Origin of the sequence: Nioella ostreopsis (genome assembly GCF_004000255.1) — a bacterium.
Lineage (GTDB): Bacteria > Pseudomonadota > Alphaproteobacteria > Rhodobacterales > Rhodobacteraceae > Nioella > Nioella ostreopsis.
Genome location: NZ_RCIQ01000009.1, coordinates 1 through 55,391, shown reverse-complemented (window position 1 = coordinate 55,391; position 55,391 = coordinate 1). Strand labels below are relative to the sequence as shown.

Below are 55,391 nucleotides of genomic sequence, written 5' to 3'. Positions count from 1 at the left end.
GTCGATGGAGTATCAGAACTTCGACCAGATCGGCCTGCCCAACCTGACGGTGACGGAGCCGAACCCGGCGCACGGGCTGGCCTTCCGCCGTTTCAGCTCCGACCAGGTGGCGCGGTTCAACGCCGTGCAGGTGGACATCATCCGCGCCCATTCCGACGCGCCGATTTCGCATAATTACATGGGCCGGATTACCGATTTCGACCACTACGACACCGGCCGCCAGATGGAGATCGCCACCTGGGACAGCTACCCGATGGGGTTTCTGGAGGATCGGATCGAAGCGGGTGACGCCCATAAGCGCCGCTACGCGCGGCAGGGCGACCCTGATTTTCAGGCGTTCCACCATGACCTCTACCGCGCCGTTGGCAATGGCCGCTGGTGGATCATGGAACAGCAACCCGGCCCGGTGAACTGGGCGCCCTTCAACCCCGCGCCTTTGCCGGGAATGCCGCGCCTTTGGGCGTGGGAGGCGTTTGCACATGGGGCGGAGGCGGTGTGTTATTTCCGATGGCGGCAGGCCCCCTTCGCGCAGGAACAGATGCATGCAGGCATGCTGCGCCCCGACAGCCAGCCCGCGCAGGCCTATCACGAGGCGGCTCAGGTGGCGCGGGAACTGGCGGAACTGCCAGAGGTGGAGGCGGGTCAGGCGCCTGTGGCTTTGGTCTTCGATTACGCCGCCCAATGGGCGTGGCAGGTGCAGCCTCAAGGGCAGGGACAAGACTATTTCCGGCTGGTGTTCGAGACCTACCGCGCGTTGCGCAAGCTTGGCCAATCCGTCGATATCCTGCCACCCGACACCGCCGATCTGTCCGGCTACCGGCTGGTGCTGGCCCCCGGCGCGGTGACGCTGACGGAGCCCATCAAGGCGGCCATTGCAGCCCATGACGGGCCGGTGAACCTCGGCCCCCGCACCAATGCGAAGACCGCAGACATGCACATCCCCGTGCCGCTTCCCCCCGCGATCCCCGGTCTCGACGTGACGGTCGCTCGCGTGGAATCGCTGCGCCCCGACATGCCCCGGCCAGTTGAGGGCGGCGGGCATGTGCAGCTGTGGCAGGAGGAGCTGGAGGGCAATGCGGAGGTTACGCTGCGAGGTGTAGACGGCCAGCCGCTGGCGATGACGAACGGGCGGATCACCTATCTGGGCGCCTGGCTGGACGCCGAGGCGATGGCGGCTTTCCTGCGCGATGCGCTGAAACAGGCGGGGGTCGAGACCACCGACATGCCCGGCGGGTTGCGCCGCAGGCAAGCCGGGAAGACGGAGTTCCTGATCAACTATGACCCGGAGCCGCAGACATGGGACGGGGTGTCCGTCCCCGCCGCCGGTGTCGTCTGGCGCTAGAAATCGACCGATACGCCGGGCAAGTTCAGCGTTTTCATCAGGTCGCGCAGTTCCTGCCGGGCGGCGAGGTTCGAGATGTTCAGCCGGTCCACGCCCATGGCGCGCAGGTCCAGCAGGGTCATGCCGGTCGGGAACAGCTCTCGGAAGATCACCCGCTCGCTCATCCCCGGTGCCACGCGGAACCCGATGCGGCGTGACAGGTTGGTCAGCGCCTCGCCCACCTTGCGCTTGTTATGCATCATCTGCGCGCCCAAGCGGTTGCGGACCACGATCCAGTCAATGGGCTTCAGCCCCGCCTTGGCGCGCAGCTGGCGGGAATGCCAGACCATCTCGGAATAGACCGACGGGCCTTTGATCTCGTAGGTTTCCGGGTCGATCCGGGCCAGAAGGTCGAAATCGACGAAACTGTCATTCATCGGCGTGACCAACGAATCGGCCAGAGAATGGGCCACCTGGCTGAGCCTTGTGTGTGAGCCGGGGCAGTCGATGACGATGAAATCGCAGCGCGGGTCGAGGTCCGCCACAGCCATGGACAGCCGCCGGTCGTAGACATTTTCATCGGGGCCGAGCGTGGCGGGGTCCACCTCTGGCAGTTCGATCAGGAAGGGTGTGGGCAGGTCCAGCTCACGCGCGGTGATCGTGTTCTGCCGGTTTTCCAGGTAGCGCCCGAACGTGCGCTGGCGCAGGTCGAGGTCGAGACCCCCCACGCGGTGCCCCAGATTGGCAAGGGCCGTGGCCACATGCATGGCGGTGGTCGATTTGCCCGACCCGCCCTTTTCATTGCCGAAAACGATGATATGCGCCACCGGAGTCCCCTTCGCGGTCTTGGTCTCGTTTGCCCTCATTTCGTGGGGCAAATCGGTTTGGCCGCAATATACGGGGTTAAGCGGGTGGTGTTAAGCGGGAATGACCCACAATCAGCCCAATGCCGGAAACGCCCTGTGAAACGCTGATTTTCCGGTCGGGCTGAACTGGATCACGCGGCTGTCGGGCAGGCGACGGGCCCATCCACGGGCCAGCATCAAGTCGAGCAGCGCCTGCCCAAGACCACCTGCCAGATGGCTGCGCCGTTCGCTCCAGTCCAGGCAGGCGCGGCAGATCGGACGGCGGGCACCTTGCAGTGCGGGGATGTCGAGGCCGAGCGTGGTGAGATGGTCCGCGCCCCTGTCTGTCACCGCGGGAAACTCGGGGTCATCCCGCAGCCACCCCTGTGCCAGCAGCCGATCATAGAGCAGGGTGCCCATGTCGCCCGCCAGATGGTCATAGCATATCCGCGCCTCGCGCAGCGCCTGATCGCGGGGGCCGGTGCGGCTGCGCAGGTGGCCGCTTCCTGCAGCCAGCCCCATCAGCGCCTCCAGCGTTTCGGCCACCTGATCGCTGGCAAGGCTCGCATATTTGTGCCGCCCCTGCCGCCGCATCTGCAACAGCCCGCCCTCTTCCAGCTTGGCCAGATGGGCACTGGCGGTTTGCAGCGTCACCCCCGCCTCTGCCGCCAGTTCCGTTGCGGTCAGGGCCTTGCCGCTCATCAGCGCGGTCAGCATGTTGGCGCGGGCGGGGTCGCCAATCAGCGCGGCGATGCGGGCGATATCGGGTCCGTCTTTAATAGTTCGATGCTAACCGAAGCATTCACGCGATTCAATCCGCTATGGTTTGGGCATCATCGAACCATGAAGGACAAGACATGCTGACCTGCGTGATCCGCTACCAGATCGACCCGACCAAGAAAGCCCAGTTTGAAACCTATGCCCGGAACTGGGGTCAGGCCATCCCGCGCTGCGGGGCGGACCTGATCGGATATTTCGCCCCGCATGAGGGATCGTCGACCCTGGCCTATGGCATCTACAACATCGAAAGCCTTGCCGCCTATGAGGCGTATCGGGCGCGCCTGTCTGCCGACCCGCTCGGGCAGGAGAACTACGCCTTCGCACAGCGAGAGAAATTCCTGCTGCGCGAGGACCGGACGTTTCTGAAATTGGCCTCGGCCCCGCATGGGGACCGCCCATGATCGCCGTCATCTTCGAGGTGATCCCTGCCGAGGGACAGCGCGACCGTTATCTCGACATCGCCACCACGCTGCGGCGGGATCTGGAGCAGGTCGAGGGCTTCCACTCGGTCGAACGGTTCGAAAGCCTGACGACCCCCGGAAAGCTGCTGTCGCTATCCTTCTTCGAGGATGAGGCGGCGGTGGCCCGCTGGCGGGGTCTGAACAGGCACAGGGCCGCGCAACAGACCGGGCGCGGCGGGATCTTCGCCGACTACCGCCTGCGCGTGGCCCATGTGCTGCGCGACTACGGCCTGATGGACAGGGAGGAGGCCCCACCAGATAGCCGCGTCGAGAACGGCTGAAGCCACAGGGTCAGGTCCAGGACTGCCCACGTGTTTCCCTCCTTTCGCGCGCGTGTTTCCCGACATTGGCCGCAATCACCCATTATCCGGCAGAATGGGGACGTAAAACTTGTCCCAAATTGTACCAGCAGTACTGAACGGAGCAGTAAAATGTGGAAAGATTTTCTTGGAAATGAAAGCGGTGCCGTGACCGTGGATTGGGTCGTGCTGACCGGTGCCCTCGTGGGACTTGGTCTGGCAACGACGGCCATTGTTTCGGCGGGTGTCCAAGACCTGTCCGGGGACACACGGGGCACATTGGAGTCCGACAGCATCATCGTGGCAAGCTTTGGCACCGAATGGCCCGAATTCGTGCTCGGATATTACGAGCGCCCGATGCCGGGCCATAATGACGCGAACTTCAATCACCTCGTCGGAGCGATTGGCGGCTACAACGAGGATCAGCTCAATCTGATGATGGCTGAGGGCCTAGCGCTCTACAACGGAGGCGGGTCAGCTCAGGATCAGGCATGGGGGATCGACACCTATGCTCTGGCCTACGACCAGATGCAGGCACGTGGCATGGACGTCAGCGGCATGACCAACCCCAACGAGCTACTTGCCGGATTCGAGGCGCAGCACGGGGCCACCTGACGGCCCCGGCACCTGAGACGAAAAACGCCGCCCCGAATGAGGGCGGCGTTTCTCTTTCTCGAAAACCGGTCAGGCTCAGAAGCCGAGGCCTTCGTATTTCTTCTTGAACTTCGACACGCGGCCGCCGGTGTCCATCAGGCGCGAGGTGCCGCCGGTCCAGGCCGGGTGCACGGTGGGGTCGATGTCCAGAGACAGCTGATCGCCCTCGGCGCCCCAGGTGGACTTCATCTGGAGAATGGTGCCGTCGGTCATCTTGACGTCGATCAGGTGATAATCGGGATGGGTGTCTTTTTTCATGGTCCCGGTCCTTACGCTTCAGCGCCAGCTTTGGGCTTGTAGTTGGAAACTTCCGCGATACGAGCGGATTTACCGCGACGCGACCGCAGGTAATACAGCTTGGCGCGACGCACGCGGCCACGGCGTACGACGGTGATGCTGTCGATATTGGTCGAATGCAGCGGGAACACACGTTCCACGCCTTCGCCAAAGGAAATCTTGCGGACGGTGAAGGACCCGGCAATGCCAGAACCGTTCTTGCGCGCGATGCAGACGCCTTCGTAGTTCTGCACACGGGTACGCGTGCCTTCGGTCACTTTGTAGCCAACACGGATGGTGTCACCCGCCTTGAAATCCGGAATCTCTTTGCCAAGCGCAGCGACCTGCTCGGCTTCCAGCTGTGCGATAAGATCCATCGCAACTCTCCATTTCTGATCGTGGTTTGCCCACGAATGTGATGTCCGCCTCAGAGCTCTTGGTCTTCTTCCGGGTCCGCCAATGCGCCCGCCAGAGATCAGGTCGTCTTTCCTTTATGGCGTTTCACCGGACAGGGGCTGCGCTGCGACGCCGAAGAAAGCCCCGCTATAGTCGAACCTGCCAATAGCAAAACTGCCCCGAGTCGGATTTCCGACCGGGACGGGCGGGGTATATGGGGGAAGGGGAGGCGGATCAAGCCCCGAGTTGCTCGATGTGTCGCAAACGGGCCAGCCAGTGCAGTGGCCTGACCATAGCTTTCGCGGAAGCGGGCCACCAGAGTCCGATCGCAACAGGAGATCCTCGAATGACAGAGTCGACACACAGCCCCGATCTGCTGGTGGTTGGGGGCGGCACCGCCGGGTTCGGCGCAGCGGTTGCCGGGGCGCGGCAGGGGTTGTCTGTGTGCCTGATCGAGGCCGGGGCCAAACTGGGCGGTGTCATGGCCTTTTGCCCCGGTATGCCGTGGGGCGGTGGTTTTCCTTGTGACGTGTCGATCGGGGGCCTCTTCGATGAGCTGACGGACAGGTTGGCCGCGATGGACCCGCCCGCCGCCGAAAAGCGCTATTCGACGCTGGAAAATTTCGGGGCGGAGGTGATCTATGACCCTGACATGGCGCAGATCGAGATGTTCGCGATGCTGGAGGAGGCGGGCGTTCAACTGCATCTGAACACGCTGGCCGAGGCCCCGGTGATCGAGGGCAACCGGATTGCCGCTGTCCGCGCGATGGACCGGCACGGGCCGCTGACCTTCCGTCCCCGAATGGTGGTCGATGCCTCTGGCGATGGCCATATCGCGGCACAGGCGGGGGTGCCGTTCGACCTGGGCGACGCCTGCGGCAAGATGATGGGGGTGACGCTGTCCTTCCTGATGGTGAACGCGCCCTGGGACCGGGTCTTTGCCGAGGGCGACCCCTATTTTACGCGATTCGCTGAAAAAGGCGTGGCCGAGGGGCGGCTGCACCCGGACCTTGCGCAGCTTTACATGATGAAGGGATTTCACCCCGGCACGGTGTTTTGCAACTCGGTCGTGATCCGCAATGTGGACGGCACCGACCCGGCTTCGGTCGCGCGCGCGACGCAGGAAGGCCGCCGCCGGGTGGCGCAACTCGTGGCGTTTCTGCGCGATGAGGTGCCGGGGTTCGAACTCGCCTGGATGACGGCGCTTGGCCCGACCGTGGGTGTGCGCGAAACCCGCAAGCTGCATGGGATGCACCGGCTGACCGGGGCAGAGGTCGCCGCCGCCACCAAATTCCCTGACGGGATTGTCGCCTGTTCCAACCCGGTCGATGACGTGATGCGCGGGGATGGCGGTGCCATGACCCATGACGCGGCGCTGGACGAGGGGTTCTATACGCTGCCCTTCCGCGCCCTTGTACCCGAACGGGTGGAAAACCTGATGTTCGCAGGCCGCAACGTGTCCGCCGACCCGGTTGCCTTCGCGTCAATCCGCGGGATGCCGCAATGCATGGCCATGGGGCAGGCCGTGGGCAACGCGGCGGCGCTGGCGCTGGCTGGCAACGCCCCGGTTCAGGCGCTGGACCCGGCCCGTGTGGTGGAGATGATGCAGGCGCAGGGGCTGCGCGGCTTGGCCGGGCGAGGGCTGCGGGACTGAAGAAGCCGTGGACCGGATCGGCTTCTCGATCCGGATGAATTCAGCCGGATGACCGCAAGGAGCCCTTCCACGACAGGATTCCGTCGCGCGGCATTCTGCGCGAAAGGCAGGCATCAACTGTTTGCTGCTGCAAAAGGTGTAAAACCAACGGGTCGGCGAGCGGGGATCAGGATGGCGAGTTGAAGCGTGGCAGCGACACCACCACCTGCGAGCGCGGGGAGTGCGAAAAGACCCCTTTGATAAAGGCCAGGAACGCGGCGCGGCGGATCTGACGGCGGGCACGCAGCGCCTCGCGCTCATGCTCGGTCGGCGCGACGGGGGCGCTGTACTTCATCAAGTCGGTGTGAAGCGGGGTCATCATGGCGTGTCTCCTTGTTGATGACCCAAAGATGCCCGACCCCGCGCGCCCTTGCTTGAGGGAGACCTTTGGAAAGCCTTTGGATTGTCCTGTGAAATCCTGAGGGCCCCGGATTTTGTGAACCAGGACGGAAAAAGTGGTGTAAATATCGGAACATGGAGCACCGTTTCGCCGATTGCACGCTGGATGATGCCCGCCTGACGCTGACGCGCGGCGGCAACGCGGTGGCCGTGGAGCCCAAGGTCTTTGACCTGATCCATCTGCTGGTGCGCAATGCCGGGAACCTGGTGACTCGCGAGCAAATGGTGGACGAGATCTGGGGCGGGCGGATCGTTTCGGAGAGCGCGATTTCCGCTTGCATCGCCGCCGCGCGAAAGGCTGTCGGCGACACCGGCAAGGCACAGGCGGTCATCCGAACCGTGGCGCGGCGGGGGCTGATGCTGGTGGCGGAGGTGTCGGCCGAGGCGGCCGGCCCGGCTTCGGTCGCGGTGCCGGCTTTCCCCGAGGCGGAGCAGCGGATCCGCTATTGCCGGAGCGAAGATGGCCATGCCATCGCCTATGCCGTCAGCGGCGAGGGCCCGCCCGTGTTGCGGTTCGGCCCTACGTCGCTGCAAGACCTGGAACTCGAATGGGCCTTGGGACTTCACCGCTCCTGGGTCTCGTCGATGGCGCTCCACGCCCGATTGCTGCGCTTTGACACTGTGGGCAGCGGCCAGTCGGAACGGATCCTGCGCGACGTCGATTATGAGGTCGAGGCGCGCGATGCCGCCGCGGTCGCCGATGCGGCGGGCTTCAACCGTTTTGCCGCGGTGTCCTATTCGGGCGGCTGTCTTCCTGCGCTGACCTTCGCGGCGCACTCCCCAGAACGGCTGACGCGGCTGGCGATCGTGGGCGGATTTGTCGAGGGGCGGTCGCGGCGCAGCGCAGAGTCCGCGCCCGACGCATTGAGAGGCTTGATCGCCGAGGGCTGGGCTCGGCCCGAAAGTGTCTTCGCGCGGGCCTTTGCCACGGCCTACTTTCCCGACGGTCCCGCAGAGGAAACACGCGAAGTCCTGCGCATGACACAGTCGGCCGCCCCGCCCGAGATGATGCTGCGCACCCGGGACGCGTCGAACACCGCGTCCGTCGCGCACCTGCTGGGCCAGGTGCGCTGCCCGGTCTTGATCCTGCATGCGCGCGATGACGCCGTGCATCCCCTATCGCAGGCGCAGCAGCTGGCGGCGGGCATTCCCGGGGCCGAACTGGTGGTGCTGGAGACGGCCAACCACGTGCCCTTGCACGGCAGCCCATGCTGGGAGAGCTACAACCGCACGCTGGCGGAGTTCCTGACAGGCTAACCCGGGCGATCACCCCTGAATGGATTTGCGTGTGCAGCCAAGGGTCGAAAAGTCCCGCACAGTCGCTGAATGCAGACGGGCGTTTTGTGGTGCCACATCGCCCGTGGCAAGCTAAGCGCCCTTGTTCTTTCGCGCCTGATAGGCTTCCCACAGATCGGGGCGGCGGTCCCGTGTCAGGGCCTCGGACTGCGCCTTGCGCCACTCTTCGATCTTGCCGTGATGGCCAGACAGCAGAACCTCGGGGATCTCGCGGCCTTCCCAGATGGCGGGCTTGGTGTATTGCGGATGTTCCAACAGCCCGTCAGAGAAGCTTTCCTCTTCGGTCGAAGCCTGGTTGCCCAGAACATTGGGAATTAGCCGCACGCTGGCGTCGATGACGGTCTGCGCCGCGATCTCTCCGCCGGTCAGCACGAAATCCCCGATGGAGATTTCCTCCATCCCGAAATGGTCGATCACCCGCTGATCCACCCCTTCGAAGCGACCACAAAGCAGGGTCATCCCCTCGGCCTGGGAAAAGCGTTGCGCGTCGGTCTGGGTGAAGGGCTTACCACGGGGGCTGAGGTAGACACGCGGCCAGCGAGCCGGATCGTCTGGCGTGCCGTTGGACGCCATCCGCATCGCTCGCCCCAGAACATCGGGCCGCATCACCAGCCCGGCGCCGCCGCCTGCGGGTGTGTCATCGACGTTGCGATGCTTGCCCGCCCCGAAGATGCGCAGATCAATCGGTTCCAGCGCCCACAACCCCTGTTGCAAGGCCTTGCCCGTCAGCGACGCGCCCAGAACACCCGGAAAGACCTCGGGGAACAGGGTCAGCACCTTGGCCGTCCACGCGCCTTTCAGGCGGGGCGTGGGCGTCATCAGGTCCCGGGGCTTCAGGCTCGCGCTGATCGACAGGCGGCCATGGGATTTGGAGGGTGCATTGGACATGGGCCAAGGGGTTACAAGCAAGCGTGGCGCGATACAATAGAGGCTGTTACGGGCAAGGCTTTCCCCGCCATGCCCTGAAAAGCTTGATTTTTTGGCCAGAATGCTAGGATATGGGGCAGTTTTTAGCCAAACGGATTTCTGATCGCCATGTTCTCTCGCCTGTTGCGCCGCCTGCTTATCTGCGGTTTTGGACTGGGTGTCGCGGGATGCGGCGCGCAGCACGCCCCGCCGCCAGATGGCACCCCGATCACGGTCTGGGCCACGGTCTATCGTTTGGTGGATGGCCGCACGGATGGTGGCGGCATCCCGATCCGCAGCATGGGCGGCAGCGTCATTGGCCCCACGGTCGCGCGGTCGGACTGGTGCGCCGGGGCGCTGGCGGGCAGCCTGCGCGTGGGGGGCGAGGTTTTCAACTTTGCAGGAGTCACCGGATCGCCGCAGGCCAATTGCAGCCATGGACCGAGCGAGCGGGTGCGCTGGCGTCGCTCACCCCACCCCTATGGAACAGGCGCGCGCAGCAATCCCCTGCACCCGTTTCGCACCATCGCCTGCGATCTGGGTTGGGTTGGCGGGTCCACCCCGTGGGTGAATGGCGGCTACCCGGAATTCGGTCAGCGCATCTACATCCCTGCGGCTGACGGCGTGGAATTGCCCAATGGCACCGTGCATGACGGCATCTTCATTTGCGAGGATACGGGCGGCGCGGTGACTGGCAACCATATCGACGTGTTTCTTGGCCCCATGTCAGGCCCCATGAGCCAAGTCATCACCCGCAACCCGTTCGATTTCGTCAGCCATGGAGATCACGCCGAGGTGCAGGCCTTCCTGCTGCCGATGGAAACGGACCCGCAGCCGCAACCCTGCCGAGGCCTGTTCTGCCCGCGATAGGGGTCAGTCCTCGTCGAACAGCCCCTCGGGCGGGTCCACCACGATCCGGCCAGCGGCGAGGTCGACGGTCGGCACGATGGCCTGCGTGAAGGGCACCAGAACCGTGCCGGACCGGCCTTTTTGTCGGACCTCCAGCAGGTCGCCCGCGCCATGGTTCATCACCGCGTGAACCTGACCCAGATCGGCCCCGCCGGTATCGACCACCGACAGGCCAATCAGGTCGGCATGGTAGAATTCATCGTCGGGCAGGGCGGGCAGCACGTCGCGGGGGGCATAAAGCCGGGTGCCTTTCAGCGCATCGGCCTCTTCCTTGGTTTTCACGCCGGACAGGCGCACCGCAAAGCCTCCCTTGACGGGGCGCGTGATGGTGACCTTGAAGTCGCGCGTGCCCTTGTCATCGGACAGCGGGCCGTAGTCGCCAAGCGCCGAGGGTTCGGCGCAGAAGCTTTTGACCCGTGCTTCGCCCCGGACCCCATAGGATCCGGTGATCGCGGCCACGCAAATTCTGTCAGACATGGTAAACCTCCGTCGCGGGAAGATAGGCGTCAACGGGCGGCAATTCCACGTAAATCGCAACCCAGAACAGGAAGATGAACAGGCCCGCCACGAGGATCAGGATGACGCCAACCAGCTTTGCCGCACCGTCCCCCATGATCAGCAGGTAGAGCCCGAGTATCGCAAACGCGATTGGCAGCAGGATCATCGCTCAGCCCCTTACCGGATCAGCAGATCAAGCGTGGTTTCACGCTGTTCCCATCCCAGTCGTTCCAGTTCCGGCTGTTCGCCGTCTTCTTCCGGCAAGCCGACGCAGAGATAGGCGACAAGCGCCCAATCCTCCGGCACCTCCAGATCGCGCGTCAGCCGTGCGTCTTCGAGGATCGAGACCCAGCCAACACCCAACCCCCGCGCCCGTGCCGCAAGCCAGAACAGCATCAGCGCGGAAACGACGGAATAGCGCAGCATCTCGGGCATGGTCTGGCGTCCCAGTCCCGCGCCCTTGGTGGTGCCCTCATCGGAGAAAACCGCCAGCTGAACCGGCGCTTCGCGCATGCCCGACAGTTTCAGCCCCGCATAGCGTGCGGCTTGGCCGCCACTGTAGCCCGCAAGCGCCGCCGCATTGGCGGCTTCGAAATTCTCGACGGCAAGCGCCCGCTTTTCGGCGCTGTCTACCCGGACCAGTCGCCACGGTTCGGACAGCCCGACCGAGGGCGCAAGTGAAAAGGCGCCGAGGGCTTCCGCCAACAGCGCCTCGTCCACCGGATCCGACCGGAAGCGGCGCACATCGCGCCGCCACCGCATCAGATCCGTCAGATCGTCTTGAAAGCCGCGAGAAAACGCGCGCATTCCGATTACTCTTCGGACGCGGCTTCTTCTTCTGCCGGGGCAGCAGCGGCTTCGGCAGCTTCTGCGGCCTTGGCGGCTTTTTCTTCTGCACGTTCCACGGCTTTCTTTCCGGGGGTGCCCTTCTTCAGGTTGGCGCGCTCTTTCTTCTCGACGACGCCAGCGGCTTCGAGGAAGCGGGACACGCGGTCGGTCGGCTGTGCGCCTTCACCCAGCCAGTACTGCACGCGCTCCATGTTCATCTGAACGCGGTCTTCGCTGTCCTTGGGCAGCAGCGGGTTATAGGTGCCGAGCTTCTCGATGTAGCGGCCATCGCGGGGCATGCGGCTGTCGGATGCCACGATGCGGTAGAAGGGGCGCTTTTTGGAGCCGCCGCGGGCGAGCCGGATTTTCATAGCCATTGTGAGTGTCTCCTTTGAATGGCGGTCGAGGCCGGGGCCTCAGGATTGGTGTTGTTTGTGGTGCTGAATGACTTCAGCGATGATGAAGTTCAGAAACTTCTTGGCGAATTCGGGGTCGAGATCGGCCTCTTTCGCCAAATCCTCCAGCCGCGCGATCTGTTTGGCTTCGCGGGCCGGGTCGGAGGGTGGCAGGTCGTGGGTGGCTTTCAGCTTTCCCACGGCCTGCGTGTGCTTGAACCGCTCGCCAAGCGTGTAGACAAGGATCGCGTCCAGCCGGTCGATGGACTCGCGATGCCCTTTCAGGATCTCGGCGGCGCGGGCGGTGTCGTCGCTCATTGCAGGGTCTCCTCTGCGCAGTGGCGGTAAACCTGGATGGTGTTGTCATGGGCCACTTCTGCGGCGGCGTCGCGGGTCGCGCCAAGCCGTTCGGCCAGGCGGATGGACCGGGCGTTGTCGTGGTCGATGGTGCTGACCAGCGTTTTCATCCCAAGCGTGTCGAAGGCATGGGCGCGGGCCGCGCGGGCGGCCTCCTGTGCGTAGCCATGGCCTTCCGCTTCGGGCAGGAACAGATAACCCAGTTCCGGCTCATGGTCGCCCGGTTCGAAGCCCAGAAGGACGAAGCCGATAGTGTCGCCCGTGTCGCGGGTATCGACCGTCCAGACGCCATGCCCCCGCAAGAGCCACGTGGCCACCATCTGCGCGAAGTCGAGCCAGAGCGCATCACGGTCGGCATTGTCCTCGACCAGATAGCGTCCTCGCTCGCTCTCTCCGATGGCGGCGTAGGTCTCGAAATCCTCGATCCGGGGGGCGCGCAGGCGCAACCGCTCGGTGTCCAGCACCGGCAGGACCGATCGAAGCTGTGCAGCAAATGCGGCGGCGGGGCCGGTTGCCGGGATTTCATGCGGGGCGCGGATCATTGCAGAACCTCCGGGGCGGGGTGGCGGTAGACCAGCACCTGTTCCCCGTCGAAATCGGGCTGCTCGGCATCCGCATCCAGCACGCAGCCCATCCGTTCCGCCAGCGCGATGGAGCGGGTGTTCTCGGGGTTGATATATGAGACGGCAGTTTTCCAGCCGAGATCGTCATAGGCGTAGCGGCGGCCTTCGCGCGCGGCCTCATGGGCATAGCCCTTGCCCTCGGCCGCTTCGCTCCAGACGGTCCAGCCAAGTTCGGCCTCGGGCCAGTCAATCGGATGCCATGGGCCGGTCATGCCGAGTGGCTGGTCGGGGGTCTCCTTCAGCGCGAATACGAAGGTGCCGTAGCCGCGCAGCATCCACATGCCTGCCACATGGGCAAACCCGCGCCACGAGGTTTTCAGCGAAATGTCATCACCACGCACGAAACGGGATCGGTCAGAGCGGACGAACTCCGCCCATGCCGCGACATCCCCCATGCGCGGGGCGCGCAGGACGAGACGCTCGGTCTCGAGCGTGGGGATATGCGGCAGGGCTGTGGTCACTTCTTCTTCCCGAAGCCCGACAGGCCGGGGGGCAGCGGGGCGCCGCCAAGACCGGGCATGTTGCCCGCGCCGGGCGCGCCAAGCTGTTTCGCCGCCTGTTCCAGTGCCGCCTGATCCATGCCGCCCGCGCCGGGGCCACCGGGCATACCGGGCATGCCGCCGCCCTTGCCGAAGAGCGCGCCAAGACCGCCGCGCATCATGCCCTTCTTGCCCATCTTGCCGAGCTTCTTCATCGCGTCGGACATCTGGCGGTGCATTTTCAGCAGCTTGTTGAGTTCCGATACATCCTGCCCGGCACCCTGCGCGATCCGCTTCTTGCGGCTGGCCTGCAGCAGCGCGGGATTGGCGCGTTCGCGTTTGGTCATGGAGTTGATCAGCGCGATCTGGCGTTTGATCACCTTGTCGTCGAACCCGGCATCCTCGACCTGCTTGGCCATCTTCTTCATGCCCGGCATCATCGACATCATGCCTTCCATGCCGCCCATCTTGAGCATCTGCTCCAGCTGGCCCTTCAGGTCGTTCATGTTGAACATACCCTTCTGGAAGCGCTTCATCATGCGCTCGGCCTGTTCGGCTTCCAGCGTTTCCTGCGCCTTCTCGACCAGGGCCACGATGTCGCCCATGCCAAGGATGCGGCCCGCGATCCGTTCCGGCTCAAAGGTTTCGAGCGCGTCCATCTTTTCGCCGAGGCCGACGAAGCGGATCGGCTTGCCGGTGATCGCGCGCATCGACAGCGCCGCACCGCCGCGTCCGTCGCCGTCCATCCGGGTCAGGCAGACGCCGGTCACGCCGATCTTGTCGTCAAATTCCTGCGCGACATTCACCGCGTCCTGACCGGTCAGACCATCGACCACCAGCAGCGTCTCGCGCGGGGTCGCGATGTCGCGCACTTCCTGCGCTTGGCTGATCAGCTCGGCGTCGATATGCAGACGACCGGCGGTGTCCAGCATGTAGACGTCATAGCCGCCGAGGGAGGCTTGCGTCTTGGCGCGCTTGGCGATCTGCTGCGCGGTCTCGCCCTTCACGATCGGCAGGGTATCCACCCCGATCTGCACACCCAGAATGGCCAGCTGTTCCATCGCCGCCGGGCGGTTGGTGTCGAGCGAGGCCATCAGCACCTTCTTGCCTTCACGTTCCTTCAAACGCTTGGCAAGCTTGGCGGTGGTGGTGGTCTTACCAGAGCCCTGCAGACCGACCATCAGGATCGGCGCGGGCGGATTGTCGATCTTCAGCGCGCCGGGGTCGCCCTCGCCGCGCAGGGTTTCGATCAACTCGTCATGGACGATCTTGATGACCTGCTGGCCCGGCGTGATCGACTTGGTGACGGCGGCACCGGTGGCTTTCTTTTCAACCGATTTGATGAAGTTGCGCGCCACAGGCAGGGACACGTCCGCCTCCAGCAGCGCGACCCGCACCTCGCGCATGGCGGTCTTGACGTCATCCTCGGACAGGGCACCCTGCTTGGTCAGACGGTCGAAGACACCAGACAGGCGTTCGGACAGATTTTCGAACATGGGCACGGCCCCTTTTCATCTACTTCGGTTGCCATCCCAGATAAGGGACCGCGAGGAATGCACCAACACCCCCGTGGGCGAAACCTCGCTGACGGGGGGCGATCCTGAGAACGGACTCAGGACCGGAAAGCTGGCACTTCCCGGATATCAGGGGTCCGTTTACGGCGGGCATGGGGGTGAGTCAAGCGTCGGTCAGCGCCGCGTCCACTGCAAGCCAGTCGTTACAGATCTGCACAACACAATTGCTGCCTTGCCGAGACATCAGAAAGCCGATGGCATAGTGACCCGAACCCTCGAAGGGGCGTATGACAACCCGGTACACTGTGGATTTCGCGTTCTCCACGCGAATGTCTCGTTCCTTGACCACGACGGAGTGAACGGCGGAAAGCGGGAGTGTCTCGGTCTTGCGCCGAAGGGCGAGCTTGCGGGTGTACACCACCTGATCGGCATCACGGTCAAAGATCAGACGATGCCAGCTGTTGCGGGCAAGAAAAGCGATGACCAACGCACAGGCCGCCAGCCCGTAGCCCAGATAGGCCGGCCAGATGATCTCGCCCCACAGGTGAAATGGCACAGCAGCGGCGAGGAGCAGCAACGCGATGAAGATGTAGACGAGAGAGAGCTCTCCATCCTTTTCGCTGAGCACCAGACGCCGGTCGTTTGAGTCCTGAACCTGCATCCATCAGTCCTCGCAGGTCGCATCCAGCCGCGTGATATCCCCGCCCAACATGTCCGAGCTGTCGGGCGCATGTAGCTGGAAGGACCGACGCAGGGTCAGGCTGTCCCATTCTTCCTGGGTGACCGGCGGGCGTTCATGGGGCCAACTGCCGGGATCGCCATAGAGCGTGATGGCCATGGGTCCGCGAAAGTCCTGCCCGACGAAGGTCAGCCCTTCAACATCCAAGGCATAAAGCCCGACCAGATCGGCGGCGACGGTGCGGCTGGTGGTGATCAGGGTCCAGAGCCTGCCGGTGATGTGGCCATCCAGCCCCATGGTGCCGGTCGCCAGATGCGCCGTGGCGCCGCCTTCCTGCCGGAAACTGCGCAGGGTCTCGAATTCTGCGGTGCCATTCAGTTCCACCCCCGGTGGATAGGGGCCGATGCCATGGGTGATCTCTACCGAAAACGTAATGGTGCACGTCAGGGCCATGACCTGTCCGGGCAGAAGCATCAGTAGGACCGCAAGGCGTAGCATGCGGGGATGGTAGCACGGGGCGAGAGACTCCGGCAAAGGTTTCCCTCGCCCCGGTTGTCGCTCAGGCGGCCAGGGCTAGCGCGTCGATCTGGTCGCGGGCCGATTGCAGGGTGCCATCCGGGTCCAACGCCAGACGGTCGGCTGTCACGAACTCTACGTCCTTGATGCCGATGAAGCTGAGCACATGGCGAAGGTAACCGGTGGCAAAGTCGATCTCGGACCCGGCCTCGGTCCCGCCGGAGGCAACGATGACAATGGCGCGCTTGCCGGTCAGCAAACCCTCGGGCCCGGTTTCCGAATAGCGGAAGGTCACACCGGCGCGCGCCACCTGATCGACCCAGGCCTTCAGCGTGGCGGGGACGCCGAAATTGTAGATCGGCAGGCCGATGACCAACGTATCGGCCGCCTTCACCTCGGCGATCAGGTCATCCGACAGGGCAAGCGTGGCGCGCTGCTCGGGGCTGCGCTCGGCCTCGGGGGTGAAATTCGCGCCCACCCAGGTCTCGTCGATCAACGGCAGGCCGTTGGCAAGATCGCGGGTGGTGACATGTGCCCCGGGGAAGCGTGCGATGATCCGGTCAGCGAGGTCGCGGCTGATGGACCCTTCGCGGCGGGCGGAAGCGTCGATGCGGAGGATGGAGGAGGTCATGGGATACTGTCCTTGATTGTCTTGGTTTGCGTCTGAGACTGAAGGTAGTCAGTCTCTCAGCGCGCAAAATACGCGTCTTGAAACACTGAATGTGCGAAATTGCGGAATTCCGCCTGAGCGAACCGATTTCCGTGCGCCGTGCCTTTCCCCTTGCCCTGATGAACAGAGATGGCATCATGGTCGCGGAAGCGTGATGTGATGCACAGACAGGACGACAGCCGATGTCATTCAGCGATTGGGACGAAATCCGCACCGCCTATCAGGTGGCGCGCATGGGCACGGTCAGCGGCGCGGCCGAGGTGCTTGGGGTGCATCATGCGACGGTGATCCGCCATATCGACTCGCTGGAGGCGCGGCTTGGGGCGAAGCTCTTTCAGCGACATGCACGCGGCTACACGCCGACCGAAGCGGGGCAGGATCTTCTGGCCGTTGGCGGGCGCGCCGATGACCAGTTCACGCAGCTGGCCAGCCGCATCAAGGGACGTGGCAACGAGGTGACGGGCGAATTGCTGATCACCTCGCTTAACGTCATCGCGCCATTGGTTGTTCCGGCGCTTGGCGAGTTTCAGGAAGCCCATCCAGAGCTTCAGATCCAGTTCCTGACGGATATGCGGCTCTACCGGCTGGAATATGGAGAGGCGCATGTAGCGATCCGGGCGGGCAAGCCGGGCGACAATCAGGACAACATCGTGCAGCCCTATTGCACCCTGTCCACGGTCCTCTGCGCCACCAAGGACTATCTGGACCGGTTCGGCCCGCTGACCGAAGACAACATCACGCAACACCGCTTCATCGGCACGGCGATGGAAAACCCCCGCGCGCCCTTCCTGCGCTGGCTGGTGGACGTGGTGCCGGAGGAATGCATCCGGTTCCGCTGCAACGACACCGACAGCATGCGGCAGGCGGTGATGGCGGGAATGGGGGTCGGCTTTGTCTCCAGTCTCGACCTGCAAACCGATGACAACCTCGTCGAGATGCTGCCGCCGCTGGAGGAATGGTCGGTCAAGCTGTGGCTGGTGACCCATATGGACCTGCACCGCACGGCGAAGGTGCAGACCGTTCTGCGCTTTCTCAAGGAAAAGGTCAGCGACTGGCCCGTGGACCCGGCCTGACATGACCGGCGGGTATCGCGGCCATCTGGCCATGCTGGCCTTCTCGGCTCTGGTGGCGGGGTCATTCTCGCTTGGCTCGATGACGGCCAATCACATCGACCCGGCGGCCTTCAACGCGGTGCGGTTCCTTTGCGGCGCGGTTGTGGTGTCCTTGATCGTGCAGGCGCGCGGCGGGTTTCACCGCCGGCATTTCCACGCCCCGTGGCGCTACCTCGTCCTTGGCGGGCTGTTCGGCACCTATTTCGTGCTGATGTTCGAGGGGCTGAAGACGGCCCCGCCGGTATCCGCCGCAGCCGTTTTCACGCTGACCCCGATCATGACTGCTGGCTTCGGGTTTCTGCTGCTCAGCCAGATCATGACCGGGCGCATGGTGCTGGCGCTGGCCATCGGAGGGGCGGGGGCGCTTTGGGTGATCTTCCGCGCGGACATCGCGGCGCTGCTGGCCTTCGAGATCGGGCGCGGCGAGGTGGTCTACTTCATCGGCTGTATCGCCCACGCGATCTACACGCCGATGGTGCGGATGCTGAACCGGGGCGAACCGGCGCCTGTCTCCACCTTCGGGACGATGTTGGGCGGCGCCTTCGTGCTGTTCATCTGGGGCGGGGGCGAGGTACTGGCGACCGATTGGGCAGCGCTGCCCGGAATTGTCTGGATCACGCTGGCCTATACGGCGGTCTTCGCCACGGCGGTCACCGTGGTGTTACTGCAATTCGCGTCGATGCAGCTGCCGGCCTCCAAGGTCATGGCTTACACCTATCTCACGCCTACCTGGGTGATCGGGTGGGAATACTTCCTCGGCAACGGACTGCCCACGGCTTACGTTCTGGGGGGCGTGGCGTTGACGGTTCTGGCGCTTCTGCTGCTGCTGAAGAACGACGGCTGAGATTGCGCCGGATCAAGGTCGCGGTGGCCGGGTGAAGCTAGTCTCTGCGCGGACCAGAGAGGAGACGCGCCATGCCCGCTGCAACCAACCGAGCCGACCTGTTGGCTGTTGCCGAAAAGGAATATGCCAAGCTCGACAAGGTGATCTCCGGTATCCCCGAGGATCTTGCCAATCGCGCGTTCGAGGATGGGTGGAGCATCCGCGACGTGATCCTGCACCGGTCGCACTGGATCGAGCTGTTCTTCCAGTGGCTGGAGGAGGGCGAGGCGGCTGAGATGCCCGATCACGGGGTGAAGTGGAACCAGCTGAAGCCCTATAACGCCGGGTTGCGTGAGCGATATGCGGATCAATCCTGGCCGGCGGCGCGGACGCGTCTGGCAGACGGGCATGCGCGCCTGATGGCCTATCTGAACACGCAGGATGATGCAGCGCTTTATGGCGGGCCGATGCCGGGGGGAACCGGCTGGACCACGGGGCGATATGCCGAAGCGGCGGGGCCGAGCCACTATCGGTCTGCGGCGAAGTTCATCCGGGCCTGTCTGCGGGCGGCCAAAACCTAATCCGGGCGGTCGCCAAGCTCTTGTTCAAGGAAAGCCTCGAACGCGTCGAGGTTGACCGGCTCGAACTGCCCAAAGCCCTGCATCCAGACCGAGGCGGATTTCAGCGCGTCGGGTTCCAGCTTGCACCACTTTACCCGGCCGCGCTTTTCCTGGCTGATCAGGCCCGCGCCCGCGAGGATCGTCAGGTGCTTGGAAATCGCGGCCAGCGACATTTCGAACGGTTCCGCCACATCGGTCACGGCCATATCATCCTCCAGCAGCATCGTCAGGATGCGGCGGCGGGTGGGGTCGGCGAGGGCCGAGAAGACTGTGTCGAGATCGGATGTCATTTGCGCGGATATCCATGGCCGGACGAGGATCGTCAACCATCTGGTTGAATATACCGTCAACCGATCGGTTGAATATATGAAAACCTGAAATGCCGGGTCGGGCAGCTGTGCCGTCTTTGTCGCATGCAGAAAAACTCGCATATAATCAATAAATTAGACGCTTTGAAAATGTGGAAACTACGCGTTGACTCTGTGGGGTGCTCTGCCTAGTTTCCGCCCGAACCTCTGAAGGGGGCGTTTTCCATGTCCGACGGGCCCGATCCTGACCGCTTGCAAGACTTCGAACAGCGGCTGGAACGACTGAAAGCCGGGCAGGAAAGCGACAAGCCCCATACCGAGGAACACTATTCCATGGCGCAGCATGCCTGGCGGATGGTGATAGAGCTTGTGGCCGGTCTGGGGATCGGATTTGGCATGGGCTACGGATTGGATGCGCTGTTTGGCACATCGCCGTGGTTCATGGTGGTTTTGACATTGCTGGGCTTCGTGGCCGGGGTGAAGACGATGATCCGCTCTGCCCACGAGATCCAGAAAGAAAACGAAGCGGCGCTGGCCGCGCGCGATGAAGGGGAATGAGACGTGTCCGAAGACGCACAAGAACAGACCCACGGTGAAGAGGCGGTTGTCGCAAACGGCGCTGACGCAGCCCACGGTGCAGACGCAGCAGCGGCCCACGGCGCCGATGCCGCTCATGGTGCCGAAGGTGGTCTTCAGATCCACCCGATGGACCAGTTCATCGTCGAGCCGCTGTTTGGCGACGGCCCGATTTCCTTCTACACCATCACCAACGTGACCCTGTGGATGATGCTGGCGATTGTCGGCGTGTTCATCCTGATGGTCATGGGGTCTCGTGGCCGGGCCATCGTGCCCTCGCGTGCGCAGTCGGTGGCGGAACTGACCTATGGCTTCATCCGCAAGATGGTCGAAGACGTGGCGGGCAAGGACGCGCTGGCCTTCTTCCCCTATATCATGACGCTGTTCCTGTTCATCGTGATGGCCAACTTCCTTGGCCTTCTGCCGATGAGCTTTACCACCACCTCTCATATCGCCGTGACCGCGATCCTCGCGATGGCCGTGTTCCTGACCGTGACCGTCGTCGGGTTCGTCAAGAACGGCGCGGGCTTCCTCGGGCTGTTCTGGGTGTCCTCCGCGCCGATGGCGCTGCGGCCGATCCTCGCGATCATCGAACTGATCTCGTATTTCGTGCGCCCGGTCAGCCACTCCATCCGTCTTGCCGGCAACGTCATGGCTGGCCACGCGGTGATCAAGGTGTTCGCGGGCTTTGCAGGCGTCCTCGGCCTCGGGGCCGTGGCACCGGTGGTGGCGATCACCGCAGTCTACGGGCTGGAGGTTCTGGTGGCCTTCATCCAGGCATACGTCTTCACGATCCTGACATGCGTCTACCTGCGCGATGCGCTGCATCCGTCGCACTAACCGCACGTCTCAAGAAACCAACATATCCAAACTTCCAATCGTAAGGAGATATCACATGGAAGGCGATCTCGCACACATCGGCGCAGGCCTCGCAGCAATCGGTTCCGGCGCAGCCGCAATCGGTGTGGGTCACGTGGCAGGCAACTTCCTGTCCGGCGCCCTGCGCAACCCGTCGGCAGCAGCCGGCCAGACCGCAACGCTCTTCATCGGCATCGCATTCGCAGAAGCACTGGGGATCTTCGCATTCCTCGTCGCTCTGCTGCTGATGTTCGCCGTCTAAGCCTTTCGCGAACCATCCTTACGGCCGGGCCGCTTGCCATGCGTGCGAGCGGTCCGGTGTAACCAGGTTCCTCGGAGGACAAGATGGCCGTTGACGCACACGACGCCGCCGCTTCCGCACCCGGAATGCCGCAGCTGGACTTTTCTACCTTCCCGAACCAGATCTTCTGGCTCGTGGTCACCATCGTGGTGATCTACCTGATCCTGTCTCGCGTCGCTCTGCCCCGGATCGGGGCTGTTCTGGCCGAGCGTCAGGGAACCATAACGAATGATATCGCCGCCGCCGAAGACCTGAAGCGTCAGGCCGCCGCCGCCGAGGACGCCTATAACAAGGCCCTCGCCGACGCCCGTGCCGAAGCCCAGGCCATCGCAGCGGAAGCCCGCGCCGAGATCATGGCCGACCTTGCGGATGCAACCGCCAAGGCCGATGCCGAGATTTCTGCGAAAGCAGCGGAATCCGCCGCCCGGATCGACGAGATCCGTGCCGGCGCGCTGGAAGCCGTGGAGGCGGTCGCCCGTGACACCGCAGCAGAGATCGTGGCCACGCTGGCACCGACCGCATCCGATGATGCGTCGATTGCCGCCGCTGTCACCGCACGTGTGAAAGGATAAGGGATATGAAACGCCTTGCAGTTCTTTTCGCACTGATCGGCTCGCCCGCTTTCGCGGCCTCGGGTCCGTTCTTCTCGCTGTTCAACACCGACTTCGTGGTGCTGATCTCCTTCCTCGTCTTCGTCGGGGTTCTGGTCTACTTCAAGGTGCCCGGCATCCTGATGGGCCTGCTGGATCAGCGCGCCGAGGGCATCCGCAACGAGCTGGACGAAGCCCGCGCGCTCCGCGAAGAGGCACAGACGATCCTCGCCTCCTACGAGCGTAAGCAGCGTGAAGTGGCCGAGCAGTCCGAGCGCATCGTTGCCCATGCCCGCGAAGAGGCACAGATTGCCGCCGAGCAGGCCAAGGCGGACCTGAAAGCCTCTATCGCACGCCGACTGGCCGCAGCCGAGGACCAGATCGCATCGGCCGAAAACAGCGCCGTGCGCGAAGTGCGCGACCGGGCCATCAGCATCGCTGTGGCCGCCGCTGCGGAAGTCATCGCCGCCCGGACCAGTGCTGCCGATCAGAACAAGCTGATTGACGGTGCCATCGAAGAGGTTTCGGCCCGCCTGCACTAAGCACGCACCGCCGACCGACAAAAAGCCCCCGGCTGACGTAATGTCACGCCGGGGGTTTCCTTTTTCCGCCCCACGCGCTTCCCTATCTCAGGCGTTCAGCCCCAAAGGAGAGCCGACATGACCCTGCCAGACACGATGACCGCGCTTGTTCTGCGCGAAGACGGATACGCCAGTGGCAGCGCGGGTGACATGCCGACTGACCTCTCCGAATTTGTGTCGCTCTCTACACTGCCCGTGCCTCAGCCGCGCGAGGGGCAGGCATTGATCAAGGTTACCCGCGCCGCCGTGAACCCCTCGGACCTGATGTTCGTCTCTGGCCAGTATGGTCAGCCGCGCAAGGCCGGGATGCCTGCAGGCTTTGAAGGTGTGGGCGAGGTCGTGGCAGGCGATACGCCGCTACTGGGCCAGCGGGTCAGTTTCTTCGGTATGGGGTGGGGCACCTGGGCGGAATATGCCATGGCGGATGCGCGCATGATGATCCCCCTGCGCCCCGACCTGCGGGACGAGGACGCAGCAGGGCTGATCGTCAACCCGATGACCGCGATGGCGATGTTCGACATCGTGCGGGCCGATGGGGCCGGGGCGTTCCTGTTCACCGCTGGTGGATCGCAGCTTGGGAAATTCATGATCGGGCTGGCCAAGGATGCGGGCATTGCCGCCATCCCCGTGGTGCGCCGCGCCGAACAGGCCGAGGCGCTGAAGGCGCTTGGCGCTGCGGATGTACTGGTCAGTTCCGCCCCGGATTTCGCGGTCCGGGCCAAGGCGGTCATGGCTGAACACAAACCGCGTATCCTGCTCGATGCGGTGGCCGATCAGGTGGCCGCCGACCTGTTCTTCGCCATGCCGCGCGGGGCCCGGTGGGTCTGCTATGGCAGGCTGGCCACCACGCCGCCCCGCCTCGACCAGATGGGTCAGTTCATTTTCATGGGCAAACGGATCGAAGGGTTCTGGCTCTCCAGCTGGATGCGAGAGACCGCGCCCGAAAAGGTAGCAGCGCTTGTCGGAGAGGTTCAGGGGCGCTTCGCAAGCGGGGCCTGGCACACGGATGTGTCAGAGGTTCTGCCGCTCTCTGAGGCACTTGACCGCTTCCCGGCGGCGCTTGCCGCCAAGGATGCCAAGGTGCTGATTGCCCCCTAAGAGGGGCGATGGCCCGACCGGCTTGGCCGGGCCATCCAGCGGGATCACATCCCGAACATCATCATTTCACGGAAGTCCATCTGCTCCAGATGCTGGACCATCACGTCCTCGTCGCCATCCTCGGCCTGCACAAGGATCCGGTTGCCGATCAGCGCCGACAGGTCCCCATCCTGATTGAGGAAGCTCTGCCGGTTGATCCGCACGATCGGCCCCATGGCGGCCATCATCTGTGCGTTCCCCAGCATCGCCCCCATCGAGGTGACCATCGGATTGTCCGCCATCAGCGTGATGGTAAAGCAAGCCCCCGGACCGCAGTATTCACCGCGCGCAATGGTGCCACCGCCGATAAAGCCCATGCCCTGGGCCGCATCCTCGTCAATGGTCATTGTCCAGCCGTCCAGCGCCGCAGGCAGGAAGCCCTGCAACCCTTCGGCCACCAGCCCATTCAGCAGTTGCTGCGCATAGGCAAGTTCTTCCAGTGCGTATTGGATGTCGCCGGCACCATAGGCGTCCATGGCGGATTGCAGCGTGGCCATGACCTCATCCTCATGCGAGTCCGCGAGGGCGGGCAGGGGGGATACGGCCAGTGTTACGGCGGCTGCGATTGCTGTCAGTCGCATGTGAAATCTCCGTGATCAATACAATGCGCGTAGCCTAGCGCTTTGCACCGCAAAGACCAAGCCTCAGCCGAATGCCTGCTGCCAGGTGGGCAGGGGGTCGCTTTCGCCCTGTGTCGCCTCGTAGACCCCGCGCGCGATGGCCCGCGCAAGGCACAGCGCCGCCGCGTGTCCAAGGTGCAGCGCGTCCCAGACCGGGTCGGCCAGGGGCCGCTCGCCAGTCGCGGCGGCAAAGACCAGGTCCCCGTCCATCGGCGTATGGCTGGGATAGATCGCCCTCGCCATGCCGTCATGGGCGGCGGTGGCCATGCGCGTGGCCTGCGCCTGCGTCAGCGCCGCATCGGTGGCGACGATGGCAATCGTCGTGGCCTGCCCGGGCCCGCCCTTGTGGCGCGGGGGCTTGCTGGCATCGAACCCGGGCGCGGGGCCAAGCCCGCCGAATTCGCCACCCATTTCGAAGGGTGCAGCCCAGAAATGCCCGGTATCGCCCACAGTCACCTGACCAAGCGCATTCACCACCACGAGCGCCCCGACCGTGTGGCCAGAGGGCAGCACGACCGAGGCCGAGCCTAGCCCGCCCTTCAGGTCCGCAATAATCGCCCCCGTTCCGGCCCCGGCTGTGCCAAGGGCGAATGCCCCCCCGGCAGCCTTCGCCGCCTCGGCCCCGAGCCGCTTATAGGGATTCTCGCGCCAATCCTTGTCACCCCCGTTGATCAGGTCGAAGACGATGGCTCCCGGCACAATCGGCACCAGCTGATCGCCTACGGCAAAGCCCCGCCCCTGCGAACGAAGCCAATCCGCCGCGCCAGAGGCTGCGTCCAGCCCGAAGGCCGATCCGCCCGACAGCACCAGTGCATCAACCTCCTGCACCGTCTTGTCGGGGGCCAGCAGGTCGGTTTCCCGCGTGCCCGGTGCGCCGCCCATCACATGCACGGCGGCGGTGAAGGGCCGCTCGGCCAGCAGCACGGTCGCGCCGGTCTTTACCCGGTGATCCTCCGCGTTGCCCACCCGCAGGCCGGGCACATCGGTGATCAGGTTCAGGGGGCCGGGTCGCATCAGATACAGCGCCCCCCGTCCACTTCCATCGCCACGCCGGTCACCATGCTAGCCTCGTCCGAGCAGAGGTAGAGCGCCGCGTTGGCAATGTCCTCCGGCGTGGAAAAGCGCCCGATCGGAATGGTCGAGATGAACTTGGCCCGGATCTCCGGCGTGTCCTCTCCCATGAAGCTTTTCAGAAGCGGCGTTTCGCCCGCCACCGGGTTGACCGCGTTCACACGGATGCCGAAAGGGGCCAGTTCCACCGCCATCGCCTTGGTCGCGGTAATCATCCAGCCCTTGGAGGCATTGTACCAGTTGAGGTTCGGGCGCGGGCTGACCCCGGCGGTCGAGGCGATGTTCACGATGGCCCCTACGCCGGCATCCTTCATATGCGGCACGATCTCGCGCGCGGTCAGGTAGACCGACTTGGCATTCACTGCCAGAACCCGGTCGAACTCCTCCTCCGTCACGGTTTCCAATGGTTTCGGCAGATGGGTGATCCCGGCATTGTTGACCAGAATGTCGATGCGGCCCCAGGCGGTCAGCGCCGCCTGAGCCATGTCCTTCACGCTGTCGCCGCTGGCCACGTCCGTCACCTGCGCGATGCCGCCGATCTCTGCCGCAACAGCCTCCGCCGCCTCTGCGTTCAGGTCCACGACCATGACCTTCGCGCCCTCTGCCGCAAAGCGCCGCGCAATCCCCGCGCCGAAGCCCGATCCCGCGCCGGTCACGATGGCGGTCTTGCCGTCTAGTCTCATGTTCTTCTCCCCGCTTGTCGGGGCGATGTTTCCACGAAACGGCCGGGTCGGGAAGGGGGCTCAGCCGCGATCTGACAACACCAGCGACGCAAGCTGCGTGGCCGAGCCCACCCCCAACTTGCGCCAGGCCCGTTTGCGCAGGGTCCTGACAGAGTTCTCCGATACCCCAAGCGCCAACGCGGTCCCTGCCACGGACACGCCCCGCACCGCATGATCGCAGACTTCCGCCTCGCGCGGGCTGAGCGCCGTGAAAGGGTCCACGGCCCGGTCTCGCAACCCCGTGGCCGTCGCTCCCGCCGCCCCGACCAGCCGGTGCCGCAGCCCGATAAGTTCATGGGCAAGGGGCAGCACCTTGCGCAATCGCTCCAACTCGTCATCCGTCAACCAACCCGACTGATCCCCCCGCAGAAAGAAGGACACGAACCCGCCACGCCCGGTGCGTGACGCAACCGAGACCCGCTCGATCACCCGGTCACGGGCGTAGATCGGGGCGCGGGGGTCATCTGCAGGCGGGCGCCAGCGGTCGATGACCAGCCCGCCGGGTGGCGCACGGCGGATGCGGTCGACGAAATCGCGGCGCAGCGCGTCATGGGACGTGATCCGCCGGGCATTCACATTGAACCAATAGTCGCTCATCTGCCCGGACCAGACCGACAGGACCGGTTGCGGATTGCGCAGGTCCGGCACCAGGAAGGCGCCGAAATTGGCGATCTCGGCCTGGCTGCGGATATAGGTCAGCAGCGCCGCCCCGAACCCGTCCGTGGGCACAGTGGCAACCAACGCCGCCACCGGGTCGCGGGGCAGGGGGGATGTTTTGGCCATGGTCCGGTCCAGCTGAGGTGTTCTGAGAGTATGATTAGGCGCTCTTATGGCTCAGAAAAACCGGTATCTGCTTCGGGGGAGAATTTCGGAGCGGAAATCCCGCGAGCTTCTGCGGCTTTTCACGCTCGATATCACCGCCGACCGGGCGGCTGTTCTGACCGGTTTGAACCACAAGACGGCTGCCGCCCTCTATGGGCTTCTGAGGCGCAGGATGGGCGAGCTATCGTAGCAGGACTGCCCCTTCCGCGGCCAGGTCGAGCTGGACGAAAGCTACTTCGGACTGACCCGTCAGCGCGATCTCCCGATCTTCTCCGAGAACGGCGTCCATATCAACGGCATCGAGAGCTTCCGGAGCTACGCCAAGCGCCGCCACGCCAAGTTCAACGGGCTGAGAAAACCAGTTTCCAAACCTTCCTCAACGAAACCGAATTCCACTTCAACACGCGCGAAAAGGACCTCTATTAAATCCTTCTCAAATCGTGCAGAATGAAACCGCTCAGACACTGAGCTGGAATAGACCCTTAAGCAAAGAAGCAGGGGCCGTTCGGCGTGCGGCCGGAGAGACAATAGTGACCCCGGGCATGATCGGGTCACGCCACGTCCCGCGCGATCTGGAAGAGGGCGTCGCCGCGGTCCACCCGTCCGAGCGCGCGCATGGCGAGAATCATTCCATCGTAGCCAGAGACGATCTCGGTCGGGGCGCGGCTCGGGTCGTCCGGGTGGTGAATCGTGGCGAGGACTGTCCCGACGCCAACTTCGGTGCCGATTTCCAGCAGGGGCTCGAACACGCCCCGGTCATAGGCATGGACTAGGCCCTGAATATGCAGCTCCCGCGTGCCGCGCGTCTCATCAGGCTGATATCCCGGCAGCATCCCGACCGCATGCAGAACGCGGTTCAGCCCGCGCTCGGCCAGTGCCAGGATCTCGGGCGTCACCGCGCCGCCGCCGCCGAGTTCCGCGTTCACGGTCACGACCCCCTTGCGCGCGGCTGCTCCCATCGTGGTGCGCGCGGTGCTGTTCGGGCCGCCGCCGCCGATGAAGACCCAGGCGTAGGGAAGATCGAAGGCGGTCTGGAGTTTGCGCAGAGTTGCGGCTTCTTCCTCGGTCCAGCCCGGACAGCGCATGAAGGTCGGCGGATAGAAGAGGGACGCGCCGCCCGAATGCAGGTCGATGGCATAGTCGGCCATCGGCATCAGCACCTCTTCGACGTAATGCGCGATCAACTGGGTCGGCGTGCCGCGCGGATCGGCGGGGAAGGCGCGGTTGAGGTTGCCCTCATCCACCGGGGAACAGCGCAGGCCCGCGTCGGCGGCGGGGAAGTTCAGCATCGGCAGGCAGATGATACGGCCCACGATATCCTTGGGCCGCAAATTCTTGGCCAGCCGGTCAATCGCGATCTGGCCCTCATATTCGTCCCCATGGGTGCCGCCCATCAGCACCATGGTCGGCCCCTCACCGTTTTTCAGCACCGTGATCGGGACCGGAATGAAGCCATAGGCGCTGCGGGTGACGGAATGGGGCACGCGGAGATAGCCGGTCTGGCGACCCTCGGCCTCGTAATCCACCTCGGACGTGATCAGCGTTTCGGTCATTGGGCGCCTCCTTCGGTCAGCCCCAGTCCATCACAACCTTTCCCGCCTGACCAGAGAGCATCGCGGCGAAGCCGTCCTCGAAATCGTCGATCCCGATGCGATGCGTGATCAGCCCGGTCAGATCGAGCCCCGACTGCACCAGCGCGATCATCTTGTACCAGGTCTCATACATCTCGCGCCCGTAGATGCCTTTCACGGTCAGCATCTTGAAGATGATCTCGTTCCAGTCGACGGCAAACTCCGTGGGGGCAATGCCCAGAAGCGCGATCTTGCCGCCGTTGTTCATGCGGTGGATCATCTGGCGCATGGCCGCCGCTGCACCCGACATTTCAAGGCCCACGTCGAAGCCCTCGGTCATGCCGATCCGGTCCATCACGTCCTTGAGCTGTTCGGAGGAGACATCGACAACGGTCTGCACGCCAAGCCGCCGGGCAAGGTCGAGCCGGTAGGGCGCGATATCGGTCAGCACGACCTTGCGCGTACCCACCTTCTGAGCCACGAGCGCGCCCATGATGCCAATGGGGCCAGCCCCGGTGACCAGCACATCCTCGCCCACAAGGTCGAAACTCAGCGCAGTGTGCACCGCGTTGCCGAACGGGTCGAAAATGGCTGCGATTTCATCGGGAATGTCGTCGGGGATCGGCACGACATTCGATTCGGGGATGCAGAGGTACTCGGCGAAGCTGCCGGGGCGGTGGACGCCCACCCCCTTGGTGTTGCGGCACAGATGCCCGCGGCCCGCGCGGCAGTTGCGGCAGGTGCCGCAGGTGATGTGGCCTTCGCCAGAGACGCGCTGGCCGATCCGGTACTTGGTCGCGGCCTTGCCCATGTCGACGATCTCGCCGCAGAACTCGTGGCCCACGACCATGGGGACCGGGACGGTTTTCGCGCTGAATTCGTCCCATTTCCAGATATGCACGTCGGTGCCGCAGATCGCCGATTTCCGGACCTTGATCAGAACGTCCTGCGGCCCCGGTTCGGGGACCGGAACACGCTCCATCCAGAGGCCCGGTTCGGGCTTGGCCTTGACGAGCGCCTTCATGTCATTGCGCATGTCAGATCACTCCCATGTCATGGCCGACAGCGATGAAAGCATCGATGGCGGTGTCGAGTTCCGCGCGGCTATGGGCGGCGCTCATCTGCGTGCGGATGCGGTCCTGCCCTTTCGGCACCACCGGGAAGCTGAAGGGGGCGACGTAGACGCCCTTGGCATCGAGCCGCGCGGCCATCTCCTGCGCCAGTTTCGGATCGCGCAGCATCACGGGGATGATCGGGTGTTCGCCGGGCAGCAGGTCGAACCCCGCCGCGCCCATGCGGGTGCGAAAATGGGCGGCGTTTTCCATCAGTTGGTCGCGGCGGTCCGTGGACGCCTCCAGCATATCCAGCACCTTGAGCGAGGTGGCCGCAATGACCGGGGCGAGCGTGTTCGAGAAGAGATAGGGGCGGGAGCGTTGGCGCAGCCATTCCACCACCTCTTTCCGCCCGCTGGTATAGCCTCCGGATGCCCCACCGAGTGCCTTGCCAAGCGTGCCGGTCAGGATGTCGACCCGGTCGGCGACGCCGCAATGTTCCGGCGTGCCGCGCCCGCCTGCGCCCATGAACCCCACGGCGTGGCTGTCATCGACCATGACCATGGCGCCGTATTTGTCAGCGAGGTCGCAGATCTCGGGCAGCTTGGCGATATAGCCATCCATGGAGAAGACGCCATCGGTCGCGATCATCTTGAACCGCGCGCCTTCGGCGGCCTGCAACTGCGCCTCAAGGTCGGCCATGTCGGAATTGGCGTAGCGGAAGCGCTTGGCCTTGCACAGGCGCACGCCATCGATGATCGAGGCATGGTTGAGCGCGTCGGAGATGATCGCGTCCTCAGGCCCCAGAAGCGTTTCGAAAAGCCCCGCATTGGCGTCGAAGCAGGAGGAATAAAGGATCGTATCCTCGTGCCCCAGGAAGCGCGACAGCCGCGCCTCCAGCTCCTTGTGTTCCTCCTGCGTGCCGCAGATGAAGCGCACCGAGGACATGCCGTAGCCGTAGCGATCTAGCGCGTCATGGCCAGCTGCCACCAGATCAGGGTGATCGGACAGCCCGAGGTAGTTGTTGGCACACAGGTTGATGACCTCGCGGCCGGTTGATAGCCCCACGGTGCCCGCCTGCGGCGTTGTGATGACCCGCTCGGTCTTGAACAGGCCCGTGTCGCGCAGGCCCTCCAGCTCTTGCGACAGGTGGTCGATGAAAGCCTGGGTCATGAAATCCTCCCTCTGGCGTCGGGGCAAGGCTGCGCGCAGGACCCTGTCCTGTCACGCCCCGCCCGCGTCATGCAATGGCCCGTCCGCGACGATCAGGCAGTCTGGCGCAGGCGCAGCAGCAATGCGTCGGTGGCCACCCCGCTTTCCGGCAATCCTTGCGCCCGTTCATAGGCGCGGATCGCGCTTCGGCTGGCGGGGCCGATCACCCCGTCGCTGCCGCCGGTGTCAAAGCCCTGAGCGGTCAGGCGCTCCTGAACCTCGATCCGGCCCGCACGGGTCAGGCCATTTTCGTCGGGCGGATAGCTGCCGCGAATGGGGGGGCCACCGACCAGCCTGTCGGACAGGTGGCCGATGCCGATGACGTAGTTGTTGGCCGGGTTGTAGCGCCGGATCGCGGTGAAGTTGCGAAAGATCATCAGGGCCGGGCCGTTGATGCCCATCTGCAAGAGGATCGCCGCCTCGCCATGGTCGGGCACCCGGTTCCCGTCCATGTCGCGCACGCCCATCCCCATCCACGAGGCGACGGAGCGGGTGCGCGTCCGCCCGGCGAGGCTCTCATCAAACCCATCCGGCAGACGGACCTCGACCGCCCATGGCTGGCCACGCTGCCAGCCATGCCGGGCCAGATAATTGGCCGTGGTCGCCAGCGCATCGGTCGGGTCATCGTCCCAACAGCCGCGCCGCCCGTCGCCGTCGAAATCGACGCCATACTCTTCCAGCACCTCGGGCATGATCTGCGTGTGGCCCATGGCACCGGCCCAACTGCCCCGCATCTGCGCCACGGTCGTATCGCCCCGGTCCAGAGCGCGCAGGGCCGACATCAGCTGGCTGCCGAAGAACCGCCCGCGCCGCCCGTCGAAGGTCAGCGTCGCCAGAGCCGCGATGACTGGTGCGTCACCCTCTCGCGTGCCGTAAAAGCTTTCCATCCCCCAGACCGCGCACATGACGTGTTTCTCGACCCCGAAACGGTCCTCGATCGCCTGCAACACACGGTCATGCTGACGCAGCTTGGCGCGGCCCATGCTGATCCGCTCGTCCGAGGCGGCGATGGCCAGGTAATCCTCCATTGTGCGGTTGAATTCCGCCTGGTTGCGGTCGCGTTCGATCACCAGCGGCACATAGCCCACGCCGCGAAAGGCGCGGGTGACGGTGGCTTCGGAAATCCCGTTCTCCACCGCCCGCACACGAAACCCGGCCAACCATTGGTCAAAGTCAGCATTGGGAACGCTGCGCCATTCATCGCGGCTCACCAGCCCCGCGCCGCCGGTCACGCATCCGGTCAACAGCAGGGCAGGCATCCCGAGGGAAACGGCGCGGCGTGAAATCTGGAAAGGCATGAACACGGCTCCAATGAAACGGGTTCCACCAGCCTGCCCGCTCTGGTCCTCAGGCGCAACTGCCGCCTGCGCCTTGGACCGCATGCAGGCGAGCTCCTGCTTTCATCTTGGCCCAAATACCTCGGGGGAGTCGCCTGCAAGGCGACGGGGGCAGAGCCCCCTGAACGCGCTTGCAAGAGCGTTCGTCGCGGCCCGGCACGGGCCGCGCGGATCGACGTGCCGAAGGCACGGCGAAACCCCGATCCGTGTCAGAGATCCAGCTCGATCACACCGCCCGGCTCGGCCGCCCGGCTCTGACAGGTGATCATCGCCCCGGCCCGCTGCGCCCTGGACAGCACGAAATCCCGGTGCTCCACCTCCCCCGACAGAACCCCGCATTTGCAGACCCCGCAGATGCCGTCATCGCATTTCAGATCCACCGGAATGCCCGCCGCCTGCAATACCTCCGCTACTGTCTGGTCCTCTGCGACGGACAGCTCCCGCCCGTCCTTCAGGCGCAGAACGAAGGGATGGTTTTCAAATTCCGGCTGCTCGGGGACCGAGAAATACTCCAGATGCCGCGCCTCCTCGGGGAAACCCGCCCGGTCCGCGGCCTCGATCACCGCGCTCATGTAGCGATCCGGCCCGCAGGTATAGACATGCCAGCCGGGCCGGTAGCCGGCCATCAGCGCATCCAGATCAGCCCGCGTGTCTTCATCGGAAAAATGCAGGTGCACCCGGTCGGACCAGGGCATCGCGGCCAGGTCATCCAGATAACCCGCCGTGCCCCGCGACGAACAGGAATAGTGCAGCGCGAAATCCCGGCCCTGTCGGTGCAGTTCATGCGCGAAGGCGATCATCGGGGTGATGCCGATCCCGCCACCCATCAGCAGGGTCTTGGTGGCGTCCGGATCCAGTTCGAAATGGTTGATCGGCTTGGAGATGAAGATCTTCCGCCCCGGTGTGAAGATCCGGTGCATGAGCTTCGATCCGCCCCGCCCCTCATCCTCGCGCAGCACCCCGATCTGGTAAACCGACCGGTCCGCAGGGTCGCCCGACATGGAGTATTGCCGCAGAAACTCCGGTGCCACGACGATGTCCAGATGCGCGCCTGCCGTCCACTCGGGCAGATCGCCACCGTCCAGCGCGCGGAATTCGTATTTGGTCACGTCGGGCGTCATCTTTTCGGCCTTCGTCACCTCCACCCGGATCACCGGGGCGTCACCGGGCACGGTATATGCGTGCAAGTGGCCCGTCTCTCCCTGCTTCAGCCGCAGCTTGTATTCCTTGGCCGTCACCATTGCTTGATAGGCCTCGATCCCTTTTTCGCGATCCATGGGGAAGGGATATGGCCACGGGTGCGGCGCCAGCGGCGCGGGGTAGACGGCAAGCGTCTGGTCCTCGTATTTCAGATCGAGATCCTTCTGAAGATCGCGCCGGTTGAGCGGGTGCTGCGACGGGCGATAGGCCCCGTCCTCCTCCAGCTCGATATCCCACCACCATTTCTTGACGTCATTTAGCCCGCCATTGCCCACGGCATCATCCAGCCGGGCCAGCAGTGGCGCGGCCTTGGGCAGAGTCATCGCGGCCCATCGGAAGGGTTTTTCAGCAAACAGCCCCTCAAGGTTCCACGGGCAGGTCTTCATGCATCGCCCGCACATGGCGCCGCCCTTCGTGGTGATCCGGTAGGTGGCGCATTTCTGGCTGTCGGATTTCCAGATCTCATAGCCGTTGAACATCAGCTTCGGCCCGGCGGTGATCGCGCCGGACGGGCATTCGCGGGCGCATTTGTTGCAGCTCTCGCAAAAGCGTTGCAGGCCGAAATCAATCGGCCTGTCATGGGCCAGCGGCATATCGGTCGTCACCACACCGGATTTCAGGCGCGGGCCGAGATAGGGGTTCAGGATGACCTCGCCGATGCGGCTGACCTCCCCCAGTCCCGACAGCAGCAGCAGCGGCGGTTGCAGCACCTCGCCATCCATCACCGTGTGGGCCTTGGCCTTGTAGCCCAGATTGCGGATCTGCTGCGCAAGGACACCGCCGAGCAGCGAGAACCTCAGATAGGCGCGCATGGATTGGGCGACCGAGATCCAGTCGTCGCCGCTGGCGCCTTCCATGGTTTCGTAGCCCTGGTCGATGATCATGCTGATCGCCTGATCGTGGGGCGGGTCGATCGGGTTGCCCACGGCGTCGTGGGAATACCACGCCCAATCCGGGCAGCGTGACAGGCCAACGGCGTCCACGCCGAGGAAGTAGCTCGCGGCCTTGATATTCGCGGCGTTGCGGGCGGCATCTGTCGGGCGCGGGCCGTCGGGGTTTGGCGCGCCATCCTGGATCAGTACAAAGGCCCCGAGCGCTCTGCGCTGCGCATAGGAGGGCGCGGATTTTCGGGCGTAGTGGCCGCCCTTCGCCCCGTCCTGCAGCGCCTTGCCCATATCGCCGAACTGCGCGCGGGCGAACATGTCGGCACGTTTGGGAACACGGGCCACGCGGGCCTCGTCGATATAAGTCGTGGGGCTGTCGACGCGCTTCAGTTTCTCGAACGGGTGCCCGCCATCGACGAAGCGGCGCTTGTCATAGGGGTTGCGATTGAGCGCCGAGCGCTGCACGCCCATGCCAAGCCGCCATGCTGCGCCACCGGTTCCGGGATTGTCCGCAAGCGGCCTGTCGCAGGCCAGATCCATCTGGCAGGTGACAACCGCGACGCCAAACCGCTGGCCGATGAAGGGCGCTGTCAGCTGCCCGCCGTCCACCCGCGCCAGCCCCGCCGCCACGGTCAGCTTGTTCAGGTCCACATCACTTGCGGCGCCTGAATGGGACTTGGCGGCAAAGCCCAGAAGCCGCAGGTAGTTGGCGATGACGCTGGCGGTCTCGTTGGCCCGCAGGCAGGCCCGTGCCTCCAGCGCACCCGTCAGCCAGTCGCAGCCCTCCTCGTCTTCCGCCGGTTCCCGAGGGTTCTCGTAAAGATAGACGATGGCGTGCGTGTGTCCCGCCACCGTCGTCGGCGGGGCTTCCATGCTGTCTTTCAGATCCGCCATGATCATGTCGATGCCAGAGGCGAGCGTGGTGGTCTGGCGGGTCTTCAGGTCATGGGCCAGCCGGTCGATATCGGGATTGCGAATCGGATCGACCAGCAGCGCGGCATCGGGCAGGCGACAGATGCCGACCATCGCGGCATCGTTGAAATATCCGAAGGCCTTGAGGTGATTGGCGCGTTCCACCGGATCAGAGGGAATTTCGGAGGGCACCGGGTTCACCATACCGTCACGGATCGCGTCCAGCATCGCCTGGTATTCGCGCATCGCGTTCACGATGCTTTCGGGCGCGTCGGGCCTGTGGAACCTGACGGCGCGCATTTCCGGGACCGCCGACAGATCCGCGTTCTCCTGCCGTGTCAGCCGTTCCATCGGGAAGGGGCCCAGATGGACGGGCCGATTGCGGTCGGAGAAGAGGCGGGTCATTGGCGGTCCCGGAGTTCCGTGAGCGGATGCCCCTTGCTTAGCCGAAGCAGGCGGCGCTATTCTGTCACCCGAATGGATGACATGCCCCAAACACCTCCGTCGGAGGCGTCACTCCCTGTCCACAGGAGCCCCCGCGCCTGCACTGCGTCCCCCTCACCACGCTTCCGTGGCAACGCGGACCGACGAGGCCTCCCGCGCAAGCGGGGGGTTGAGGAGGGTCGCTCTCCGGTCGACGCCGGCAGGCGGCGAAACCGCCTTTTCGTATGCACGGGGGGTGTATAGGGGGTGTACGGGGTGTATACGCATGGCGACAGGCCATTTTGCCCCGCTTGCCCGCCTTGCGCCGCCGGTCCCCCTTGCGTATATACCCCCGGTCAGACGCACTCATCCGGATGAAGATTCCATGGCCACCAACCCGCTTCAGTTCCTGCAACAGACCCGTTCGGAGGTCTCCAAGGTCGTATGGCCGACGCGGCGCGAGGTGCTTGTGACCACTCTGATGGTCTTTGCTCTGGCCATTGTCGGTGCGATTTTCTTTTCCTTCGTGGACATCCTGATCCGGTGGGGTCTGGAACTGATCCTGACGATGACTGGCTGACCAGAAGAAACCCGGGCCGAACCCCTTGATTTTCCGTCACTTGGGGGGTAGGTCACGGCTCACTTTCCCGGAAATGGCGTGCGTCGATTCGTGATGCGCGCTGTTTTTTGTTCGGCCCGGTTTGGGTAAGGCATTGGGAACACTTGGAAATTTTGGGGTCGGTGACCCCGGGCTTGAGGAACGGGCAGGTATGGCGAAACGGTGGTATTCGGTCTCGGTGCTTTCGAATTTCGAAAAGCGCATCGCCGAGCAGATCAGGACTGCCGTGGAAGAAGGCGGCCTGCAGGACGAGATCGAAGAAGTTCTGGTTCCCGAAGAGGATGTGATCGAGGTGCGTCGTGGCAAGAAAGTCACCGTGCCGCGCCGCTTCATGCCCGGCTATGTGCTGGTCCGCATGGAAATGACCGACCGCGCCTATCACGCCATCAACTCGATCCCGCGCGTCACCGGTTTCCTCGGGCCGCAAGGCCGCCCGATGCCGATGCGCGACGCCGAGGTCAACGCGATCCTGAACCGGGTCGAAGAGGGCGAGGCGCAGCCGCGATCGACCATCACCTACGAAATCGGCGAGAAGGTCAAAGTCAACGAGGGCCCGTTCGAGGATTTCGATGGCATGGTCGAAGAAGTGGACGACGCCAATCAGCGCCTGAAGGTGACGGTGTCGATCTTTGGCCGGGAAACCCCGGTCGAACTGGAATTCACGCAGGTCACCAAACAGGCCTGACGTGATCATTCGTGGGAGGCGAGGGCACGCGTGTCCGGACCGCACCACGCTAACCACCGAGGGCGCAACGCGTTGCGTCTTCATAGGGCGGGAAGATCCCCGCCGATGATAGAAGGAGAGGCCAAATGGCCAAGAAACTGATCGGCAAGATGAAGCTGCAGATCAAGGCGGGGCAAGCAAACCCGTCTCCGCCCGTGGGCCCGGCCCTCGGTCAGCGCGGCATCAACATCATGGAATTCTGCAAGGCGTTCAACGCCAAGACGCAGGAGATGGAGCCGGGTTCGCCCTGCCCGACCGTGATCAGCTACTACCAGGACAAGTCCTTCACGATGGACATCAAGACGCCCCCCGCGTCTTATTACCTCAAGAAGGCAGCTGGCCTGAAATCCGTCGGCAAGCGCAACCGTCCTCGTGGCGCCGAGAATCCCGGCCGTGAAACGATCGCAACCGTGACCGTCAAGCAGGTCCGTGAGATCGCGGAAGCCAAAATGAAGGATCTCAGTGCGAATGACATCGAAGCAGCGATGAAGATCATCGTCGGTTCGGCCAATTCGATGGGCATCGAGGTGAAAGGGTAAACCATGGCAAAGCTCGGTAAACGTACCCGCGCCGCCCGCGAAGCATTCGCCGGCAAGGAAGATATCACCGTCGAGGACGCTGTTGCGCTGATCAAGGCCAACGCCAACGCCAAGTTCGACGAATCCGTCGAGATCGCGATGAACCTGGGCGTCGACCCGCGCCACGCCGACCAGATGGTCCGCGGCACGGTCACCCTGCCCAATGGCACCGGCAAATCCGTCCGCGTCGCCGTCTTCGCCCGTGGCGCCAAGGCTGAAGAAGCCCTGGCCGCAGGCGCGGACATCGTCGGCGCAGAGGATCTGATGGAAACCGTTCAGGGCGGCACCATCGAATTCGAACGCTGCATCGCCACCCCCGACATGATGCCGATCGTCGGCCGTCTGGGTAAGGTGCTCGGCCCCCGGAACCTGATGCCGAATCCCAAGGTCGGCACCGTGACCATGGACGTTGCCGAAGCCGTGAAAGCGGCCAAGGGCGGCCAGGTGCAGTTCCGCGCCGAGAAGGCCGGTGTCGTGCATGCCGGTGTGGGCAAGGTGTCGTTCAACGCCGACCAGCTGGCCGAAAACATCCGCGCCTTCGTGGACGCGGTGTCCAAGGCCAAGCCGACCGGTGCCAAGGGCGCCTATATGAAGCGCGTGTCGCTCAGCTCGACCATGGGCCCGGGCGTGTCCGTGTCCGTCGATAGCGCGACCGGCAACTGATCCACAGGTGGGCAGAACTGCCCACCCTACGAATTTTGCGCCGGTTCGCCGGTGTGAATGGCGGGGCCGCCAAGGTGGCCTCGTCCTGTCCGAGACGGAGGGTGGGGTGAAAGCCCGGTAATTCCTTCCTGAGATGGGAAGCGAGACTAGGAATTTCCGAAGGTTTCCTTCGGGCGATCTGATGGCTCGGGACCCTGACTTGGACCCGAAGAGGTTGGGGAAACCCAGCCAAACTTGAGCCGGGGGGAGACCCCCAAATTGGAGTGAAACTGTGGATAGAGCCCAGAAAGAGAAAGTGGTCGAGGAACTCGGCCAGATCTTCGAAAGCTCTGGCGTCGTCGTAGTGTCCCACTACGAGGGCCTCACGGTTGCCGAGATGCAGGACCTGCGCGCGCAAATGCGTGAAGCGGGTGGGTCCGTTCGTGTCGCCAAGAACAGGCTCGCCAAGATCGCCCTCGATGGGAAGTCGTGCGCAGGCATTGCTGACCTGATGACGGGCATGACCGTGCTCTCCTTCTCCGAGGACCCCGTGGCAGCAGCCAAGGTGGCCGAGGAGTATGCCAAGAAGAATGACAAGTTCGTCATTCTTGGCGGTGCAATGGGCGACACGATCCTGGACCGCGACGGTGTCAAAGCCGTGTCTTCCATGCCGTCCCGCGAGGAGCTTATTGCCTCCATCGTTGGCTGCATCGGGGCACCTGCTTCGAACATCGCCGGGGCCATTGGCGCACCTGCTTCGAACATCGCGAGCATCCTTTCGACCATCGAAGAGAAGGCCGAAGCCGCGTAAGCAACCTGAGACCCGTCGTAGGGGCATAATGCTCTCGACGTTGGAACACATACCTAGATACGGAACCTGAAAAATGGCTGATCTGAAAGCACTTGCTGAAAGCATCGTCAACCTGACCCTGCTGGAAGCCCAAGAACTGAAAACCATCCTCAAGGACGAGTATGGCATCGAGCCCGCCGCTGGCGGCGCTGTGATGATGGCCGGTCCTGCTGGCGGCGGCGAAGCTGCTGCTGCTGAAGAGCAGACCGAGTTTGACGTGATCCTGAAGTCCGCTGGCGACAAGAAGATCAACGTCATCAAAGAAGTCCGCGGCATCACCGGCCTGGGCCTCAAAGAAGCAAAAGAGCTGGTCGAAGCTGGCGGCAAAGCCGTCAAGGAGCAGGTCTCCAAAGCCGAAGCCGAAGACATCAAGGCCAAGCTGGAAGCAGCTGGCGCCGAAGTCGAGCTCAAGTAATCTGCGCCCGACCTTTTGTGTCGGGACGTTGGAAAAAGCGGCTGGATCCGGGGATTTCCCGGGTCCAGCCAGCCTCGTCTTGGCGAGGGCCCGCATGTGACGGACCTTCCCCAAGACGCGGTTCACAGGATCGGGAGCCCGCCGGTGGGACGGCAGGCATGAATTGATCCGAACCCGTCTGGTTTCAGTGCGACGCATGGCCGGTGCCCCGACGGCCCGTGCGAGCGCGAAGAAACGAAAGGTGTCCGAGAGCATGGCTCAGACCTACGCAGGCCAGAAACGAATCCGCAAATTTTACGGCAAAATCCGCGAAGTGCTGGAAATGCCGAACCTGATCGAGGTGCAGAAGTCGTCCTACGACCTCTTCCTCAAGTCCGGCGATCAGGAACAGCCCGCCGATGGCGAAGGCATCAAGGGCGTGTTCCAGTCGGTCTTCCCGATCAAGGATTTCAACGAAACCGCGATTCTCGAATTCGTCAAATACGAGCTGGAAAGCCCGAAATACGACGTCGAGGAATGCCAGCAGCGCGACATGACCTACAGCGCGCCGCTGAAGGTGACCCTGCGTCTGATCGTGTTCGATGTGGACGAGGATACCGGTGCCAAGTCGGTCAAGGACATCAAGGAACAGGATGTGTTCATGGGCGACATGCCCCTGATGACGCATAACGGTACCTTCATCGTCAACGGCACCGAGCGGGTCATCGTTTCCCAGATGCACCGTTCGCCCGGCGTGTTCTTCGACCATGACAAGGGCAAGACCCACAGCAGCGGCAAGCTGCTCTTTGCCTGCCGCATCATTCCCTATCGCGGGTCCTGGCTCGATTTCGAATTCGACGCCAAGGACATCGTCCATGCCCGTATCGACCGTCGCCGCAAGCTGCCGGTGACGACGCTGCTCTATGCGCTTGGCCTGGACCAGGAAGGCATCATGGATGCCTATTACAAAACGGTCACCTTCAAGCTGGAGAAGAACAAGGGTTGGGCAACCCAGTTCTTCCCCGAGCGTGTGCGCGGCACCCGTCCCACCCATGACCTCGTGGACGCCGCCACCGGAGAAGTGATTGCCGAAGCGGGCAAGAAAGTGACCCCGCGCGCGGTCAAGAAGCTGATCGAAGAGGGCAATGTCACCGAACTGCTGGTGCCGTTCGAGCAGATCGTCGGCCGCTATGTCGCCAAGGACATCATCAACGAGGAAACCGGCGCGATCTATGTCGAAGCCGGGGATGAACTGACCTGGGAACTGGATAAGGACGGCGAAGTGACCGGCGGCAGCCTGAAGGATCTGCTGGACGCGGGCTTTACCGAGATTCCGGTTCTGGACATCGACAACATCAATGTCGGCCCCTACATCCGCAACACCATGGCAGTCGACAAGAACATGGGCCGCGACACGGCGCTGATGGATATCTATCGCGTCATGCGTCCGGGTGAGCCGCCGACCGTCGAGGCCGCGTCGAACCTCTTCGACCAGTTGTTCTTCGACTCCGAGCGCTACGACCTCTCCGCCGTTGGCCGGGTCAAGATGAACATGCGCCTGGCGCTGAATGCGGAAGACACGCAGCGGACCCTGCGCAAGGAAGACATCATCGCCTGCGTCAAGGCGCTGGTGGAACTGCGCGACGGTCTTGGCGACATCGACGATATCGACCATCTCGGCAACCGCCGGGTGCGCTCGGTCGGCGAATTGATGGAAAACCAGTATCGCGTCGGCCTGCTGCGTATGGAGCGCGCCATTAAGGAGCGTATGTCCAGCGTCGAGATCGACACGGTGATGCCGCAGGACCTGATCAACGCGAAACCGGCCGCGGCGTCGGTGCGCGAATTCTTCGGCTCTTCGCAGCTCAGCCAGTTCATGGACCAGACCAACCCGCTGTCCGAAGTGACCCACAAGCGTCGCCTTTCGGCGCTTGGGCCGGGCGGTCTGACCCGCGAACGCGCGGGCTTCGAGGTGCGCGACGTGCACCCGACCCACTATGGCCGGATGTGCCCGATTGAAACGCCGGAAGGTCCGAACATCGGCCTGATCAACTCGCTGGCAACCTACGCCCGCGTGAACAAGTACGGCTTCATTGAAACCCCCTACCGCAAGGTGGTGGACAGCCAGGTGACCGACGAGGTCAACTACATGTCCGCGACCGAGGAAATGCGTCACACCGTGGCCCAGGCGAACGCGACGCTGGATGAAAGCGGCAAGTTCATCAACGACCTCGTGAACACCCGCAAATCGGGCGAATACACGATGAGCCCGCGTGAAAACGTGGACCTGATCGACGTGTCGCCCAAGCAGCTGGTGTCGGTCGCGGCCTCGCTGATTCCGTTCCTTGAAAACGACGACGCCAACCGCGCCCTGATGGGCTCGAACATGCAGCGTCAGGCGGTGCCGCTTCTGCAGGCTGATGCGCCCTTCGTGGGCACCGGGATTGAAAGCAAAGTGGCCATCGACTCCGGCGCGGCCATCCAGGCCAAGCGCGGCGGCGTGATCGACCAGGTGGACGCCACCCGGATCGTGGTGCGCGCCACCGAGGATCTGGAACTGGGCGATGCGGGCGTGGATATCTACCGCCTCCGCAAGTTCCAGCGGTCGAACCAGAACACCTGCATCAACCAGCGTCCGCTGGTGAAGGTGGGTGACAGCGTGTCGAAGGGTGAAGTGATCGCCGACGGTCCGTCCACCGACATGGGGGAACTGGCGCTTGGCAAGAACGTCGTCGTCGCCTTCATGCCGTGGAACGGCTACAACTACGAAGACTCGATCCTGATCTCCGAACGGATCGCGCGCGATGACGTCTTTACTTCGATTCATATCGAGGAATTCGAGGTCGCCGCCCGTGACACCAAGCTGGGGCCGGAAGAGATCACCCGCGACATCCCGAACGTCGGTGAAGAAGCGCTGCGCAACCTCGACGAGGCAGGCATCGTTTACATCGGCGCAGAGGTCGGACCGGGCGATATCCTTGTCGGTAAGATCACGCCGAAGGGCGAAAGCCCGATGACGCCGGAAGAAAAGCTTCTGCGCGCCATCTTCGGTGAAAAAGCCTCGGACGTGCGCGATACCTCGCTGCGCGTGAAGCCCGGTGACTTCGGCACCGTGGTGGAGGTGCGCGTCTTCAACCGTCACGGCGTCGAAAAAGACGAACGTGCGTTGCAGATCGAGCGTGAGGAAGTCGAACGTCTGGCCCGTGACCGGGACGACGAGCTGGTCATCCTGGAACGCAACATCTACGCGCGTCTCAAGTCGATGATCATCGGCAAGACCGCCGTGAAGGGTCCGAAAGGCGTCAAGGCGAACTCCGAGATCACGGACGATCTGCTGGACACGCTCAGCCGTGGCCAGTGGTGGCAGCTTGCCCTCGCGGATGAGCAGGACGCGGCCCAGGTCGAGGCCCTGCACGAGCAGTTCGAAGCGCAGAAACGTGCGCTCGATCACCGCTTCGAGGACAAGGTCGAGAAGGTGCGTCGTGGAGACGACCTGCCGCCGGGTGTGATGAAGATGGTCAAGGTCTTCATCGCCGTGAAGCGCAAGCTTCAGCCGGGCGACAAGATGGCCGGCCGTCACGGCAACAAGGGTGTGATTTCCAAGGTTGTTCCGATGGAAGACATGCCCTTCCTTGGGGACGGTACGCCGGTTGACTTCGTGCTGAACCCGCTTGGCGTTCCCAGCCGGATGAACGTCGGTCAGATCCTTGAAACCCACATGGGTTGGGCCGCGCGCGGTCTGGGCCTGAAGGTGGACGAGGCGCTGCAGGACTACCGCCGCACCGGTGACATGACCCCGGTCCGTGACGCCATGAAAATCGCCTATGGCGACGTCTATGACGAGATCATGTCTGATGCGGGCGAGGACGAGCTGGTCGAGATGGCTGGCAATGTCACCCGTGGCGTTCCGATCGCGACCCCGGTCTTCGACGGTGCGAAAGAGGCTGACGTAAACGACGCGCTGACGCGTGCCGGGTTCGACACCTCGGGCCAGTCCGACCTGTTCGACGGGCGCACCGGCGAGAAGTTCTCGCGTCAGGTGACCGTCGGCGTGAAGTACCTGCTGAAGCTGCACCACCTGGTGGACGACAAGATCCACGCCCGTTCGACCGGGCCGTACTCGCTGGTGACGCAGCAGCCCCTGGGCGGTAAGGCCCAGTTCGGCGGTCAGCGCTTCGGGGAAATGGAGGTCTGGGCTCTTGAGGCTTACGGCGCCGCCTACACCCTGCAGGAAATGCTGACGGTGAAGTCGGATGACGTGGCAGGCCGGACCAAGGTCTACGAGTCGATCGTCAAGGGTGAGGACAATTTCGAGGCCGGCGTGCCGGAATCGTTCAACGTTCTCGTCAAGGAAGTGCGGGGCCTCGGCCTCAACATGGAACTCCTGGATGCTGAGGGGGAAGAGTGACGGAAAAAGCGCCTTCGAAGGCGCTTGGAAAGGCGCTTCGAAGCGCCTTCCGCCCCTCTCAACCGATGCACAGCCTGAGAAAGGTTAAGAAATGAACCAGGAACTGACCAACAACCCGTTCAACCCGCTGGCCCCCCAGAAGGTGTTCGACGAAATCAAGGTCTCGCTGGCCTCTCCGGAACGGATCCTCTCGTGGTCCTTTGGTGAGATCAAGAAGCCCGAGACCATCAACTACCGGACCTTCAAGCCCGAGCGTGACGGCCTCTTCTGTGCCCGCATCTTCGGGCCGGTGAAGGACTATGAATGCCTCTGCGGCAAGTACAAGCGGATGAAGTATCGCGGCGTTGTCTGCGAGAAATGCGGTGTGGAAGTCACGCTGCAGAAGGTCCGCCGCGAACGCATGGGCCATATCGAACTGGCAGCCCCCGTGGCCCATATCTGGTTCCTCAAGTCGCTGCCGTCGCGCATCGGCCTGATGTTGGACATGACCCTGCGCGATCTTGAACGCATCCTCTACTTCGAGAACTACGTGGTGATCGAGCCGGGTCTGACCGACCTGACCTACGGCCAGCTGATGACCGAAGAAGAGTTCATGGATGCGCAGGACGCCTATGGCATGGACGCGTTCCAGGCCAATATCGGCGCCGAAGCCATCCGCGAGATGCTGCAGAACATCGACCTCGAACAGGAAGCCGCGCAGCTGCGCGAGGACCTGAAGGAGGCCACCGGTGAACTGAAGCCCAAGAAGATCATCAAGCGTCTGAAAATCGTCGAGAACTTCCTTGAATCCGGCAACCGCCCGGAATGGATGATCCTGACCGTGATCCCGGTCATTCCGCCGGAACTGCGCCCGCTGGTGCCGCTGGATGGTGGCCGGTTCGCGACCTCCGACCTCAACGACCTCTATCGTCGCGTTATCAACCGGAACAACCGTCTGAAGCGTCTGATTGAGCTGCGCGCGCCTGACATCATCATCCGCAACGAAAAGCGGATGCTGCAGGAGTCGGTCGATGCGCTGTTCGACAACGGCCGTCGTGGCCGCGTCATCACCGGGGCCAACAAGCGCCCGCTGAAATCGCTGTCCGACATGCTGAAAGGCAAGCAGGGCCGCTTCCGTCAGAACCTTCTGGGCAAGCGGGTCGACTTCTCGGGCCGATCCGTCATCGTGACCGGGCCGGAACTGAAACTGCACCAGTGCGGTTTGCCGAAGAAGATGGCGCTGGAACTCTTCAAGCCCTTCATCTACTCGCGGCTGGAGGCCAAGGGCCTGTCCAGCACCGTGAAGCAGGCGAAGAAGCTGGTCGAGAAAGAGCGCCCCGAGGTGTGGGATATCCTCGATGAGGTGATCCGCGAACACCCCGTGCTGCTGAACCGTGCGCCGACGCTGCACCGTCTTGGCATCCAGGCGTTCGAGCCGGTCCTGATCGAAGGCAAGGCAATCCAGCTGCACCCGCTGGTCTGCTCGGCCTTCAACGCCGACTTCGACGGCGACCAGATGGCTGTGCACGTTCCGCTTTCGCTGGAAGCCCAGTTGGAAGCGCGCGTTCTGATGATGTCGACGAACAACGTTCTGTCGCCCGCCAACGGCGCGCCGATCATCGTTCCCTCGCAGGACATGGTTCTGGGGCTCTACTACCTGACGCTGCAGCGTGAGGGCATGAAGGGCGAAGGCATGGTGTTCTCGGATATCGACGAGGTTCAGCACGCGCTGGACGCCGGCGAGGTGCATCTGCACGCCAAGATCACCGCGCGGATCAAGCAGATCGACGAGGAAGGCAACGAGGTTCTCAAGCGTTACGAGACCACCCCGGGCCGTCTGAAGCTCGGTTCGCTTCTGCCGCTGAACACCAAGGCCCCGTTCGAGCTGGTGAACCGCCTGCTCAAGAAGGGTGAAGTCCAGCAGGTCATCGACACCGTCTACCGCTATTGCGGCCAGAAGGAATCGGTCATCTTCTGTGACCAGATCATGGGCATGGGCTTCCGCGAGGCGTTCAAGGCGGGCATCTCGTTCGGCAAGGACGACATGGTCATTCCCGATACCAAGTGGGAAATCGTCGACGACGTGCGCGAGCAGGTCAAAGGCTTTGAACAGCAGTACATGGACGGCCTGATCACTCAGGGCGAAAAGTACAACAAGGTCATCGACGCCTGGTCGAAGTGTAACGATCAGGTCACCGCGGCCATGATGGATACGATTTCGGCCATTCGCTACGACGAGAACGGCGCAGAAATGGAACCGAATTCGGTTTACATGATGGCCCACTCCAAGGCGCGTGGCTCGGTCACCCAGATGAAGCAGCTTGGCGGTATGCGCGGCCTGATGGCCAAACCGTCGGGTGAGATCATCGAGACGCCGATCATCTCGAACTTCAAGGAAGGCCTGACCGTGTTGGAGTACTTCAACTCCACCCACGGTGCCCGTAAGGGTCTGTCGGATACCGCTCTGAAGACGGCGAACTCGGGCTACCTGACCCGCCGTCTGGTCGACGTGGCGCAGGACTGCATCGTCCGTCTGGTCGATTGTGGCACCTCGAACACGATCACCGCCGAAGCGGCGACCCGTGATGGCGAGGTCGTGTCCTCTCTGGCGGAACGTATCCTGGGCCGGACCTCGGGCGAGGACGTCTTTGTCCCCGGCACCGACGAGGTGATCGTGGCCGAAGGCGAGCTGATCGACGAACGCAAGGCCGAGGCTATCGACAGCTCCGGTGTTGCCTCGATGCGCATCCGCTCGCCCCTGACCTGTGAGGCCGAAGAGGGCGTCTGCGCCACCTGCTACGGTCGTGACCTTGCCCGCGGGACGCGGGTGAACACGGGCGAAGCCGTGGGCATCATCGCGGCGCAGTCGATCGGTGAACCGGGTACGCAGCTGACGATGCGGACCTTCCACATCGGCGGCGTTGCACAGGGTGGCCAGCAATCCTTCCAGGAAGCAGGCCAGGCCGGCAAGATCGAGTTCCGCAATGCCAACCTGCTGACCAACTCGGCAGGCGAGCAGATCGTGATGGGCCGCAACATGCAGATCGTCATCGTCGACGATCAGGGTGCGGATCGGGCCAGCTACAAGCCGGGCTATGGTGCCAAGATCCACGTCGAGGAAGGCTCCGCCGTCGAGCGCGGTCAGCGCATGTTCGAATGGGATCCCTACACCCTGCCGATCATCGCGGAAAAGGCGGGTACCGTGAAGTTCGTCGATCTCGTCAGCGGCATCGCCGTGCGCGAGGACACTGACGATGCGACCGGCATGACCCAGAAGATCGTGATGGACTGGCGGACCGCGCCCAAGGGCAACGAGCTGAAGCCGGAAATCCTGATCGCGGATGCAGATGGCGAACCGGTCCGCAACGAAGCGGGTAACCCGGTGACCTATCCGATGTCCGTGGATGCCATTCTGTCGGTCGAAGACGGCCAGCAGGTTGCAGCCGGTGAGGTTGTAGCACGTATCCCGCGTGAAGGCGCGAAGACGAAGGACATCACCGGTGGTCTGCCGCGTGTGGCCGAACTCTTCGAGGCACGCCGTCCGAAGGATCACGCCATCATCGCGGAAAAAGATGGCTACGTGAAATTCGGTCGCGACTTCAAGAACAAGCGCCGGATCTCGATCGTGCCCGCCGACGATACCCAGGAACCCGTGGAATACATGGTGCCCAAGGGCAAGCACATCCCCGTTGCCGAGGGCGATTTCGTCCAGAAGGGCGACTACATCATGGATGGCAACCCGGCACCGCATGACATTCTGCGGATCATGGGGATCGAGGCTTTGGCCGATTACCTCATCGACGAGGTGCAGGACGTCTATCGCCTGCAGGGTGTGAAGATCAACGACAAGCACATCGAGGTGATCGTTCGCCAGATGCTGCAGAAGTGGGAGATCCTCGACTCTGGTGAAACCACGCTGCTGAAAGGCGAAAACGTGGACAAGGCGGAGTTCGACGAGGCCAACGAGAAGGCGATTGCCAAGGGTGGACGCCCGGCACAGGGCGAGCCGATCCTTCTGGGGATCACCAAGGCCTCGCTGCAGACCCGGTCCTTCATCTCGGCGGCGTCCTTCCAGGAAACCACCCGCGTGCTGACCGAAGCCTCGGTTCAGGGCAAGCGTGACAAGCTGGTCGGCCTGAAAGAGAACGTCATCGTGGGCCGTCTGATCCCGGCGGGTACCGGTGGTGCTACGCAGCAGGTCCGCAAGATCGCGCAGGAGCGTGACAATGTGGTGATCGAAGAGGCCCGTGCCGAGGCAGAAGCCGCCGCCGCACTGGCTGCCCCCGTCGAAGCCCCGGCAGAGGCGGATATCTTTGCAGCTCCGGCGCCTGAAGACGAATAAGGCGTTCGATTGCCTGAAAAGATGATGATCCCCCGCCGGTCCGCTGGCGGGGGTTTTTCTTTGGGCTGGCCGCCCCTAGGGTGGACCACGGATCAGATCACCCCGGGGCGGATCATTGGCTGAGCTCAAGATCGACAACCGCAGCGCAAGACGGCTCTGGCTGCACTCTCAGGGCTTGGGGACGACCCCCACCGGTCCACTTGATCTGGCCGCGATGATCCACGCGCTTGGCTTCGTGCAACTTGATACGATCCAAGTCGTGTCCCGCGCCCATCACCATATTCTCTGGAGCCGAAATCAGAATTACCGCGAACCGATGCTGGACCGGTTGCTGGCCCGGGATCGCGCGGTGTTCGAGCATTTTACCCATGATGCCAGCGTTCTGCCGATGGAGTTCCTGCCCATGTGGCGGCGGCAGTTCGACCGGATGCGGGCCTATTACGACCGCGCAGGCTGGGTCAAAGGCTTGCCCGACGCGGATGAACGGCAGAAGATCAAGGATCGGATCGCCCGCGAGGGCGCGCTTTCCACCCATGATTTCGACACCAGGATCGAGGGCGAACGGCAGATGTGGCACCGCCCGCCGCACAAGCTGGCGCTGGACTACATGTGGTACGCGGGCGAACTGGCCACCTGCCACCGGGTCAATTTCACCAAGTTCTACGATTTGGCGGAACGGGTCTTCCCGACGCATCTGCGCGAGCAGGAGCTGAGCGAAGGCGCGCAGATCACCTGGCTATGTGCGGCTGCGCTCGACCGGATGAGTTTCGGATCAGCGGGAGAGGTGAAACGTTTCTGGGACGCCGTCACGTTGCCCGAGGCACGGGCCTGGGCGGAGCGGACGCCGTTGGTTCCCGTGTCGGTTCAGGGTGCCGATGGCAGTTGGGTAAGCGCCGTTGCGCCCCCCGATATCGAGGACCGGCTTGCCAGGCTGACCCCCGCCACAAGCCGCCTGCGCATTCTCAACCCGTTCGACCCGGTGATCCGCGACCGCAACCGCCTGTCGCGGCTGTTCGGTTTTGACTACAGGGTGGAAATGTTTGTGCCCGCTGCCAGGCGGGTCTGGGGCTACTACGTCTTTCCGATGCTGGAAGGCGATCGGTTTGTGGGTCGGATCGAGGTGAAGGCCGACCGCAAGGCATCCTGCATGAGTGTTCTCAATCTGTGGGTGGAACCGGGGGTCACATGGACCGGCGCACGCGCTGACAAGCTGGAGGCAGAACTGGCCCGCATGGCCCGGTTCATCGGGGTCGAGAGCGTGCAACGCACAGACCCATGATTGAGGGATTCCCTCGCAGCCGGCTTTGGCCTAGCATTCGACCCATCGGTTTTTGTGTGACAAGGTGGGTGCATGGCCACGGGGTTCGACAATCAGATCGTGGGTGTGTGCCGCTTCTCCTATCTGGGCGCGGGCGGGTTCGAGGCGTCGAAGCTGGACGAAGCTGCGCTTATGGAACTGCTCTACGATCCTGCGCGCATGGCCCGTCGCTTTGCCTTCTTCGAAAAGCTTTGCCTGCCCTCGCTTGCGGCCCAGACTGACCAGGGTTTCCGGCTGGTCGTGCTGATCGGCACCTCGATGCCCATGCGGTTTCGCAAGCGCCTGAAGGGGCTGGCCGATCACTATCCATTCCTGCGAATTTGCGCCATCGAGCCCAATGGCCCGCTGAACGCCACCCGGCGCGCGTTTCGGCGTGGCACCGAACCGGGGGCCGATTACATCACGGGCTTTCGCATAGATGACGACGACGCCGTGGCGGTGGACTATATCGAGAAGACCCGTGCCGTGGCCGACCAGTTGATCAGGCTGGGTTGGGCGGATGAGGAGAACCCTGCGGTCATCGCCTTTCATCGCGGCATATACTGGGATCTCAATGACCGGGAGCAGCCTTTTTATGACTTCCGGGAGATCGGCCCGCTCGGGCTGGCCAGCGCCATGATAACCAAGCCCGATGCCCGGTCGAACATGTTTCGCTGGAACCACCGTCGCGTGGCGGCCCATGCGCGGATGTGGTCTGACCCCTCCGATCTGATGTTCGTGCGCACGCTTCATCAGCACAATGATTCCGGCCGGACGATCCCGCCGGGGGCGGAGCCGCTGGCCAAATGGCAAGGCAAGAAGATCTTGTCGGACCGTTTCGGGCTTGACCCCGAGGAGGTGCTGCCGCTGATGTGGCGGCAGTTTGCTTCTGACAGGGATGATGCCGGGGAATGATCCTTTCTCCCAACCTGAAAGGCGCGCTTCTGATGATGGGAAGCATGGCCGCCTTCACCTTCAATGACGCCTGCATAAAGCTGGTGGCCGAAGATTTGCCACTGTTCCAGATCGTGTTTCTGCGCGGGGTACTGACAACGGTTTTTATCGGGGTGCTGTCCTATGCGCTCGGGCTGCGCAGCCTGGCGATCCCGCGTGGGGATTGGGGCAGGGTGGCAGGCCGCACCGGGGCCGAGATCACCTCGATGGTGGCCTTCCTTGTGGCACTGGTGAACATGCCGCTCGCCAATGTGACGGCGATCCTTGCCGCGCTGCCCCTGACCATCACCCTCGCGGGTGCGCTGTTTCTGGGCGAGCCCGTGGGATGGAAGCGTCTGGCGGCCATTATCGTGGGCTTCACCGGCGTCTTGCTGATCGTCAAGCCGGGGGCCGAGGGGTTCAACGTCTATTCCCTCGTTGCGGTTCTGGCGGTCCTGCTGGTCACCGCGCGGGATCTTGTCACGCGACGGCTTTCAGACGGGGTGCCGTCGCTGGCCGTGGCGGTGATCACGGCAGGATCGGTCGGGCTGTTCGGCGGGGTTCTGATGCTGTGGCAAGGGTGGGCGCCGGTCACGGCACGCGAGGCTGGTCTGGTCGGCGGTGCGGCCTTCTTCATCATCGGCGGCTACCTCTTTTCGATCATGGTGATGCGGGTGGGGGAAATCGGTTTCGTTGCGCCCTTCCGCTATACGGCATTGGTCTGGGCGCTGCTTCTGGGCTGGTTCGTCTTCGGCGATTGGCCGCGTCCGCTGACCCTGTTGGGCGCGGCGATCGTGGTGGCGACCGGCATCTTCACGCTCTACCGCGAACGCAGGCTGCGCGAGGCCATGGATGGCTGACGGCGGGGTGCAGGTTCTGGGGTTGTGCCGCTTTTCCTATCCGGCGGCGCTGGAAGGGTTCCAGACCCGGCACGACACGATGGAGGACCGGCGCGCCGCGCTCTATGCGCCGGAACGGTTGGACACGCGGCTTTTCTGGCTCCCACATATCCTGTTGCCCGGCATCCGGGCGCAAACCGGACGGGACTTTACCCTGCTGCTGCTTATGGGCGACGATCTGCCGGACCCATGGCACAGCCGCCTGCGTGCGCTGATTGATCCGGTGCCGCAGATTCGGCCTGTCTATCGCCCGACCGGACCACACCGGCAGGTTTACCGAGACATCCTGCACGCCGCACGCGATCCCAAGGCGCGGGCGGTGGCGGAGTTCCGGCTGGATGACGACGACGCGGTTGCGGTGAACTACGTCACCAATATCCGCCGCAGCTTTGGTCAGCTCAGGGATATCTGGCGGCCAAGGGGGCGGCTGGCGCTGGATCAGGGGAAGGGCGTGGTGGTGGCGGCGACCGGTCCCGATATCACGCTGACGCCGGTCCTGGCCCATTGTTGGGCCCCGGCGCTGACCGTCTATCTGCGCCCTGACGATGACGCCTGCGTCATGGACTTTCCGCATCAACGGGTCTGGCAGCGGATGCCGCTTGTGTCGTTTACAGATCAGGTCATGTTCCTGCGTGGCGCGCACGCGACAAATGACAGCCCGATCACCCTGACCGGAACCCACCCGGCAGAGATTGATCCGGCAGAGCTGCCGGACCTTGTCAAACGGCGCTTTGAGGTGGATATTGAGGCATTCCGGCAAGGTTGGGCCGCGTTGCAGCGCGGTTTCTGACCCATGCGTTGCGCGGCCCTGTCCGGCTGTTGACACCCCATCCGATTCCCCCTATACCGCGCGCCACCTGACCCCTTCGCGTTCATCGCGGCGTGGGTCCGGTATACAGATTTGAGTGGTCATGATCCGGGCCGTTTGTTGTGCCCCGATCCTCTGAGAATTCCACCGCTGTGTCCTCCAGGTAGGGAAGGGGCACATGCGGCCATAGACGTTTTTGTGCAAGCAACTGCGTCTGATGACATGAACGAGCGAAACGGGGAGACCCCATGCCGACGATCCAACAGCTGATCCGCAAACCGCGGCAGCCCAAAGTGAAGCGCTCCAAGTCCCAGCACTTGGAATCCTGCCCTCAGAAGCGTGGTGTCTGCACCCGCGTCTACACCACCACTCCGAAGAAGCCGAACTCGGCCATGCGGAAAGTGGCCAAGGTCCGTCTGACCAATGGCTACGAGGTGATCAGCTACATCCCCGGTGAAAGCCACAACCTTCAGGAACACTCTGTCGTCCTGATCCGTGGCGGCCGTGTAAAAGACCTTCCCGGCGTCCGTTACCACATCCTCCGCGGCGTGCTCGACACCCAGGGTGTCAAGGACCGCCGTCAGCGTCGTTCGAAATACGGCGCCAAGCGCCCCAAGTAAGAGGATCAACAGATGTCTCGTCGCCACGCTGCTGAGAAGCGCCAAGTTCTGCCCGACGCCAAATTCGGCGATACGGTGCTGACCAAGTTCATGAACAACCTGATGATCGACGGCAAGAAGTCGGTCGCAGAACGCATCGTCTACAATGCCTTTGACCGGGTCGAAACCAAGCTCAAGCGCGCCCCTGTCGAAGTCTTCCACGAAGCACTCGACAATATCAAACCTGCTGTCGAAGTTCGTTCCCGCCGCGTCGGTGGTGCCACCTACCAGGTTCCCGTCGAAGTGCGTCCCGAACGTCGCGAAGCGCTCGCCATTCGCTGGCTGATCGCCGCATCGCGCAAGCGGAACGAAAACACCATGGAAGAGCGCCTGGCAGGCGAGCTTGTCGATGCCGTCAATGGACGCGGCACCGCCGTCAAGAAGCGGGAAGACACGCACAAGATGGCAGACGCCAACAAGGCGTTCTCGCACTACCGCTGGTAAGCAATCGCGTCGGGGGAATGATCCCCCGGCGGTTTTCTCTTTTTCGCCAAAGGACCGAAACCAATGGCTCGCGACTATCCGCTCGACCGTTACCGGAACTTCGGGATCATGGCCCACATTGATGCGGGCAAGACCACCTGTTCCGAGCGTATCCTCTACTACACCGGCAAATCCCACAACATCGGTGAGGTGCACGATGGTGCAGCCACCATGGACTGGATGGAGCAGGAGCAGGAACGCGGCATCACCATCACCTCGGCTGCGACCACCACCTTCTGGGAACGCACCGAAGATGGCGCCACCCCTGACACGCCCAAGCACCGGATGAACATCATCGACACCCCCGGCCACGTGGACTTCACCATTGAAGTCGAACGCTCGCTGGCGGTTCTCGACGGTGCGGTTGCCGTTCTCGACGCCAACGCCGGTGTTGAGCCCCAGACCGAAACCGTGTGGCGTCAGGCTGACCGCTACAAGGTTCCGCGCATCGTGTTCGTCAACAAGATGGACAAGATCGGTGCCGATTTCTTCAACTGCGTTCGCATGATCGCAGACCGCACCGGCGCGACCCCGGCCCCGATCCAGATTCCGATCGGTGCCGAGACCGAGCTGGAAGGCATCGTCGACCTCGTGACCATGAAAGAATGGGTCTGGGCCGGTGAAGACCTGGGCGCCTCCTGGGAACAGCGTGAAATCCGCGACTCGCTCAAGGACACCGCCGAAGAATGGCGTGGCAAGCTCATCGAAAACGCCGTCGAAATGGACGACGAAGCGATGATGGAATATCTGGAAGGCAACGAGCCGGACGTTCCGACGCTGCGCAAGCTGATCCGTCAGGGCACCCTGTCGATGTCGTTCATTCCCGTGCTGTGCGGTTCGGCGTTCAAGAACAAGGGCGTTCAGCCCCTGCTCAACGCCGTGGTGGACTACCTTCCCAGCCCGCTGGATGTGGTCGACTACATGGGCTTCAAGCCGGGTGACGAAACCGAAACCCGGAACATCCCGCGTCGTGCCGATGACGACATGGCCTTCTCGGCCCTGGCGTTCAAGATCATGAACGACCCGTTTGTCGGTTCGCTGACCTTCACCCGCGTCTACTCCGGTGTGCTCAACAAGGGTGATACCCTGCTGAACTCCACCAAGGGCAAGAAAGAGCGTGTTGGCCGGATGATGATGATGCATTCGAACAACCGTGAGGAAATCACGGAAGCGTTCGCGGGTGACATCATCGCGCTGGCAGGCCTGAAGGATACCACGACCGGTGACACGCTCTGCGCCGTCAACGATCCGGTGGTTCTGGAAACCATGACCTTCCCCGATCCGGTGATCGAGATCGCGGTCGAGCCGAAAACCAAGGCCGACCAGGAGAAGATGTCCCAGGGTCTGGCCCGTCTGGCCGCCGAAGACCCGTCCTTCCGTGTTGAGACCGACCTCGAGTCCGGTCAGACCATCATGAAGGGCATGGGCGAACTTCACCTCGACATCCTCGTCGACCGCCTGAAGCGGGAATTCAAGGTGGAAGCCAACATCGGTGCGCCGCAGGTGGCCTATCGCGAAACCATCGGCCACGAAGTCGAACATACCTACACCCACAAGAAGCAGTCGGGTGGTTCGGGTCAGTTCGCTGAAGTGAAGCTGATCATCTCGCCGACCGAGCCGGGCGAAGGCTATTCCTTCGAATCCCGCATCGTTGGTGGTGCTGTTCCGAAGGAATACATCCCCGGTGTTGAAAAGGGCATCAAGTCCGTCATGGATAGCGGCCCGCTGGCTGGCTTCCCCGTGATCGACTTCAAGGTGGCCCTGGTCGACGGTAAGTTCCACGACGTGGACTCCAGCGTTCTGGCCTTCGAAATCGCAGCCCGCATGGGCATGCGCGAAGGCATGAAGAAAGCTGGCGCCAAGCTGCTGGAACCGATCATGAAGGTCGAGGTCGTGACGCCCGAGGACTACACCGGTGGCATCATCGGCGACCTCACGTCCCGTCGCGGTCAGGTTCAGGGGCAGGATACCCGTGGCAACGCCATCGCGATCGACGCCTTCGTGCCGCTGGCCAACATGTTCGGCTACATCAACACCCTGCGCTCGATGTCGTCGGGCCGGGCGAACTTCACGATGCAGTTCGATCACTACGAGCCGGTTCCGCAGAACATCTCGGAAGAGATCCAGTCCAAATACGCATAACGGGATGGCGGGGGTGAACCCCGCCCTACCCACCCCCCGTAGGGCGGGGCTTCCCCGTCACCCGACCAGCTAAGGAGGCCATCATGGCAAAGGAAAAGTTTGAGCGCG

The 55,391-nt window shown here is 63.4% G+C and carries 59 protein-coding genes (1 of these 59 running past the window's edge); 32 read left to right on the top strand and 27 right to left on the bottom strand.

Translation table 11 applies throughout. The annotated features are described in order from the left end of the window. Window positions 1-1,342, top strand: partial view of a beta-galactosidase gene (locus EP237_RS11105; protein WP_127560966.1) — the 3' portion only. 554 nt of this gene lie to the left of the window's left edge; 1,342 of the gene's 1,896 nt are visible here — the last part of the coding sequence; the start codon falls outside the window, past its left edge; it ends in the stop codon at window positions 1,340-1,342. Here the strand turns inward: EP237_RS11105 and EP237_RS11100 are convergent. Together EP237_RS11100 and EP237_RS11095 are read right to left on the bottom strand one after the other, a co-directional pair. Beyond that, window positions 1,339-2,148, bottom strand: coding sequence for a division plane positioning ATPase MipZ (locus EP237_RS11100; protein ID WP_127561058.1), 810 nt, complete (start codon window positions 2,146-2,148; stop codon window positions 1,339-1,341). The two genes, EP237_RS11105 and EP237_RS11100, sit on opposite strands and share 4 nt — an antisense overlap. Before the next feature lie 111 nt (window positions 2,149-2,259). Continuing rightward, the gene (locus tag EP237_RS11095) at window positions 2,260-2,919 is read right to left on the bottom strand and encodes an ArsR/SmtB family transcription factor (protein WP_420812518.1); all 660 of its coding nucleotides are present in this window, start codon (window positions 2,917-2,919) and stop codon (window positions 2,260-2,262) included. A gap of 104 nt (window positions 2,920-3,023) precedes the next feature. On the opposite strand from EP237_RS11095, the gene EP237_RS11090 reads away from it, so the two are divergent. The 3 genes from EP237_RS11090 (at window position 3,024) to EP237_RS11080 (ending at window position 4,321) form a co-directional block, all read left to right on the top strand. Continuing rightward, window positions 3,024-3,347, top strand: coding sequence for an NIPSNAP family protein (locus EP237_RS11090; protein ID WP_127560964.1), 324 nt, complete (start codon window positions 3,024-3,026; stop codon window positions 3,345-3,347). Then, window positions 3,344-3,688 (top strand): antibiotic biosynthesis monooxygenase family protein, encoded by a 345-nt coding sequence (locus EP237_RS11085; protein ID WP_127560963.1) that lies wholly within the window; start codon window positions 3,344-3,346, stop codon window positions 3,686-3,688. The genes EP237_RS11090 and EP237_RS11085 overlap by 4 nt, the downstream gene beginning before the upstream one ends. A 150-nt stretch (window positions 3,689-3,838) precedes the next feature. Continuing rightward, the gene (locus EP237_RS11080; RefSeq protein WP_127560962.1) at window positions 3,839-4,321 is read left to right on the top strand and encodes a hypothetical protein; all 483 of its coding nucleotides are present in this window, start codon (window positions 3,839-3,841) and stop codon (window positions 4,319-4,321) included. A 75-nt stretch (window positions 4,322-4,396) separates the two neighbouring features. Here the strand turns inward: EP237_RS11080 and rpmE are convergent, their stop codons facing one another. Continuing rightward, a complete protein-coding gene (rpmE, locus tag EP237_RS11075) occupies window positions 4,397-4,618 on the bottom strand; it encodes a 50S ribosomal protein L31 (RefSeq protein ID WP_127560961.1) in 222 nt (73 codons plus the stop codon). A gap of 11 nt (window positions 4,619-4,629) precedes the next feature. Continuing rightward, window positions 4,630-5,013, bottom strand: a complete 384-nt coding sequence (gene rplS / locus EP237_RS11070) for a 50S ribosomal protein L19 (protein ID WP_071691255.1) — start codon at window positions 5,011-5,013, stop codon at window positions 4,630-4,632. Window positions 5,014-5,378: 365 nt separating this feature from the next. On the opposite strand from rplS, the gene EP237_RS11065 reads away from it, so the two are divergent. Continuing rightward, window positions 5,379-6,686 (top strand): FAD-dependent oxidoreductase, encoded by a 1,308-nt coding sequence (locus tag EP237_RS11065; protein WP_127560960.1) that lies wholly within the window; start codon window positions 5,379-5,381, stop codon window positions 6,684-6,686. Window positions 6,687-6,852: 166 nt separating this feature from the next. Here the strand turns inward: EP237_RS11065 and EP237_RS11060 are convergent, their stop codons facing one another. Then, a complete protein-coding gene (locus EP237_RS11060; RefSeq protein WP_127560959.1) occupies window positions 6,853-7,047 on the bottom strand; it encodes a hypothetical protein in 195 nt (64 codons plus the stop codon). 152 nt (window positions 7,048-7,199) lie between these two features. On the opposite strand from EP237_RS11060, the gene EP237_RS11055 reads away from it, so the two are divergent. Next, window positions 7,200-8,381 carry an alpha/beta hydrolase gene (locus tag EP237_RS11055; protein ID WP_127560958.1) on the top strand — a complete coding sequence of 394 codons (1,182 nt, stop codon included), beginning with the start codon at window positions 7,200-7,202 and terminating at the stop codon, window positions 8,379-8,381. A 111-nt stretch (window positions 8,382-8,492) separates the two neighbouring features. Here EP237_RS11055 and trmD read toward each other — a convergent pair whose 3' ends face one another. Continuing rightward, window positions 8,493-9,308: a tRNA (guanosine(37)-N1)-methyltransferase TrmD gene (trmD, locus tag EP237_RS11050; protein ID WP_127560957.1), complete on the bottom strand. Its 816-nt coding sequence runs from the start codon at window positions 9,306-9,308 to the stop codon at window positions 8,493-8,495. A 147-nt stretch (window positions 9,309-9,455) separates the two neighbouring features. Here trmD and EP237_RS11045 point away from each other — a divergent pair, with 147 nt between their 5' ends. Beyond that, entirely contained in the window at window positions 9,456-10,196 is a 741-nt protein-coding gene (locus EP237_RS11045; RefSeq protein WP_127560956.1) for a 3D domain-containing protein, read from the top strand. A gap of 3 nt (window positions 10,197-10,199) precedes the next feature. Here EP237_RS11045 and rimM read toward each other — a convergent pair whose 3' ends face one another. The 11 genes from rimM to EP237_RS10990 all read right to left on the bottom strand — a co-directional run bounded on the left by rimM (window position 10,200) and on the right by EP237_RS10990 (window position 16,755). After that, window positions 10,200-10,712, bottom strand: coding sequence for a ribosome maturation factor RimM (gene rimM, locus EP237_RS11040; protein WP_127560955.1), 513 nt, complete (start codon window positions 10,710-10,712; stop codon window positions 10,200-10,202). After that, complete coding sequence (locus tag EP237_RS11035) at window positions 10,705-10,899, bottom strand: hypothetical protein (protein WP_127560954.1); 195 nt, start codon at window positions 10,897-10,899, stop codon at window positions 10,705-10,707. Before EP237_RS11035 ends, rimM begins: the two co-directional genes overlap by 8 nt. Window positions 10,900-10,910: 11 nt before the next feature. After that, window positions 10,911-11,540 (bottom strand): 5,6-dimethylbenzimidazole synthase, encoded by a 630-nt coding sequence (gene bluB, locus EP237_RS11030; protein WP_127560953.1) that lies wholly within the window; start codon window positions 11,538-11,540, stop codon window positions 10,911-10,913. A 5-nt stretch (window positions 11,541-11,545) separates the two neighbouring features. After that, window positions 11,546-11,938 carry a 30S ribosomal protein S16 gene (gene rpsP, locus EP237_RS11025; protein WP_127560952.1) on the bottom strand — a complete coding sequence of 131 codons (393 nt, stop codon included), beginning with the start codon at window positions 11,936-11,938 and terminating at the stop codon, window positions 11,546-11,548. A gap of 39 nt (window positions 11,939-11,977) precedes the next feature. Further along, a complete protein-coding gene (locus tag EP237_RS11020) occupies window positions 11,978-12,274 on the bottom strand; it encodes a chorismate mutase (RefSeq protein ID WP_071691246.1) in 297 nt (98 codons plus the stop codon). Continuing rightward, window positions 12,271-12,855 (bottom strand): GNAT family N-acetyltransferase, encoded by a 585-nt coding sequence (locus tag EP237_RS11015; RefSeq protein ID WP_127560951.1) that lies wholly within the window; start codon window positions 12,853-12,855, stop codon window positions 12,271-12,273. The genes EP237_RS11020 and EP237_RS11015 overlap by 4 nt, the downstream gene beginning before the upstream one ends. Next, window positions 12,852-13,397, bottom strand: a complete 546-nt coding sequence (locus tag EP237_RS11010; protein ID WP_240661607.1) for a GNAT family N-acetyltransferase — start codon at window positions 13,395-13,397, stop codon at window positions 12,852-12,854. The genes EP237_RS11015 and EP237_RS11010 overlap by 4 nt, the downstream gene beginning before the upstream one ends. Further along, on the bottom strand, window positions 13,394-14,911 hold the full coding sequence (gene ffh / locus EP237_RS11005) for a signal recognition particle protein (protein WP_127560950.1): 1,518 nt from the start codon (window positions 14,909-14,911) through the stop codon (window positions 13,394-13,396). The genes EP237_RS11010 and ffh overlap by 4 nt, the downstream gene beginning before the upstream one ends. A gap of 181 nt (window positions 14,912-15,092) precedes the next feature. Then, on the bottom strand, window positions 15,093-15,590 hold the full coding sequence (locus EP237_RS11000; RefSeq protein ID WP_127560949.1) for a hypothetical protein: 498 nt from the start codon (window positions 15,588-15,590) through the stop codon (window positions 15,093-15,095). 3 nt (window positions 15,591-15,593) lie between these two features. Continuing rightward, window positions 15,594-16,106, bottom strand: coding sequence for a hypothetical protein (locus EP237_RS10995; protein ID WP_127560948.1), 513 nt, complete (start codon window positions 16,104-16,106; stop codon window positions 15,594-15,596). Window positions 16,107-16,167: 61 nt separating this feature from the next. Next, window positions 16,168-16,755, bottom strand: a complete 588-nt coding sequence (locus tag EP237_RS10990; RefSeq protein WP_127560947.1) for an FMN-dependent NADH-azoreductase — start codon at window positions 16,753-16,755, stop codon at window positions 16,168-16,170. A gap of 221 nt (window positions 16,756-16,976) precedes the next feature. Between EP237_RS10990 and EP237_RS10985 the strand changes: the two genes are divergently transcribed. The 3 genes from EP237_RS10985 (at window position 16,977) to EP237_RS10975 (ending at window position 19,310) form a co-directional block, all read left to right on the top strand. Further along, window positions 16,977-17,867 carry a LysR family transcriptional regulator gene (locus EP237_RS10985; protein WP_127560946.1) on the top strand — a complete coding sequence of 297 codons (891 nt, stop codon included), beginning with the start codon at window positions 16,977-16,979 and terminating at the stop codon, window positions 17,865-17,867. Between the two features lies 1 nt (window position 17,868). Then, window positions 17,869-18,750: a DMT family transporter gene (locus EP237_RS10980; protein ID WP_127560945.1), complete on the top strand. Its 882-nt coding sequence runs from the start codon at window positions 17,869-17,871 to the stop codon at window positions 18,748-18,750. 71 nt (window positions 18,751-18,821) lie between these two features. After that, window positions 18,822-19,310: a ClbS/DfsB family four-helix bundle protein gene (locus EP237_RS10975; RefSeq protein ID WP_127560944.1), complete on the top strand. Its 489-nt coding sequence runs from the start codon at window positions 18,822-18,824 to the stop codon at window positions 19,308-19,310. On the opposite strand, the gene EP237_RS10970 is transcribed toward EP237_RS10975, so the two are convergent. Further along, complete coding sequence (locus tag EP237_RS10970) at window positions 19,307-19,639, bottom strand: ArsR/SmtB family transcription factor (protein WP_127560943.1); 333 nt, start codon at window positions 19,637-19,639, stop codon at window positions 19,307-19,309. The genes EP237_RS10975 and EP237_RS10970 overlap by 4 nt on opposite strands. Window positions 19,640-19,882: 243 nt before the next feature. Here EP237_RS10970 and EP237_RS10965 point away from each other — a divergent pair, with 243 nt between their 5' ends. From EP237_RS10965 to EP237_RS10940, 6 genes are all read left to right on the top strand, one after another. Continuing rightward, window positions 19,883-20,215: an AtpZ/AtpI family protein gene (locus tag EP237_RS10965; protein WP_127560942.1), complete on the top strand. Its 333-nt coding sequence runs from the start codon at window positions 19,883-19,885 to the stop codon at window positions 20,213-20,215. Between the two features lie 138 nt (window positions 20,216-20,353). After that, window positions 20,354-21,073: a F0F1 ATP synthase subunit A gene (locus EP237_RS10960; RefSeq protein ID WP_276316993.1), complete on the top strand. Its 720-nt coding sequence runs from the start codon at window positions 20,354-20,356 to the stop codon at window positions 21,071-21,073. A 55-nt stretch (window positions 21,074-21,128) separates the two neighbouring features. Next, the gene (locus tag EP237_RS10955) at window positions 21,129-21,353 is read left to right on the top strand and encodes a F0F1 ATP synthase subunit C (protein WP_071691233.1); all 225 of its coding nucleotides are present in this window, start codon (window positions 21,129-21,131) and stop codon (window positions 21,351-21,353) included. 83 nt (window positions 21,354-21,436) lie between these two features. Beyond that, entirely contained in the window at window positions 21,437-21,964 is a 528-nt protein-coding gene (locus tag EP237_RS10950) for a F0F1 ATP synthase subunit B' (RefSeq protein WP_127560941.1), read from the top strand. Then, complete coding sequence (locus EP237_RS10945; RefSeq protein ID WP_127560940.1) at window positions 21,961-22,524, top strand: F0F1 ATP synthase subunit B; 564 nt, start codon at window positions 21,961-21,963, stop codon at window positions 22,522-22,524. The genes EP237_RS10950 and EP237_RS10945 overlap by 4 nt, the downstream gene beginning before the upstream one ends. Before the next feature lie 117 nt (window positions 22,525-22,641). Continuing rightward, entirely contained in the window at window positions 22,642-23,661 is a 1,020-nt protein-coding gene (locus tag EP237_RS10940) for an alcohol dehydrogenase catalytic domain-containing protein (RefSeq protein WP_127560939.1), read from the top strand. 44 nt (window positions 23,662-23,705) lie between these two features. Here EP237_RS10940 and EP237_RS10935 read toward each other — a convergent pair whose 3' ends face one another. From EP237_RS10935 to EP237_RS10920, 4 genes are all read right to left on the bottom strand, one after another. Then, the gene (locus EP237_RS10935; protein ID WP_071691228.1) at window positions 23,706-24,281 is read right to left on the bottom strand and encodes a hypothetical protein; all 576 of its coding nucleotides are present in this window, start codon (window positions 24,279-24,281) and stop codon (window positions 23,706-23,708) included. A 63-nt stretch (window positions 24,282-24,344) separates the two neighbouring features. Then, entirely contained in the window at window positions 24,345-25,334 is a 990-nt protein-coding gene (locus tag EP237_RS10930; RefSeq protein ID WP_127560938.1) for a P1 family peptidase, read from the bottom strand. Further along, window positions 25,334-26,074, bottom strand: coding sequence for an SDR family oxidoreductase (locus tag EP237_RS10925; RefSeq protein ID WP_127560937.1), 741 nt, complete (start codon window positions 26,072-26,074; stop codon window positions 25,334-25,336). The genes EP237_RS10930 and EP237_RS10925 overlap by 1 nt, the downstream gene beginning before the upstream one ends. Before the next feature lie 60 nt (window positions 26,075-26,134). Then, on the bottom strand, window positions 26,135-26,896 hold the full coding sequence (locus EP237_RS10920) for a helix-turn-helix transcriptional regulator (protein WP_127560936.1): 762 nt from the start codon (window positions 26,894-26,896) through the stop codon (window positions 26,135-26,137). A gap of 46 nt (window positions 26,897-26,942) precedes the next feature. Here EP237_RS10920 and EP237_RS23820 point away from each other — a divergent pair, with 46 nt between their 5' ends. Further along, a complete protein-coding gene (locus EP237_RS23820) occupies window positions 26,943-27,125 on the top strand; it encodes a hypothetical protein (protein ID WP_420812517.1) in 183 nt (60 codons plus the stop codon). A 361-nt stretch (window positions 27,126-27,486) separates the two neighbouring features. Here the strand turns inward: EP237_RS23820 and EP237_RS10910 are convergent, their stop codons facing one another. The 5 genes from EP237_RS10910 to EP237_RS10890 form a co-directional block, all read right to left on the bottom strand. Continuing rightward, a complete protein-coding gene (locus EP237_RS10910; protein WP_127560935.1) occupies window positions 27,487-28,488 on the bottom strand; it encodes a succinylglutamate desuccinylase/aspartoacylase family protein in 1,002 nt (333 codons plus the stop codon). A gap of 16 nt (window positions 28,489-28,504) precedes the next feature. Then, on the bottom strand, window positions 28,505-29,530 hold the full coding sequence (gene tdh / locus EP237_RS10905) for an L-threonine 3-dehydrogenase (protein ID WP_206052285.1): 1,026 nt from the start codon (window positions 29,528-29,530) through the stop codon (window positions 28,505-28,507). A 13-nt stretch (window positions 29,531-29,543) separates the two neighbouring features. Then, window positions 29,544-30,731, bottom strand: coding sequence for a glycine C-acetyltransferase (locus tag EP237_RS10900; protein ID WP_127560933.1), 1,188 nt, complete (start codon window positions 30,729-30,731; stop codon window positions 29,544-29,546). 92 nt (window positions 30,732-30,823) lie between these two features. Further along, on the bottom strand, window positions 30,824-32,068 hold the full coding sequence (locus EP237_RS10895) for a lytic murein transglycosylase (protein WP_127560932.1): 1,245 nt from the start codon (window positions 32,066-32,068) through the stop codon (window positions 30,824-30,826). A gap of 248 nt (window positions 32,069-32,316) precedes the next feature. Next, entirely contained in the window at window positions 32,317-35,508 is a 3,192-nt protein-coding gene (locus EP237_RS10890; protein WP_127560931.1) for a reductive dehalogenase, read from the bottom strand. Window positions 35,509-35,911: 403 nt separating this feature from the next. Between EP237_RS10890 and secE the strand changes: the two genes are divergently transcribed. The 15 genes from secE (at window position 35,912) to fusA (ending at window position 55,283) form a co-directional block, all read left to right on the top strand. Further along, the gene (gene secE, locus EP237_RS10885) at window positions 35,912-36,106 is read left to right on the top strand and encodes a preprotein translocase subunit SecE (RefSeq protein ID WP_127560930.1); all 195 of its coding nucleotides are present in this window, start codon (window positions 35,912-35,914) and stop codon (window positions 36,104-36,106) included. 190 nt (window positions 36,107-36,296) lie between these two features. Beyond that, window positions 36,297-36,830: a transcription termination/antitermination protein NusG gene (gene nusG, locus EP237_RS10880; protein ID WP_071691219.1), complete on the top strand. Its 534-nt coding sequence runs from the start codon at window positions 36,297-36,299 to the stop codon at window positions 36,828-36,830. A 125-nt stretch (window positions 36,831-36,955) separates the two neighbouring features. Beyond that, complete coding sequence (gene rplK, locus EP237_RS10875; RefSeq protein WP_127560929.1) at window positions 36,956-37,408, top strand: 50S ribosomal protein L11; 453 nt, start codon at window positions 36,956-36,958, stop codon at window positions 37,406-37,408. Between the two features lie 3 nt (window positions 37,409-37,411). After that, entirely contained in the window at window positions 37,412-38,110 is a 699-nt protein-coding gene (rplA, locus tag EP237_RS10870; RefSeq protein ID WP_127560928.1) for a 50S ribosomal protein L1, read from the top strand. A 271-nt stretch (window positions 38,111-38,381) separates the two neighbouring features. Further along, entirely contained in the window at window positions 38,382-38,900 is a 519-nt protein-coding gene (rplJ, locus tag EP237_RS10865; protein WP_127560927.1) for a 50S ribosomal protein L10, read from the top strand. Window positions 38,901-38,973: 73 nt separating this feature from the next. Then, window positions 38,974-39,354 carry a 50S ribosomal protein L7/L12 gene (gene rplL, locus EP237_RS10860; protein WP_071691215.1) on the top strand — a complete coding sequence of 127 codons (381 nt, stop codon included), beginning with the start codon at window positions 38,974-38,976 and terminating at the stop codon, window positions 39,352-39,354. A 253-nt stretch (window positions 39,355-39,607) separates the two neighbouring features. Further along, on the top strand, window positions 39,608-43,741 hold the full coding sequence (rpoB, locus tag EP237_RS10855) for a DNA-directed RNA polymerase subunit beta (RefSeq protein WP_127560926.1): 4,134 nt from the start codon (window positions 39,608-39,610) through the stop codon (window positions 43,739-43,741). A gap of 91 nt (window positions 43,742-43,832) precedes the next feature. Beyond that, the gene (rpoC, locus tag EP237_RS10850; protein ID WP_127560925.1) at window positions 43,833-48,062 is read left to right on the top strand and encodes a DNA-directed RNA polymerase subunit beta'; all 4,230 of its coding nucleotides are present in this window, start codon (window positions 43,833-43,835) and stop codon (window positions 48,060-48,062) included. A gap of 115 nt (window positions 48,063-48,177) precedes the next feature. Then, window positions 48,178-49,341 (top strand): winged helix-turn-helix domain-containing protein, encoded by a 1,164-nt coding sequence (locus EP237_RS10845; protein ID WP_127560924.1) that lies wholly within the window; start codon window positions 48,178-48,180, stop codon window positions 49,339-49,341. 72 nt (window positions 49,342-49,413) lie between these two features. Next, window positions 49,414-50,274, top strand: coding sequence for a glycosyltransferase (locus EP237_RS10840; RefSeq protein ID WP_127560923.1), 861 nt, complete (start codon window positions 49,414-49,416; stop codon window positions 50,272-50,274). Beyond that, window positions 50,271-51,152 (top strand): DMT family transporter, encoded by an 882-nt coding sequence (locus EP237_RS10835; protein ID WP_127560922.1) that lies wholly within the window; start codon window positions 50,271-50,273, stop codon window positions 51,150-51,152. The genes EP237_RS10840 and EP237_RS10835 overlap by 4 nt, the downstream gene beginning before the upstream one ends. Continuing rightward, on the top strand, window positions 51,145-51,981 hold the full coding sequence (locus EP237_RS10830) for a glycosyltransferase (RefSeq protein WP_127560921.1): 837 nt from the start codon (window positions 51,145-51,147) through the stop codon (window positions 51,979-51,981). The genes EP237_RS10835 and EP237_RS10830 overlap by 8 nt, the downstream gene beginning before the upstream one ends. 266 nt (window positions 51,982-52,247) lie before the next feature. Continuing rightward, window positions 52,248-52,619, top strand: coding sequence for a 30S ribosomal protein S12 (rpsL, locus tag EP237_RS10825; protein WP_071673925.1), 372 nt, complete (start codon window positions 52,248-52,250; stop codon window positions 52,617-52,619). A gap of 12 nt (window positions 52,620-52,631) precedes the next feature. Continuing rightward, complete coding sequence (gene rpsG, locus EP237_RS10820; protein WP_127560920.1) at window positions 52,632-53,102, top strand: 30S ribosomal protein S7; 471 nt, start codon at window positions 52,632-52,634, stop codon at window positions 53,100-53,102. 63 nt (window positions 53,103-53,165) lie between these two features. Next, a complete protein-coding gene (gene fusA, locus EP237_RS10815) occupies window positions 53,166-55,283 on the top strand; it encodes an elongation factor G (RefSeq protein WP_127560919.1) in 2,118 nt (705 codons plus the stop codon). The last annotated feature ends 108 nt before the right edge of the window (window positions 55,284-55,391 follow it).

Excerpts from the sequence above, each read along its gene's own strand:
- EP237_RS11090 (WP_127560964.1), top strand. The coding sequence starts at position 3,024 with ATGCTGACCTGCGTGATCCGCTACCAGATCGACCCGACCAAGAAAGCC.
- EP237_RS11085 (WP_127560963.1), top strand. The coding sequence starts at position 3,344 with ATGATCGCCGTCATCTTCGAGGTGATCCCTGCCGAGGGACAGCGCGAC.
- EP237_RS11080 (WP_127560962.1), top strand. The coding sequence starts at position 3,839 with ATGTGGAAAGATTTTCTTGGAAATGAAAGCGGTGCCGTGACCGTGGAT.
- rpmE (WP_127560961.1), bottom strand. The coding sequence starts at position 4,618 with ATGAAAAAAGACACCCATCCCGATTATCACCTGATCGACGTCAAGATG.
- rplS (WP_071691255.1), bottom strand. The coding sequence starts at position 5,013 with ATGGATCTTATCGCACAGCTGGAAGCCGAGCAGGTCGCTGCGCTTGGC.
- EP237_RS11065 (WP_127560960.1), top strand. The coding sequence starts at position 5,379 with ATGACAGAGTCGACACACAGCCCCGATCTGCTGGTGGTTGGGGGCGGC.
- EP237_RS11060 (WP_127560959.1), bottom strand. The coding sequence starts at position 7,047 with ATGATGACCCCGCTTCACACCGACTTGATGAAGTACAGCGCCCCCGTC.
- EP237_RS11055 (WP_127560958.1), top strand. The coding sequence starts at position 7,200 with ATGGAGCACCGTTTCGCCGATTGCACGCTGGATGATGCCCGCCTGACG.
- trmD (WP_127560957.1), bottom strand. The coding sequence starts at position 9,308 with ATGTCCAATGCACCCTCCAAATCCCATGGCCGCCTGTCGATCAGCGCG.
- EP237_RS11045 (WP_127560956.1), top strand. The coding sequence starts at position 9,456 with ATGTTCTCTCGCCTGTTGCGCCGCCTGCTTATCTGCGGTTTTGGACTG.
- rimM (WP_127560955.1), bottom strand. The coding sequence starts at position 10,712 with ATGTCTGACAGAATTTGCGTGGCCGCGATCACCGGATCCTATGGGGTC.
- EP237_RS11035 (WP_127560954.1), bottom strand. The coding sequence starts at position 10,899 with ATGATCCTGCTGCCAATCGCGTTTGCGATACTCGGGCTCTACCTGCTG.
- bluB (WP_127560953.1), bottom strand. The coding sequence starts at position 11,540 with ATGCGCGCGTTTTCTCGCGGCTTTCAAGACGATCTGACGGATCTGATG.
- rpsP (WP_127560952.1), bottom strand. The coding sequence starts at position 11,938 with ATGGCTATGAAAATCCGGCTCGCCCGCGGCGGCTCCAAAAAGCGCCCC.
- EP237_RS11020 (WP_071691246.1), bottom strand. The coding sequence starts at position 12,274 with ATGAGCGACGACACCGCCCGCGCCGCCGAGATCCTGAAAGGGCATCGC.
- EP237_RS11015 (WP_127560951.1), bottom strand. The coding sequence starts at position 12,855 with ATGATCCGCGCCCCGCATGAAATCCCGGCAACCGGCCCCGCCGCCGCA.
- ffh (WP_127560950.1), bottom strand. The coding sequence starts at position 14,911 with ATGTTCGAAAATCTGTCCGAACGCCTGTCTGGTGTCTTCGACCGTCTG.
- EP237_RS11000 (WP_127560949.1), bottom strand. The coding sequence starts at position 15,590 with ATGCAGGTTCAGGACTCAAACGACCGGCGTCTGGTGCTCAGCGAAAAG.
- EP237_RS10995 (WP_127560948.1), bottom strand. The coding sequence starts at position 16,106 with ATGCTACGCCTTGCGGTCCTACTGATGCTTCTGCCCGGACAGGTCATG.
- EP237_RS10990 (WP_127560947.1), bottom strand. The coding sequence starts at position 16,755 with ATGACCTCCTCCATCCTCCGCATCGACGCTTCCGCCCGCCGCGAAGGG.
- EP237_RS10985 (WP_127560946.1), top strand. The coding sequence starts at position 16,977 with ATGTCATTCAGCGATTGGGACGAAATCCGCACCGCCTATCAGGTGGCG.
- EP237_RS10980 (WP_127560945.1), top strand. The coding sequence starts at position 17,869 with ATGACCGGCGGGTATCGCGGCCATCTGGCCATGCTGGCCTTCTCGGCT.
- EP237_RS10975 (WP_127560944.1), top strand. The coding sequence starts at position 18,822 with ATGCCCGCTGCAACCAACCGAGCCGACCTGTTGGCTGTTGCCGAAAAG.
- EP237_RS10970 (WP_127560943.1), bottom strand. The coding sequence starts at position 19,639 with ATGACATCCGATCTCGACACAGTCTTCTCGGCCCTCGCCGACCCCACC.
- EP237_RS10965 (WP_127560942.1), top strand. The coding sequence starts at position 19,883 with ATGTCCGACGGGCCCGATCCTGACCGCTTGCAAGACTTCGAACAGCGG.
- EP237_RS10955 (WP_071691233.1), top strand. The coding sequence starts at position 21,129 with ATGGAAGGCGATCTCGCACACATCGGCGCAGGCCTCGCAGCAATCGGT.
- EP237_RS10950 (WP_127560941.1), top strand. The coding sequence starts at position 21,437 with ATGGCCGTTGACGCACACGACGCCGCCGCTTCCGCACCCGGAATGCCG.
- EP237_RS10940 (WP_127560939.1), top strand. The coding sequence starts at position 22,642 with ATGACCCTGCCAGACACGATGACCGCGCTTGTTCTGCGCGAAGACGGA.
- EP237_RS10935 (WP_071691228.1), bottom strand. The coding sequence starts at position 24,281 with ATGCGACTGACAGCAATCGCAGCCGCCGTAACACTGGCCGTATCCCCC.
- EP237_RS10930 (WP_127560938.1), bottom strand. The coding sequence starts at position 25,334 with ATGCGACCCGGCCCCCTGAACCTGATCACCGATGTGCCCGGCCTGCGG.
- EP237_RS10925 (WP_127560937.1), bottom strand. The coding sequence starts at position 26,074 with ATGAGACTAGACGGCAAGACCGCCATCGTGACCGGCGCGGGATCGGGC.
- EP237_RS10920 (WP_127560936.1), bottom strand. The coding sequence starts at position 26,896 with ATGGCCAAAACATCCCCCCTGCCCCGCGACCCGGTGGCGGCGTTGGTT.
- EP237_RS23820 (WP_420812517.1), top strand. The coding sequence starts at position 26,943 with ATGGCTCAGAAAAACCGGTATCTGCTTCGGGGGAGAATTTCGGAGCGG.
- EP237_RS10910 (WP_127560935.1), bottom strand. The coding sequence starts at position 28,488 with ATGACCGAAACGCTGATCACGTCCGAGGTGGATTACGAGGCCGAGGGT.
- tdh (WP_206052285.1), bottom strand. The coding sequence starts at position 29,530 with ATGAAGGCGCTCGTCAAGGCCAAGCCCGAACCGGGCCTCTGGATGGAG.
- EP237_RS10900 (WP_127560933.1), bottom strand. The coding sequence starts at position 30,731 with ATGACCCAGGCTTTCATCGACCACCTGTCGCAAGAGCTGGAGGGCCTG.
- EP237_RS10895 (WP_127560932.1), bottom strand. The coding sequence starts at position 32,068 with ATGCCTTTCCAGATTTCACGCCGCGCCGTTTCCCTCGGGATGCCTGCC.
- EP237_RS10890 (WP_127560931.1), bottom strand. The coding sequence starts at position 35,508 with ATGACCCGCCTCTTCTCCGACCGCAATCGGCCCGTCCATCTGGGCCCC.
- secE (WP_127560930.1), top strand. The coding sequence starts at position 35,912 with ATGGCCACCAACCCGCTTCAGTTCCTGCAACAGACCCGTTCGGAGGTC.
- nusG (WP_071691219.1), top strand. The coding sequence starts at position 36,297 with ATGGCGAAACGGTGGTATTCGGTCTCGGTGCTTTCGAATTTCGAAAAG.
- rplK (WP_127560929.1), top strand. The coding sequence starts at position 36,956 with ATGGCCAAGAAACTGATCGGCAAGATGAAGCTGCAGATCAAGGCGGGG.
- rplA (WP_127560928.1), top strand. The coding sequence starts at position 37,412 with ATGGCAAAGCTCGGTAAACGTACCCGCGCCGCCCGCGAAGCATTCGCC.
- rplL (WP_071691215.1), top strand. The coding sequence starts at position 38,974 with ATGGCTGATCTGAAAGCACTTGCTGAAAGCATCGTCAACCTGACCCTG.
- rpoB (WP_127560926.1), top strand. The coding sequence starts at position 39,608 with ATGGCTCAGACCTACGCAGGCCAGAAACGAATCCGCAAATTTTACGGC.
- rpoC (WP_127560925.1), top strand. The coding sequence starts at position 43,833 with ATGAACCAGGAACTGACCAACAACCCGTTCAACCCGCTGGCCCCCCAG.
- EP237_RS10840 (WP_127560923.1), top strand. The coding sequence starts at position 49,414 with ATGGCCACGGGGTTCGACAATCAGATCGTGGGTGTGTGCCGCTTCTCC.
- EP237_RS10835 (WP_127560922.1), top strand. The coding sequence starts at position 50,271 with ATGATCCTTTCTCCCAACCTGAAAGGCGCGCTTCTGATGATGGGAAGC.
- EP237_RS10830 (WP_127560921.1), top strand. The coding sequence starts at position 51,145 with ATGGCTGACGGCGGGGTGCAGGTTCTGGGGTTGTGCCGCTTTTCCTAT.
- rpsL (WP_071673925.1), top strand. The coding sequence starts at position 52,248 with ATGCCGACGATCCAACAGCTGATCCGCAAACCGCGGCAGCCCAAAGTG.
- rpsG (WP_127560920.1), top strand. The coding sequence starts at position 52,632 with ATGTCTCGTCGCCACGCTGCTGAGAAGCGCCAAGTTCTGCCCGACGCC.
- fusA (WP_127560919.1), top strand. The coding sequence starts at position 53,166 with ATGGCTCGCGACTATCCGCTCGACCGTTACCGGAACTTCGGGATCATG.